Source organism: Plantactinospora sp. A48 (genome assembly GCF_055793945.1).
In genome coordinates, this window is sequence record NZ_JBTIXF010000015.1 from 1 (window position 1) to 55,759 (window position 55,759).

56 protein-coding genes and 1 pseudogene (1 of these 57 cut by a window edge) are annotated in these 55,759 nt (G+C 72.5%); 41 read left to right on the plus strand and 16 right to left on the minus strand.

Going from position 1 to position 55,759, the window contains the following annotated elements; genetic code table 11:
• Positions 1–230 precede the first annotated feature (230 nt).
• Positions 231–1,016 (minus strand): class I SAM-dependent methyltransferase, encoded by a 786-nt coding sequence (locus ACXN5W_RS10780; RefSeq protein WP_473158061.1) that lies wholly within the window; start codon positions 1,014–1,016, stop codon positions 231–233.
• Positions 1,017–1,063: 47 nt separating this feature from the next.
• Between ACXN5W_RS10780 and ACXN5W_RS10785 the strand changes: the two genes are divergently transcribed.
• The 4 genes from ACXN5W_RS10785 (at position 1,064) to ACXN5W_RS10800 (ending at position 4,127) form a co-directional block, all read left to right on the plus strand.
• Complete coding sequence (locus tag ACXN5W_RS10785) at positions 1,064–1,660, plus strand: helix-turn-helix domain-containing protein (RefSeq protein WP_473158062.1); 597 nt, start codon at positions 1,064–1,066, stop codon at positions 1,658–1,660.
• A gap of 424 nt (positions 1,661–2,084) precedes the next feature.
• Positions 2,085–3,278, plus strand: coding sequence for a helix-turn-helix domain-containing protein (locus tag ACXN5W_RS10790; protein WP_473158063.1), 1,194 nt, complete (start codon positions 2,085–2,087; stop codon positions 3,276–3,278).
• Between the two features lie 214 nt (positions 3,279–3,492).
• On the plus strand, positions 3,493–3,927 hold the full coding sequence (locus ACXN5W_RS10795) for a hypothetical protein (protein WP_473158064.1): 435 nt from the start codon (positions 3,493–3,495) through the stop codon (positions 3,925–3,927).
• Entirely contained in the window at positions 3,924–4,127 is a 204-nt protein-coding gene (locus ACXN5W_RS10800) for a hypothetical protein (RefSeq protein WP_473158065.1), read from the plus strand. Before ACXN5W_RS10795 ends, ACXN5W_RS10800 begins: the two co-directional genes overlap by 4 nt.
• Positions 4,128–4,182: 55 nt before the next feature.
• Here ACXN5W_RS10800 and ACXN5W_RS10805 read toward each other — a convergent pair whose 3' ends face one another.
• Entirely contained in the window at positions 4,183–4,770 is a 588-nt protein-coding gene (locus ACXN5W_RS10805; protein ID WP_473158066.1) for a TetR/AcrR family transcriptional regulator, read from the minus strand.
• Positions 4,771–4,854: 84 nt separating this feature from the next.
• On the opposite strand from ACXN5W_RS10805, the gene ACXN5W_RS10810 reads away from it, so the two are divergent.
• The 5 genes from ACXN5W_RS10810 to ACXN5W_RS10830 all read left to right on the plus strand — a co-directional run bounded on the left by ACXN5W_RS10810 (position 4,855) and on the right by ACXN5W_RS10830 (position 7,914).
• Positions 4,855–5,271, plus strand: coding sequence for a nuclear transport factor 2 family protein (locus tag ACXN5W_RS10810; protein WP_473158067.1), 417 nt, complete (start codon positions 4,855–4,857; stop codon positions 5,269–5,271).
• 108 nt (positions 5,272–5,379) lie between these two features.
• Positions 5,380–6,216, plus strand: a complete 837-nt coding sequence (locus ACXN5W_RS10815) for a hypothetical protein (protein ID WP_473158068.1) — start codon at positions 5,380–5,382, stop codon at positions 6,214–6,216.
• A gap of 82 nt (positions 6,217–6,298) precedes the next feature.
• On the plus strand, positions 6,299–6,766 hold the full coding sequence (locus tag ACXN5W_RS10820; RefSeq protein WP_473158069.1) for a metalloregulator ArsR/SmtB family transcription factor: 468 nt from the start codon (positions 6,299–6,301) through the stop codon (positions 6,764–6,766).
• Positions 6,763–7,230 (plus strand): SRPBCC family protein, encoded by a 468-nt coding sequence (locus ACXN5W_RS10825; protein ID WP_473158070.1) that lies wholly within the window; start codon positions 6,763–6,765, stop codon positions 7,228–7,230. Before ACXN5W_RS10820 ends, ACXN5W_RS10825 begins: the two co-directional genes overlap by 4 nt.
• 90 nt (positions 7,231–7,320) lie before the next feature.
• Positions 7,321–7,914 (plus strand): TIGR03086 family metal-binding protein, encoded by a 594-nt coding sequence (locus ACXN5W_RS10830; RefSeq protein ID WP_473158071.1) that lies wholly within the window; start codon positions 7,321–7,323, stop codon positions 7,912–7,914.
• A 65-nt stretch (positions 7,915–7,979) separates the two neighbouring features.
• Here ACXN5W_RS10830 and ACXN5W_RS10835 read toward each other — a convergent pair whose 3' ends face one another.
• A complete protein-coding gene (locus ACXN5W_RS10835) occupies positions 7,980–8,762 on the minus strand; it encodes an alpha/beta hydrolase (RefSeq protein WP_473158072.1) in 783 nt (260 codons plus the stop codon).
• Positions 8,763–8,772: 10 nt separating this feature from the next.
• Complete coding sequence (locus ACXN5W_RS10840; protein ID WP_473158073.1) at positions 8,773–9,618, minus strand: hypothetical protein; 846 nt, start codon at positions 9,616–9,618, stop codon at positions 8,773–8,775.
• Between the two features lie 126 nt (positions 9,619–9,744).
• Between ACXN5W_RS10840 and ACXN5W_RS10845 the strand changes: the two genes are divergently transcribed.
• The 3 genes from ACXN5W_RS10845 to ACXN5W_RS10855 all read left to right on the plus strand — a co-directional run bounded on the left by ACXN5W_RS10845 (position 9,745) and on the right by ACXN5W_RS10855 (position 11,771).
• Positions 9,745–10,149, plus strand: a complete 405-nt coding sequence (locus ACXN5W_RS10845) for a hypothetical protein (RefSeq protein WP_473158074.1) — start codon at positions 9,745–9,747, stop codon at positions 10,147–10,149.
• 126 nt (positions 10,150–10,275) lie between these two features.
• Complete coding sequence (locus ACXN5W_RS10850; RefSeq protein ID WP_473158075.1) at positions 10,276–11,049, plus strand: neutral zinc metallopeptidase; 774 nt, start codon at positions 10,276–10,278, stop codon at positions 11,047–11,049.
• A 50-nt stretch (positions 11,050–11,099) separates the two neighbouring features.
• Entirely contained in the window at positions 11,100–11,771 is a 672-nt protein-coding gene (locus ACXN5W_RS10855; protein WP_473158174.1) for an HAD family hydrolase, read from the plus strand.
• Positions 11,772–11,837: 66 nt separating this feature from the next.
• On the opposite strand, the gene ACXN5W_RS10860 is transcribed toward ACXN5W_RS10855, so the two are convergent.
• The 3 genes from ACXN5W_RS10860 to ACXN5W_RS10870 form a co-directional block, all read right to left on the minus strand.
• Complete coding sequence (locus ACXN5W_RS10860) at positions 11,838–14,384, minus strand: ABC transporter permease (protein WP_473158076.1); 2,547 nt, start codon at positions 14,382–14,384, stop codon at positions 11,838–11,840.
• On the minus strand, positions 14,384–15,148 hold the full coding sequence (locus ACXN5W_RS10865; RefSeq protein ID WP_473158077.1) for an ABC transporter ATP-binding protein: 765 nt from the start codon (positions 15,146–15,148) through the stop codon (positions 14,384–14,386). Before ACXN5W_RS10865 ends, ACXN5W_RS10860 begins: the two co-directional genes overlap by 1 nt.
• A gap of 367 nt (positions 15,149–15,515) precedes the next feature.
• Positions 15,516–16,529 carry a RecB family exonuclease gene (locus ACXN5W_RS10870; protein ID WP_473158078.1) on the minus strand — a complete coding sequence of 338 codons (1,014 nt, stop codon included), beginning with the start codon at positions 16,527–16,529 and terminating at the stop codon, positions 15,516–15,518.
• Between the two features lie 315 nt (positions 16,530–16,844).
• Here ACXN5W_RS10870 and ACXN5W_RS10875 point away from each other — a divergent pair, with 315 nt between their 5' ends.
• The 9 genes and pseudogenes from ACXN5W_RS10875 to prcA form a co-directional block, all read left to right on the plus strand.
• Entirely contained in the window at positions 16,845–18,122 is a 1,278-nt protein-coding gene (locus tag ACXN5W_RS10875) for a site-2 protease family protein (RefSeq protein WP_473158079.1), read from the plus strand.
• Positions 18,123–18,127: 5 nt separating this feature from the next.
• Entirely contained in the window at positions 18,128–19,099 is a 972-nt protein-coding gene (locus ACXN5W_RS10880) for a tRNA (adenine-N1)-methyltransferase (RefSeq protein ID WP_473158080.1), read from the plus strand.
• Between the two features lie 70 nt (positions 19,100–19,169).
• Entirely contained in the window at positions 19,170–19,742 is a 573-nt protein-coding gene (locus ACXN5W_RS10885; RefSeq protein ID WP_473158081.1) for a hypothetical protein, read from the plus strand.
• Between the two features lie 151 nt (positions 19,743–19,893).
• On the plus strand, positions 19,894–21,675 hold the full coding sequence (gene arc, locus ACXN5W_RS10890; RefSeq protein WP_473158082.1) for a proteasome ATPase: 1,782 nt from the start codon (positions 19,894–19,896) through the stop codon (positions 21,673–21,675).
• A 166-nt stretch (positions 21,676–21,841) separates the two neighbouring features.
• On the plus strand, positions 21,842–23,359 hold the full coding sequence (gene dop / locus ACXN5W_RS10895) for a depupylase/deamidase Dop (RefSeq protein ID WP_473158083.1): 1,518 nt from the start codon (positions 21,842–21,844) through the stop codon (positions 23,357–23,359).
• A gap of 159 nt (positions 23,360–23,518) precedes the next feature.
• A complete protein-coding gene (locus ACXN5W_RS10900) occupies positions 23,519–23,734 on the plus strand; it encodes a ubiquitin-like protein Pup (protein WP_473158084.1) in 216 nt (71 codons plus the stop codon).
• A gap of 105 nt (positions 23,735–23,839) precedes the next feature.
• The gene (locus ACXN5W_RS10905) at positions 23,840–24,130 is read left to right on the plus strand and encodes an endonuclease VII domain-containing protein (protein WP_473158085.1); all 291 of its coding nucleotides are present in this window, start codon (positions 23,840–23,842) and stop codon (positions 24,128–24,130) included.
• The gene (prcB, locus tag ACXN5W_RS10910) at positions 24,049–24,888 is read left to right on the plus strand and encodes a proteasome subunit beta (RefSeq protein WP_473158086.1); all 840 of its coding nucleotides are present in this window, start codon (positions 24,049–24,051) and stop codon (positions 24,886–24,888) included. The genes ACXN5W_RS10905 and prcB overlap by 82 nt, the downstream gene beginning before the upstream one ends.
• 58 nt (positions 24,889–24,946) lie before the next feature.
• Positions 24,947–25,690: pseudogene (gene prcA, locus ACXN5W_RS10915) on the plus strand (proteasome subunit alpha); the annotation flags it as partial.
• A 244-nt stretch (positions 25,691–25,934) separates the two neighbouring features.
• Here prcA and rfbD read toward each other — a convergent pair.
• Together rfbD and rfbB are read right to left on the minus strand one after the other, a co-directional pair.
• The gene (gene rfbD / locus ACXN5W_RS10920; RefSeq protein ID WP_473158087.1) at positions 25,935–26,837 is read right to left on the minus strand and encodes a dTDP-4-dehydrorhamnose reductase; all 903 of its coding nucleotides are present in this window, start codon (positions 26,835–26,837) and stop codon (positions 25,935–25,937) included.
• Between the two features lie 10 nt (positions 26,838–26,847).
• Positions 26,848–27,966, minus strand: coding sequence for a dTDP-glucose 4,6-dehydratase (gene rfbB, locus ACXN5W_RS10925; RefSeq protein WP_473158088.1), 1,119 nt, complete (start codon positions 27,964–27,966; stop codon positions 26,848–26,850).
• A gap of 73 nt (positions 27,967–28,039) precedes the next feature.
• Between rfbB and rfbA the strand changes: the two genes are divergently transcribed.
• The 4 genes from rfbA (at position 28,040) to ACXN5W_RS10945 (ending at position 31,528) form a co-directional block, all read left to right on the plus strand.
• The gene (rfbA, locus tag ACXN5W_RS10930; RefSeq protein WP_473158089.1) at positions 28,040–28,900 is read left to right on the plus strand and encodes a glucose-1-phosphate thymidylyltransferase RfbA; all 861 of its coding nucleotides are present in this window, start codon (positions 28,040–28,042) and stop codon (positions 28,898–28,900) included.
• Between the two features lie 144 nt (positions 28,901–29,044).
• A complete protein-coding gene (locus tag ACXN5W_RS10935; protein WP_473158090.1) occupies positions 29,045–29,665 on the plus strand; it encodes a dTDP-4-dehydrorhamnose 3,5-epimerase family protein in 621 nt (206 codons plus the stop codon).
• Between the two features lie 68 nt (positions 29,666–29,733).
• Positions 29,734–31,092, plus strand: coding sequence for a Pup--protein ligase (pafA, locus tag ACXN5W_RS10940; RefSeq protein WP_473158091.1), 1,359 nt, complete (start codon positions 29,734–29,736; stop codon positions 31,090–31,092).
• Positions 31,093–31,330: 238 nt separating this feature from the next.
• Positions 31,331–31,528, plus strand: coding sequence for a hypothetical protein (locus tag ACXN5W_RS10945; RefSeq protein WP_473158092.1), 198 nt, complete (start codon positions 31,331–31,333; stop codon positions 31,526–31,528).
• A 136-nt stretch (positions 31,529–31,664) separates the two neighbouring features.
• Here the strand turns inward: ACXN5W_RS10945 and ACXN5W_RS10950 are convergent, their stop codons facing one another.
• Together ACXN5W_RS10950 and ACXN5W_RS10955 are read right to left on the minus strand one after the other, a co-directional pair.
• Positions 31,665–32,783, minus strand: coding sequence for a DUF3866 family protein (locus ACXN5W_RS10950; protein WP_473158093.1), 1,119 nt, complete (start codon positions 32,781–32,783; stop codon positions 31,665–31,667).
• 11 nt (positions 32,784–32,794) lie between these two features.
• Positions 32,795–33,973, minus strand: a complete 1,179-nt coding sequence (locus tag ACXN5W_RS10955) for a cation diffusion facilitator family transporter (protein ID WP_473158094.1) — start codon at positions 33,971–33,973, stop codon at positions 32,795–32,797.
• A 107-nt stretch (positions 33,974–34,080) separates the two neighbouring features.
• On the opposite strand from ACXN5W_RS10955, the gene ACXN5W_RS10960 reads away from it, so the two are divergent.
• From ACXN5W_RS10960 to ACXN5W_RS10985, 6 genes are all read left to right on the plus strand, one after another.
• Positions 34,081–35,142 (plus strand): helix-turn-helix transcriptional regulator, encoded by a 1,062-nt coding sequence (locus tag ACXN5W_RS10960; RefSeq protein ID WP_473158095.1) that lies wholly within the window; start codon positions 34,081–34,083, stop codon positions 35,140–35,142.
• Positions 35,139–36,173 carry a helix-turn-helix transcriptional regulator gene (locus ACXN5W_RS10965; protein ID WP_473158096.1) on the plus strand — a complete coding sequence of 345 codons (1,035 nt, stop codon included), beginning with the start codon at positions 35,139–35,141 and terminating at the stop codon, positions 36,171–36,173. The genes ACXN5W_RS10960 and ACXN5W_RS10965 overlap by 4 nt, the downstream gene beginning before the upstream one ends.
• A 10-nt stretch (positions 36,174–36,183) precedes the next feature.
• Complete coding sequence (locus tag ACXN5W_RS10970; RefSeq protein ID WP_473158097.1) at positions 36,184–36,432, plus strand: hypothetical protein; 249 nt, start codon at positions 36,184–36,186, stop codon at positions 36,430–36,432.
• A gap of 253 nt (positions 36,433–36,685) precedes the next feature.
• Positions 36,686–37,048: a Sec-independent protein translocase subunit TatA gene (gene tatA, locus ACXN5W_RS10975; protein WP_473158098.1), complete on the plus strand. Its 363-nt coding sequence runs from the start codon at positions 36,686–36,688 to the stop codon at positions 37,046–37,048.
• A gap of 20 nt (positions 37,049–37,068) precedes the next feature.
• Entirely contained in the window at positions 37,069–38,019 is a 951-nt protein-coding gene (tatC, locus tag ACXN5W_RS10980; protein ID WP_473158099.1) for a twin-arginine translocase subunit TatC, read from the plus strand.
• 203 nt (positions 38,020–38,222) lie between these two features.
• On the plus strand, positions 38,223–39,167 hold the full coding sequence (locus ACXN5W_RS10985) for a diacylglycerol kinase (RefSeq protein WP_473158100.1): 945 nt from the start codon (positions 38,223–38,225) through the stop codon (positions 39,165–39,167).
• Positions 39,168–39,333: 166 nt separating this feature from the next.
• Here the strand turns inward: ACXN5W_RS10985 and ACXN5W_RS10990 are convergent, their stop codons facing one another.
• Positions 39,334–39,945, minus strand: a complete 612-nt coding sequence (locus tag ACXN5W_RS10990; RefSeq protein WP_473158101.1) for a TetR/AcrR family transcriptional regulator — start codon at positions 39,943–39,945, stop codon at positions 39,334–39,336.
• A 137-nt stretch (positions 39,946–40,082) separates the two neighbouring features.
• Between ACXN5W_RS10990 and ACXN5W_RS10995 the strand changes: the two genes are divergently transcribed.
• Positions 40,083–41,306, plus strand: a complete 1,224-nt coding sequence (locus tag ACXN5W_RS10995) for a serine hydrolase domain-containing protein (RefSeq protein ID WP_473158102.1) — start codon at positions 40,083–40,085, stop codon at positions 41,304–41,306.
• 140 nt (positions 41,307–41,446) lie between these two features.
• Here the strand turns inward: ACXN5W_RS10995 and ACXN5W_RS11000 are convergent, their stop codons facing one another.
• Positions 41,447–41,854 carry a cupin domain-containing protein gene (locus ACXN5W_RS11000; protein ID WP_473158103.1) on the minus strand — a complete coding sequence of 136 codons (408 nt, stop codon included), beginning with the start codon at positions 41,852–41,854 and terminating at the stop codon, positions 41,447–41,449.
• 49 nt (positions 41,855–41,903) lie between these two features.
• Here ACXN5W_RS11000 and ACXN5W_RS11005 point away from each other — a divergent pair, with 49 nt between their 5' ends.
• Positions 41,904–42,764 (plus strand): helix-turn-helix transcriptional regulator, encoded by an 861-nt coding sequence (locus ACXN5W_RS11005; protein ID WP_473158104.1) that lies wholly within the window; start codon positions 41,904–41,906, stop codon positions 42,762–42,764.
• A gap of 66 nt (positions 42,765–42,830) precedes the next feature.
• Here ACXN5W_RS11005 and ACXN5W_RS11010 read toward each other — a convergent pair whose 3' ends face one another.
• Positions 42,831–43,598, minus strand: coding sequence for an HAD family hydrolase (locus ACXN5W_RS11010; protein WP_473158105.1), 768 nt, complete (start codon positions 43,596–43,598; stop codon positions 42,831–42,833).
• Positions 43,599–43,684: 86 nt separating this feature from the next.
• On the opposite strand from ACXN5W_RS11010, the gene ACXN5W_RS11015 reads away from it, so the two are divergent.
• Together ACXN5W_RS11015 and ACXN5W_RS11020 are read left to right on the plus strand one after the other, a co-directional pair.
• Positions 43,685–46,453, plus strand: a complete 2,769-nt coding sequence (locus ACXN5W_RS11015) for a DEAD/DEAH box helicase (protein ID WP_473158106.1) — start codon at positions 43,685–43,687, stop codon at positions 46,451–46,453.
• Positions 46,454–46,537: 84 nt separating this feature from the next.
• Positions 46,538–47,410: an MHYT domain-containing protein gene (locus tag ACXN5W_RS11020; RefSeq protein ID WP_473158107.1), complete on the plus strand. Its 873-nt coding sequence runs from the start codon at positions 46,538–46,540 to the stop codon at positions 47,408–47,410.
• Positions 47,411–47,531: 121 nt separating this feature from the next.
• On the opposite strand, the gene ACXN5W_RS11025 is transcribed toward ACXN5W_RS11020, so the two are convergent.
• The gene (locus tag ACXN5W_RS11025; protein ID WP_473158108.1) at positions 47,532–48,452 is read right to left on the minus strand and encodes a 5'-3' exonuclease; all 921 of its coding nucleotides are present in this window, start codon (positions 48,450–48,452) and stop codon (positions 47,532–47,534) included.
• Between the two features lie 186 nt (positions 48,453–48,638).
• Here ACXN5W_RS11025 and ACXN5W_RS11030 point away from each other — a divergent pair, with 186 nt between their 5' ends.
• From ACXN5W_RS11030 to ACXN5W_RS11050, 5 genes are all read left to right on the plus strand, one after another.
• Complete coding sequence (locus ACXN5W_RS11030; RefSeq protein ID WP_473158109.1) at positions 48,639–49,982, plus strand: sensor histidine kinase; 1,344 nt, start codon at positions 48,639–48,641, stop codon at positions 49,980–49,982.
• On the plus strand, positions 49,955–50,620 hold the full coding sequence (locus ACXN5W_RS11035) for a response regulator transcription factor (RefSeq protein WP_473158110.1): 666 nt from the start codon (positions 49,955–49,957) through the stop codon (positions 50,618–50,620). Before ACXN5W_RS11030 ends, ACXN5W_RS11035 begins: the two co-directional genes overlap by 28 nt.
• A gap of 97 nt (positions 50,621–50,717) precedes the next feature.
• A complete protein-coding gene (locus tag ACXN5W_RS11040; RefSeq protein ID WP_473158111.1) occupies positions 50,718–51,800 on the plus strand; it encodes a DUF4037 domain-containing protein in 1,083 nt (360 codons plus the stop codon).
• A gap of 83 nt (positions 51,801–51,883) precedes the next feature.
• Positions 51,884–53,176 (plus strand): M24 family metallopeptidase, encoded by a 1,293-nt coding sequence (locus ACXN5W_RS11045; RefSeq protein WP_473158112.1) that lies wholly within the window; start codon positions 51,884–51,886, stop codon positions 53,174–53,176.
• Positions 53,173–54,315 (plus strand): acyl-CoA dehydrogenase family protein, encoded by a 1,143-nt coding sequence (locus ACXN5W_RS11050; RefSeq protein ID WP_473158113.1) that lies wholly within the window; start codon positions 53,173–53,175, stop codon positions 54,313–54,315. The genes ACXN5W_RS11045 and ACXN5W_RS11050 overlap by 4 nt, the downstream gene beginning before the upstream one ends.
• 89 nt (positions 54,316–54,404) lie before the next feature.
• Here the strand turns inward: ACXN5W_RS11050 and ACXN5W_RS11055 are convergent, their stop codons facing one another.
• Positions 54,405–55,454 carry an aldo/keto reductase gene (locus ACXN5W_RS11055; protein ID WP_473158114.1) on the minus strand — a complete coding sequence of 350 codons (1,050 nt, stop codon included), beginning with the start codon at positions 55,452–55,454 and terminating at the stop codon, positions 54,405–54,407.
• A 92-nt stretch (positions 55,455–55,546) separates the two neighbouring features.
• On the opposite strand from ACXN5W_RS11055, the gene ACXN5W_RS11060 reads away from it, so the two are divergent.
• Positions 55,547–55,759 carry the 5' portion of a MerR family transcriptional regulator gene (locus ACXN5W_RS11060; RefSeq protein WP_473158115.1) on the plus strand. 192 nt of this gene lie beyond the right edge of the window, so only the first 213 of its 405 coding nucleotides appear in the window; it begins with the start codon at positions 55,547–55,549; the stop codon falls past the right edge of the window.

Consider the following 55,759-nt stretch of genomic DNA (forward strand, 5'->3'; position numbering starts at 1 on the left):
TGAGAAGGCTTCTGCGATCGTTGGGGATGCCATGGGATGCCGTGTGCCGGGTGGCTTCGGCCTACCCTGCCCCGGCCGGGCCGAGCTGGGCGGGCCCGGGCCGGGCTGGGCGGGGGCGGGCCGGGCCGAGCTGGGCGGGGGCGGCGGTGTTCGGGTGGGACCGGTGGGGTTGGTCGGGTTGGGCCGGTGGGGTTGGTCGGGTGGGGTGGTTGGTCGGGTGGGGCGGGGGGCTAGCGGCGGGCCAGCCAGGCGGTCCGCTCGGTACGGACGCTGAGGTCGTCGCGGTCGGCCAGGTTCTCGATGGTCCGTTCCAGGGCCGCGCGATCGGCTGCGGGGAGCTGTTCGTCCAGTTCGTGGCGCAGCCGGGACAGGGCGATCTGGGCGTACCGGATGGTGGCCGGGGGCAGCGGTGGCCGCAGGTCGATGTCGAAGCGCCGCTCGGTCACCTCGGTGAAGCCGGCGTGGGCGATCCGGGCGCCCCAGTCCTCGTGCATGTGCATGCCCGCCTCCTGCCGGCGTCTCGCCGCCGCGGCGTGGCCCAGGTCCTCCACGCGCTCGTCCGGGGTGCCGGTCAGGAACCGGGGGAAGGACTCCAGTTCGGCGATCACCAGCAGCCCGCCGGGCCGCAGGGCGCCGTACGCGGAGGCGAGCGCCCGCCCGGGGTCGGCCATGTGATGCATGGAGAAGGCCGCCCAGATCGCGTCGACCGGCCCGAGGTCGGGCCAGGGCCGGTCGAGATCGGCCTCGATGGTCTTGATCCGGTCGCCCAGTCCCTCGGTGTCGGCCCGGTTCCGTAGGTGGGCCAGCATCTCCGGGGAGATGTCGACGGCGGTGACCTCCGCCCCGGGCAGGTGTCGGGCCAGCGCCAGGGAGCCGGTGCCGCTGCCCGCCCCGAGGTCGACGACGCGGGGGCGGTCGGCGGCTTCCCGGCGTACCCAGTCGATCAGGTCGCGGTGGTAGTCCCCCAGGACCTCGGCGTCCAGGTCCAGCAGCTCGATCATGTGGTCGTGTGTCACCCGTCGACCGTAGCCATGCTTTGCCGAGTTGGCATAGCATCTTGCGTATGAAGCAAGGGACGGATGTGGAGGACCTGGTCCGGCAGCGGATTCGAGGACTGCGCCTGGCTCGCGGCTGGTCGCTGGACGAGCTTGCCGCCCGCTGTCTGCTCAGCCCCTCCACGCTCAGCCGGATCGAGACCGGCCACCGGCGGATCGCCCTGGACCAGCTGACCGCGATCGCCCGGGCGTTGGACACCACGCTCGACCAGCTCGTCGAGTCGGGTTCCGACGACGACGTGGTGATCCGGCCGCACTGCAACCCGGAGCGCGGCACCACCACCTGGCTGCTGTCCCGGGATAGCCGACAGACCGTCGCCAAGATGCGGATCACCCGGAAGGTCCCGGAGGAGCTGCGGGTACACCCGGGGCGCGACTGGTTCACCGTGCTGTCCGGCACGATCGTGCTGCGGCTCGGTGAGCGCACGATCCTGGTCCGCAAGAACGAGGCGGCCGAATTCTCCACGATGGTCCCGCACGCGTTCGGCGCGTACGGCGGCCCGGCGGAGATCCTCGGCATCCTCGACCACGAGGGCGAACGCACCCACCTACCCCTGGAAGGTCAGACCGGTACGGACCCAGTCGACCCCTCGACCGGCCCCTGACGACGACCGGGACGCCATCGCCGCCCGCGTGGCGGCTGTTGGACTGTCCGGGAATCCGTTGCCACCCCTGGGCAGCGTGGCGGGGACCGAACGATCCGACCACTGTGGAGGACATTCTGCTGGCGGAGGCTCTGGGTGTGCCGGCGGACTGGGTCAGCGACTGCGGGCCCCGGGGTCTGGCCGAGAAGGGATTTCAGGGGCTTCGCCCGGTGCTCGGGCACAACCACCCGTTGACCCGATGGGCGCGGGATCAAGTGGGTCTCATCTCCGCCCGGATGGGTGGCCAGCGCCAGCCCAAGGGAGGCCGGCGCAAGCCGCGATAGCCTCGAAGGCGGACGGGTCGGGGGCCTATCCTGGAGGTGGCGGCCCGTCTTAGGTGGAGGCCGGCGGACCGCCACCCACCTTCCATCCGGGAGTGCCCTCGATGTCCGACCGGGTCCGCGCCCCAGTCGATCCCAGCTTCCCCGCGGAACTGGCCCGGCTGCGCCGTGAGCGCGGCCTCTCGCTACGGGATCTCGGGCGCCTCGCCTACCGCAGTAAAAGTCACCTTCACGAACTCGAACGCGGTACGAAGGTTCCGACGCCGGAGGTCGCGGAACAGCTCGACCAGGTGCTGGAAGCGGATGGCCGGCTGACCCGGCTCGCGTGCCTGCCGGTCCCGACGGAGCTGCCCGCCGCCGACGAAGTGGAAGCATGGGAGCTGGCTCGGCGGGTCGAGGCCACGGATGTTGGCACAGATACGGTCGAGCGGATCGAGCGAGCCGTCGATGAGCTGGCCAGCGCCTATCCGACCACGGCCTCCCAGGACCTGCTTGTCGCCGTCCAACGGCACCTGTCGTACCTGCCTCGGCTGCTCGACGGACGTGCGACCCTGGCCGCCCGGCGGCGGCTCGTCGTCGCTGGTGGATGGCTGGCGCTCCTGCGCGCGACGGTTCACATCGATCTTCGGCAGATGGCGGCGGCTGATGCGTTCCTGACCACCGCCGACCAGCTCGGCGCACACGCCGAGCACCCGGAGATCCGAGCGTGGTGCCTGGAAACCAGGGCGTGGGAAACCCTGACCCGGGGCGATTACCGCACCGCGCTGAACCTGACCCGTCAGGCACAGACTGTCGCTCCGCGTGGCAGCTCGGCACACCTCCAGTCCGTTGCACAGGAGGGCCGTGCCTGGGCGCGGCTTGGCGACCGACGTCGAACCCGGCAGTTGCTTGGTGAATTGGATCGGCTGGTCGCCTCGCTGCCAGCTCCGGACCGTCCGGAGCATCATTACCGGTACGACCCGGCCAAGGCCGCCGCGTACACCGCGACGACGCTCGCCTGGGCCGGTGACCCGGCGGCCGAGGCAGCCGCCCGGTCGGTGCTTGCCGAACTCGACCCGACCGGCGACGGAGGACCACGACCACGACGTTCCGCGTCTGCCCGGCTCGATCTTGGCCTGGCGCTGGCGGCCACCGGCGAGCCGGATGAAGCGGCAGCGGTCGCCACGACGGCGGTCAGCTCGGGCCGTGTCGTGGCGTCGAACTGGTGGCGGGCCACTGAGGTGCTGACCGCCGTCGAACGGTCCGGTAGTCCGGCGGCCCGGGACCTGCGCGACGCATACGACGCCTTCCGCCCCTAACGAGTCGCGTGGTCGTCCGCTGAGCGGTGGACGAGCGCGGACGCCTGGCGGACCGTCGGGTTCTGTTCGCCGCCATCGCATTCCCCGAGGGTGAATGGTGGGCATGGCCGCCGGGTCCCCTTTTCGTCGGCCACGCCCCTACCTGAAGGGGGTACGCGGCGATGGCGTCGGTCAACGAGAGGTCAGCGGAACGCGCCGGTCGGTGGTGGCGACGGTGAGCGGCGAGGTCCGGCCGGGCATCGCCGTGGGCGATCTGCTGTTCATCGGTCGGGAGGCGTCGGTGCAGTTCGACGGGGACCGGGCGTTGTGGTTGCGGGTCACCTCGCTCGATCCGCGTCCGACGTACGAGGGCTGGGTGTGGCTGACCGGCTACGTGCTGGACGAGCACGGCGCTGCCGTCGAGCGGCGGGAGGTGTACGTCCAGCGCGCGGGTGTGCGCCGGGTTGCCGCTCGAACGGATTCGGCGCGGTACGTGTCGGACCGGACCACTGTCCGTGCCGCTCCGGATCAGCCGCCCGTCCGTCCCACGCCAGATCAAATACCCGTCCGTCTCGTACCGGATCAGGGGCCTGCTCGTCCCGGGCCGAGCCATGCGACCGCCCGGTCCGGGGCGGTTCGGGTCGCTCGCCGGCAGCGGGTCGGGCGGTGAGGACCGCCGTTGCCGCCCGGTGTCGGCGGTGGCGGGTGCGGTGGCCGGAGCCGATCGTCCCGGCGCCGTTGATGTGCCTGTCCTGCGCGGTGCTGACGGCCGACCGGCTGCCGCACGACTGGTGCGAGGGCTGCGTGCCGTGGGACGGGTTGCTGCTGCGCTGCCTGTGCCGGCAGTGCCACCCGACGGCGGGCCGGTAGCCGCCGGGGGGTCCGGCGGCTCGACCAACCCTGGTACGGCAGATGCCGCCGTCGTCTACCCGGGCTTCGCTGCGGTCGGTGGCGGCGTGGTCAGGCTCTGGAAGCACGGGCGCAGCAGGTCGACGATCTGCTCGGGCGAGGCGTCCGCGAGGTGCGTGAGGCGGAGCAGGTACCGCTCGGCGATCACGCCGTGGACGATCGCGCTGAGCAGGCTCGCGCGCAGGTCGGCGTCGGGTGTCGGGATCGCCTCGGTGAGCTGGTTGAGCTGGGGCTCGGCGGCGGCCCGGTAACGGTCGGCGGCGTCGGCGTTGGTGAGCATCGAGCGCAGCACCGCCAGGGAGGCCGCCGGTTCGCCGGTCAGGCGCCGGCCAAGCGACGTGAGCAGCGCCTCGGCCACCTCGCCCGAGGTGCCGTCGGGCAACTCGTCGGCGGGCACCTCGACGGCCCGGGCGAAGAGCAGGTCCTTGCTGCCGAAGTAGTGCATGACCAGACCGGCGTCGACGCCGGCAGCCGACGCCACGGCCCGGATGGTGGTCCGGTCGTAGCCGAGTTCGGCGAAGATCTGGCGGGCCGCGGCGAGGATGCGCTCCTCGCTCTGGCGGCGCTGTTGCGCCCGGGTCGGGCGAGCGCTCGATTCGGTCACGGGTTCATTCTACGGCTGTTGACCGACGGCTCTGTACGTTCTACGCTCGTTCAATCAACAAGCGTTGAACGAAAGAGGATGGCCATGACCGCCACATCACGCGACGTCGTCGAGCAGGTCCTGCGCGCCAGCCTCGAGCAGGACACCGAAGGTTTCGTCAACCTGCTCGCGCTGGACGCCTACCTCGAGTGGCCGTACCGACCAGCGGGCGTGCCGGGTCGGGTGGCGGGTCGTGACAAGATCCGCGAGTTCCTGACCGGGCAGGCCAACGGCCTCGTCAAGTTCGACGAGTACCGCGACACGGTGATCCACGAGACCACCGATCCCGAGGTGGTGATCGTCGAGTACGAGGCGCACGGCACCGTGCTCCCCACCGGCGCGCCCCTGCACCAGACGATCATCGCGGTCCTGCGGATCAGGGACGGCCTGGTCGTCTCGTACCGCGACTATCTCGACCCCCTGGTACTGGCCGAAACCCTGGCCAGCGTCGGCAACGTCTGACGGCAGCCGGGCGTTCGGAAAGGCCGCCGGGGCCGGGGGACCGTCGCGGCGGGCTGGACCGGGTACGTTGCCCGCAACCGTCGCGCGGTTCGCCGGGAGGTACGCCTGATGCGGGTCGAACTGTCCACCCGGGCCGGTCGGTCGGACCGGCCCAACGAGGACTTCGTGGGCGCCGTCCCGGGTGCCGCCGTGCTGGTCGACGGCGCGGGCATCTCCGGCGTCGAGGCCATCTGCCGGCACGGCATCGCCTGGTACGCCCACCGCCTCGGCACGGCCCTGCTCGCCGGGCTGTCCCGGTACCGCGACCGGGACCGGGACCTCGCCAGCCTGTTGGGCGACGCCATCGCGGAGGTGGCCGACACCCACCGGGACACCTGCGACATCGCCGATCCGAGCAGTCCCTCGGCGACCGTCGTGGCGGTCCGCTGTGACGGGGACCGGCTCGACCACCTCGTCCTCGCCGACTCGCTGCTCGTGCTCGACCGGGTCGGCGACGTACCGCTGGTCGTTGCCGACGAACGGGAGGTCAGGGTCGGGCGCCCGTTGCGGGCGGCCGTGTACGCCGCGCCACCCGGCACCGACGAGTATGACCGGGTCCTCCAGGCGGCCCGGACGACGCTGCGGGCCAGCCGTAACCAGCCCGGCGGCTTCTGGGTGGCCAAGGACGATCCCCGGGCGGCCGAGGAGGCCGTGACCGGCAGTGTGCCGGTACGCGACCTGGCCGGCGCCGCCCTGCTCAGCAACGGCGTCACCTGCCTGGTCGACCGCTACGGGCTCGCTGACTGGCCCGAGGTGCTGGAACTGTGCGGCACGATGGGGCCGGCCGAGGTCATCCGGCGGGTCCGGGAGGCCGAGGCCGGCGATCCGGATCTGGTCCGCTGGCCGCGCAGCGCGATTCACGACGACGCGACGGTGGCCTACTGCACCCGGCTGAGCGGGGCCTGACGGGTACCGGGCGGACCGTGACGGGTCCGCGGGACCAGGCCGGATTTGATAGGTAGGAGATCTCCTACCTATAGTGGGGCTCATGCCTGACCTCGACCGGTCCACCGACCGGGTCTTCGCCGCGCTGGCCAGCCCGGTCCGCCGCGAGGTGCTGCGCCTGCTGCACGAGCGGGGCCCGCAGCCGGTCGCCCGACTGGCCGCCCGCTTCCCGATGGCCCGCCCCAGCTTCTCCGAACACCTCCGGGTGCTTCGGGACGCCGGCCTGGCGAGCGAGACCCGGCATGGCCGGCAGCGCCTCTACCGGCTGGAGCCGGCACCGCTGGCCGAGGTACGCGACTGGCTCGGCCCCTTCGAGCGCTACTGGCGGGACCGGTTGGCCGACCTCAGCGCGGTGCTCGACTCGCTCGACGCCGACCCGGTCGGATCGGCCGAGCCGACCGCCGAGCCGACCGCCGAGCCGACCGCCGAGCCGACCGCCGAGCCGACCGCCGATCCGCCCGACCGGACCGATCCGGCCGGACCGGACGACCCCGTTGGTGGTCGGCGGTGACCGACGACCCCTCGGTGGTCCACGTCGACCAGTTCCTGCCCCACCCGCCCCGGGTGGTGTGGCGGGCGCTGACCGAACCCGAGCTGATCGCCCGGTGGCTGATGCCGGGCGACTTCCGGCTCGTCGTCGGCCACCGGTACGCGATGCGTGCACCGGGACTGCCCGCCGCCGGGTTCTCGGGCACCGTCGAGGCCGAGGTGCTGGCCTTCGAACCGGAACGGATGCTCCGGGTCCGCTGGCGGGACGCCGACCCGGACAGTGCCAGCGGCGCGGACTGGACGATCACCTGGACCCTGCGTCCGGAGGGCCGGGGCACCCGGCTGTTCCTGCTGCACGAGGGCTTCGATCCGGACAATCCGCTCCAGCGGCGGGCCCGGGACATCATGTCCACCGGCTGGCGTACCCGCACGATGCGCCGGCTGACCACCCTGCTCGACCAGGACCGACCGCTCGACCAGAGCTGACCCTCGACCAGAGCTGACCCTCGACCAGAGCTGACCGCTGGACCAGAGCTGACCCCTCGACCAAGCTGACCTCTCGACCGGAGGACGACCGTGACCGCCGTCGCCCGTAACTACCGTCTGCTCGCCGACGGCTTCCTCAGCCGGATCCACGCCACCCCGGCCGGCCGGTGGGCCGATCCCAGCCCGTGCGCCGGCTGGTCGGCCCAGGACGTGGTCGCGCACGTCATCAACGGCCATCGCGGGATCGTCGCGCTGACCACCGGGGTACGCCCGGAGCCCGCCGACGGGGTCGGCGTCTCGGCCATGGCCGACGCGCCCGACGTCGAGCCGGGCACCGACCTGGGCGCTGCCTTCGCGCGCTGCCGCGACGCCATGCTCGCGATGCTGGCCGACCCGGACCGGGCCGCCACCCCGATGCCTGGTGGGCCGCTCGGGCCCGTACCGGTGGAACAGGCGGTCGCGCTCATCGGCAGCCTCGAACTGCTCGCGCACACCTGGGATCTGGCCCGGGCCGTCGGCGGCGACGAGCGGCTGGATCCGGACCTGGTCGCCCGGGTCCACCGCGACCTGCTGCCGTGGTACCCCCGGCTTCAGGCCACCGGTGCCTTCCAGCCGAGCCTTCCTGCGCCGCCCGACGCCGGACCGCAGGACGCCTTCCTGTACTTCGTCGGCCGCCGGCCCTGACCGCACCCGGGTCCGCCCCGCCCGGCCGGGTGGGGCTGGCCGGGTGCCCGAGCCGGCGACCCGGATCAGCCGGCGGCGGACAGCGGTAGCCAGGCCAGCACGTCCTGGATCTTGGCGTCCCAGTAGTCCCAGTCGTGTTCGCCGGGGGAGAAGTCGACGGTGACCGGTATCCCGCGCCGCTCGGTGGCCGCCGCGAACCGGACGTTGTCCGGGTACAGGTGGTCCTCGGTGCCGCAGCCCAGGTACAGCGCGGGCAGCGTCGCCGGGTCGGCCCGGTCGAGCAGTGGCCACAGGTCGTCGGGCTCGGGCACCGGCCGGTCACCGAAGACGGTGCGCCAGATCGCCGGGTCCAACGACCGGTCGCCGGTGTCGGCGACCCGGCTCCGCAGGTCGACCGCGCCGGACAGGCTGGCCGCCGCCGCGAAGTGGTCCGGCTGCCGCAGCGCCCATTTCAGCGCGCCGTAGCCGCCCATCGACAGCCCGGCCACGAACGTGTCGGTCCGGCGCTCGGAGAGCCGGAAGAGTCCCCGGCACACCTCGGGCAACTCCTCGCTGAGGAACGTCCAGTACCGGTTGCCGTTCGCCTCGTCGGTGTAGAAACTGCGACCCACCTGCGGCATCACGACGGCCAGCCCGAGCGACGCGGCGTACCGCTCGATGGAGGTCCGGCGGACCCAGGCCGTGTCGTCGTCGCTGAGGCCGTGCAGCAGGTACAGCACCGGCGGGTCACCGTCGCGCGCCGTGCTGGACAGCCCGATCTGCGCCGGTGTCCGCTGTGGCAGCAGCACGGTCATCGACGTACCCAGGCCGAGCACCTCGGAGAAGAAGTCACACCGCACCAGGGCCATGCTCGGGACCCTATCCGGCGGACCGGTCCTCGGCAGAGGTCAGCGGATGTCCACCGGTTCCGGCAGCGGGCCCCGTACCGGTTTCGCTTCCCGCTCCCACGCCGGCACTGGACCCCACGCTGGCACTCGCTCCCACGCCGGCGCCGGTTCCCCTCGCCGGCCGGGCGCCCACCTCGCTGGCTATCGCCTCTGCGAGGGCCTGCCGGCTGTCTGCCAACCGTAGCCGCAGGTCCCGCAGTCGGACCCGCCACATCCGGGTCGCCCGGCGGTTCGCCTCGTCCGTCGGCTCCGCCGCCAGCCGGTCGAGCCGCCCGACGGCCTGCCGGGCCGCTTCGATGGTCTCCTGCCACTGCTGGAACAGCGCGAGCACCCGGTCCGAGGCGAACGTGTCGGCCAGCGCGGCGGCCCGGACCAGTTCCCGCCCGTGTTCCCATTCCCGCCCGTGTTCCCAACCGGCCGTCGGGCCGTCCACCGGGCCGCCCGGCCCGCCGTCAGCGGGCGAGTGGGCGTCGCCGGCCGGGTCCGTCCCGCCGGGCCGCCCCTGGCCGGGCGCCGGATCCACCCGCAGGCTGTCACCGATGAGCCGCACACTGGTCATGATCTGGACGTACGCCTCCTTGATCTGCTGCTGGCGGCGCTCCCGTTCGACCAGGCGGGCGGCGTGTGTCCGGCGCTCCTCCTCCATCCGGCGGGCGTGGGTGTCGTTCTGCTCGCTCAACCGCCGGGCGTGCTCGTTGGCCTGCGCGGCGAGCCGTTCCGTCTGGTCCCGGGACTGCTTGCTGCTGAGCCATCCGAAGAACAGCCCGGCCACGCCGACCACACCGCCGATCGCCGGCGACAACCAATCCGAGGTCATCCCGCCATCATCCGTCCCGGGTCGGCGGCGGGGCGAACCCGCGTCCCGGTGGGGGACCGCCCCGGTCGGGCCGTCGGGATGGGGAAGGGCTTTCTCGGGTACGGGCCGGTGCGGCATCCTGGTCCCATGGGTGAGATCGGTTCGGGGTCGGACCCCGGCGGTGTCTTCGTCGACGCGCGTGGCGCCGAGCGGACCATGCGGATCAGCCACCATCCGGAGCAGGACATCGTCGTGGTGTCGCTGTGGTTGGGCCCGCTGTGCCGCAGCTCGTTCCGGCTGCCGACCGATCAGGTCGACGCGCTGGTCGCCGCGCTGGCCGGGGCCGACCTGCCGCACGGCGACGCCCCGGCGACCACCGCGGCGGCCGGTGCCGACCTGACCGGGCCGGGATCCGTCGATCCCCGGAAGGTGGCGGACCCGGCCGCCGCGGCGCAGGTCGGCGGCGACCCCGAGCCGGCGGTGCGGACGGGCGCCGTGGACCAGGCGGCGGTGGACGCGGCGGTCCTCGCGCTGGCCACCGGGACAACCTGAGGCCGAGCGGCCGGCCGTCCGTCGGTGCGCGACCCGGTCGCGGGCGGGGACGGGCGCCCGAGCGGGTGTCCCGGCGGCGGACTCCGGTGCGTTGTCCGACGGCGGCCTGGGTAAGGATGGCACATCGTGGTCGCTGAGGAGGTCGCCGTGCAGCCGAACAACCCTGGCCGGGTCGGATCAGCCACGCGGGTCGGCGTGCTGCTGACCGCCCTGGTGGTGGCCCTGGCCTGCGGGTTCGGGCCGGCTCCGGACGACGGCGGCCGGTCCGGGGCCAACCGGTCGTCCGCGCCGCGTTCCTCGCAGCCGCAGGGGCGGCAGGAGGACGGGACCATGACGATCGGCGAGTTCAAGAACGATCTCAACGGGGCCGTGGACCTCGCCGAGCAGTACTGGAACGCCCGTTTCCAGGAGTCCGGCGACCGGTTCCAGCCCGTCCGGCGGGTCGGCGCGTACCAGCGGGAGGGCGAGGTGTCCTGCGCCGGTCAGCCGGTGCCCCGCAACAACGCGCTGTACTGCTCCCAGGGGGACTTCATCGCGTACGACGTGAACTGGGCGGTCGGCGCGTTTCGCAAGATCGGCGACGCTTTCCTGTACTACCTGCTGGGTCACGAGTACGCGCACGGCATCCAGACCCGGCTGGGCATCCGGTACAGCTTCACCATCCAGCAGGAGTTGCAGGCGGACTGCATGGCCGGGGCTTACATCGGTGACTCGGTCAAGGACGGTGCCCTCGACCTTCAGGACGGTGACCTGGAGGAGCTGCGGGACGGATTGGCGGCGGTCGCCGACGACCCGGGTCAACCGTGGTTCGCCGAGGGCTCGCACGGCAGCGCCAAGCAGCGGACCACGGCGTTCTTCAACGGCTACAACAAGTCGCTGAGCGCCTGCGACCTGAATTGAGCGCGTCCGGCGGATCACCACCCGCCCGACCGAGACCCGAGGAGGACGCTCTGAACAGCCCCGCACCCGCCGCCGTACTGTTCGACCTGGACGGCACGTTGATCGACAGCGAGAAGCTGTGGAGCATCGCCATCAACGAGCTGGCCGAGTCGTACGGCGGGACCGTGTCGCCCGAGGCCCGCGCCGCGATGGTCGGCTCGGCGATGGCACGGTCGATGGAGATCCTGCACGCCGACCTGGGGCAGGAGTGGCGGGACCCCGTCGCCGGCGCGGCCTGGCTGGAACGGCGGGTGGCCGAGCTGTTCGTCACCGACATCCGCTGGCGGCCCGGCGCGCTGGAGCTGCTGACCGCGGTACGCGCGGCAGGCATCCCGACCGCCCTGGTCACCTCGACCGCGCGGGAACTCGTCGAGGTGGTGCTCAAGACGATCGACCGGGACAACTTCGACGTGGTCGTCTGCGGCGACGAGGTGGTCAACGCCAAGCCGCACCCGGAGCCGTACCTGACGGCGGCGCGGCTGTTGGGCGTACCGATCGGGCGGTGTGTCGCGGTGGAGGACTCGCCGGCCGGTGTGACCAGCGCGCTCACCGCCGGGGCGGCGGTGCTGGCCGTCCCGGCGGACGTCCCGCTCACCCCGACCGACGGGGTACGCCGACTGGACAGCCTGACCGCCGCCGACCTGGAGCTGCTGACCAGCCTGCGTGCCCGCGTCCCGGAATGACGGGTCGTGGGGTTGTTGAGCAGGGGCCCTTGCTATGCCAGAGGCGATAACAAGGGCCCCTTCCTTTCAGTCGTGGGCGATGGCGCCGAGCACGTTGATCCGGGCGGCCCGGATCGCCGGCAGGACCGCCGCGACCACCCCGATGATCGCCGCCAGCACGAGGAACGCGACCATCTGCCCCCACGGTAGGACCAACTGGTCGATGCCGTCGGAGCGCAACGCCCGGACCACCGAGGCACCGAGTCCGGTGCCGACGGCGACGCCCAGCAGAGCGCCGAACACCGAGATGACGATCGCCTCGACGGTGATCATCCACATGGTCCGGCTGCGCCGTAGCCCGATGGCGCGCAACAGCCCCAGCTCGCGGGTGCGTTCCAGCACCGACAGCGCGAGGGTGTTGATGATGCCCAGCACGGCGATCAGGATGGCCAGCGCCAACAGGATCTGGATCATCGTGAGGATCGTGTCGAACTGGCCGGTCTGCTGCTTGATGAAGGCGTCCCGGTCGGTCACCGACACCTCGGGGCTGTCCGCCAGCAGCGACTCCACCTGAGGCTGCACCTGGCTCACCGGCGTGCCGTCGGCGACTTGGATGAACCCCTGGATGGGCTGCGGGATGGCGAAGTCCTTCGCCGCCGACACCGGCAGGACCATCGGATTGGTCAGCTGGCTGCCCGTGTAGATGCCGGTCACCGTGTAGGTGCGTGGGTCGCCTCGGCTGAGCTGCACCGGCACCGTGGAGCCGACCGACAGGTTGCGGTTCTTGGCGACGTCCGAGCTGATCAGCAACTGACCGTCAGCCAGCTGATCGATGTTCCCGGCGGTGGCGTCGGCACCGAACAGCGCTCGCAGCGCCCGGATGTCGCTGCTGGCCGCGACCCAGGTCTTGGTCCCGCCCACCACTGCCATCTCGCCGTATTCGCCATCGACCAGTTGCACCCCGGGCAGCTTGGCGGCCTTTTCCAGCACCGCCGGATCGAAGCTGGGCGGCCGGGGACCGTTCTGGTTGCCGGCGATCACCAACTGCGCCTGGATGGTGTCCTGGGCCAGCTTGGTGATGCTGCCCTTGGCCGAGTCCAGGATGACGCTGACCCCGGTCACCAGGGCGATGCCGACCATCAGCGCGGCGGCGGTGATCGCGGTCCGTCGCGGGTTGCGACCGGAGTTGAGCCGGCCCAGCCGGCCCGGCACCGACCAGGAGAACAGCCGGCCGAGCAGCGACACCACCGGACGGCTGATCAACGGGGTGAGCAGCGCCACGCCGATGAACGACACGAGCACGCCACCGAGGATCGTCCACAGGGTGTTGTCGCCGGCCTTGCCGGTCAGCCCGAGCGCGAGCAGGGCGCCACCGGCGGCACCGACGACCGCTCCCGCAACGGTGATCTTCGTGAGCGGTCGGTCCGGGGTGGCCATCTCCTGCAAGGCGGCCACCGGGGGGATCCGGGATGCCCGCAGGGCCGGCAGGACGGCCGCCACCAGGGTCACCAGCAGCCCGACCACGAACGCGCTGATCACCGCGGCCGGTGGCACGCCGAGGCCGGCCAGCGCGAGACCGCCGCCGAGCTTTCCGAAGGCCAACGCGAGCAGCGCGCCCACCCCGATGCCGGCGCCCAACCCGATGACGGAGGCGATCAGGCCCACCACCACCGCCTCGGTCATCACCGAGTTGATCACCTGACGGCGGCTGGCTCCGACCGCGCGCAGCAGCGCCAGCTCCCGGGTGCGCTGCGCGACGACGATCGAGAACGTGTTGAGGATCAGGAAGATCCCGACGAACAGGGCAACGCCGGCGAAGCCAAGGAGGATCTTGTTGAAGAACGACAGGCCCTCCTTCAACGCCGCGGACGACTCGTCGGACAACTGCTTGCCGGTCTTGACCACGTAGCTGTCGCCGAGGGCGGAGGCGATCCGGTCCCGCAACTCGGTGTCGGACACCCCGTCCGCCGCCGTCACCTGGATGTTGGTGAAGGTGTCGGGCCGGCCCAGCATCTGCCGCTGCGCCGCCGACTCGGTGAACGTCACCACCTGCAGGCCGCCAAGGCTGTCCCGGCCGCCGCTGTAGCCGAAGATCCCGACCAGCCGGAACTTCTGGCTCTTCGACGAGGTCGCGGTGAGCACGCCCACCACGTCGCCGACCTTCACCTTGGCCGCGGTCGCGGCGGCGGCGTTGACCGCGATCTCGTCGTCGGCCGTCGGACCGCGCCCCTCACGCAGCTTGAGCAGGTCGCTCTCCCCGGTCCAGTTGGCGCCCATCTGGGGCGCGCCGAACGAGGTCAGCGCCTTGCCGTTGGCGCCTACCAGCCGGGCGCCGTCGGCGACGACCTGGCCGGTCGCCGCGGCGACTCCGGGCACCCCCCGGACGGTCGTCACCGCCGAGGCCGGCAGCAGCGCCGGTACCTGGTCGTTCTCGTCGGCCACCCTGGGCTTGCCGCTCACCCCCACGTCGGTGCCCGCGTAGGCGTCCGCGAAGACGGCGTCGAACGACCGGCCCAGGGTGTCGGTGAGCACGAACGCCCCGGAGACGAACATGACGCCCAGCACGACCGCCAGGCCGGAGAGGATGAGCCGCAGCTTGCGGGCCAGCAGGCTCTTGAGCGTGGCGCGCAGCATCAGCGCTCCTCGCCGGGGGCGTCGAGCTTCTTCATGGTGTCCAGCACGGTCTCGGGGGTCGGCTCCACCAGTTCGGAGACGATCTGCCCGTCGGCCAGGAACACCACCCGGTCGGAGTACGAGGCGGCCGCCGGATCGTGGGTGACCATCACGATGGTCTGCCCGAACTCGGCCACCGAGCGGCGCAGGAACTTCAACACCTCGGCGCTGGAGCGGGAGTCCAGGTTGCCGGTGGGCTCGTCGGCGAAGATCACATCGGGCCGGGCCACCAGGGCGCGGGCGCAGGCCACCCGCTGCTGCTGGCCGCCGGACAGTTGGCTGGGCCGGTGCCCGAGCCGGTCCCGGAGGCCGACGGTGTCGATGACGGTGTCGAACCATGCCGGGTCGGGCTTGCGGCCGGCGATGGCCAACGGCAGCAGGATGTTCTCCTGGGCCGACAGCGTCGGCAGCAGGTTGAACTGCTGGAAGATGAAGCCCACCTTGTCCCGGCGCAGCTTGGTCAGGCCGGCGTCCCCCAGGCCGGTGACCGTGGTGTCACCGATCTCCACCGTGCCCCGGGTCACCGTGTCCAACCCGGCCAGGCAGTGCATCAGGGTCGACTTGCCAGACCCGGACGGCCCCATGATGGCCGTGAACCGACCCCGTTCGAACTCGGCGCTGACCCCGCGCAGGGCGATCACCTGCGCCTCGCCGCTGCCGTACACCTTCCACACGTCCCGTGCGCGGGCCGCCGCCCCCGTATTGCGGGCCACCGTCGCGGTCAATGATCCACTCCTTCAGGATTCTGATCCGCCCGGGTCGGATGGACCCAGGCGGCGGTTCCATTGTCGCGGCCGCGAGCAACGAATCCCTCAACCTCCGGGTGGAGACCGGGCGGATATTCCGCTGCGGGTGACCCCGACATCGGCTCAGGGTTTCCCCTGAAACCGCTCTGGCGACGGTAGGGCCTGACGCCGCGGCAGGGGCAAGCCGACGATGTCGACCCACCGCTGCGCGCCTGGTCAGGCTGCCGCCGCACGCGGCCTGTTGTCAACATAGGTTGACAACAGGCCTGATGTCAACTCAGGTTGACGCTCAATCCGTATCGTCAACCTAGGGTTGACGATACGATGCTATCAATTCCGGGTCGGCTCACTCGTCCGCGCCGGGCGGCTGCGGTGCACCGGCCGGGCCGCCGGCGGGCGGCACGCTCGGGAACGGTGGGGGAGTGCCGCCGTACGCCGGGCAGCGGGCCTGGTGGCTGCACCAGCCGCAGAGCCGGCTCGGCTTGGGCCGGAAGTCCTGCTCGGCGGTGGCCCGTTCGATGGCCCGCCACAGCGCCACCAGGGTGCGCTCGAAGCGGACCAGCTCGTCGGCCTCCGGCGTGTAGTCGCAGACCTCGGCATCCTTGAGGTAGAGCAACCGCAACACCCGGGGCACGACCCCGCGGGTGCGCCACAGCACCAGGGCGTAGAACTTGAGCTGGAACAGCGCACGGGCTTCGAACGCCTCCCTGGGCGCGCCGCCGGTCTTGTAGTCGACGACCCGCAGCGCACCGTCGGGGGCCACGTCCAGCCGGTCGATGTAACCCCGGATCAGCAGCTCGTCGTCGACCACCGCGGAGACCAGGCTCTCCCGCTCGGCCGGCTCCAACCGGCGTGGGTCCTCGACCGCGAAGTATCCGCCCAGCAGGTCCCGGGCGGAGGCCAGAAATCCGGCCAGTGCCTCGGCGCGCTCCGCCGCCGGCACCGGTTCGCCACCCGGCCCACCGGACGACGAACCGGCCGCCGTGGCGCCGGCCCCCTCGGCCGCCGTGGCGCCGGCCCCCTCGGCCGCCGTGGCGCCGGCCCCCTCGGTCGCCGGGACGCCGGCCCCCTCGGCCGTCGGCTCGGCGGGCGCGGCCGGATCCGCCTGGTCGAACAGTCCGCGCAGCGTCGGGTCCTCGGTCAGCAACCGCTCCCACTGCGGCCCGACCAGGTCCGCCGCCGCCTCCCGGGTGCGGTCGGTGGGCGGCAGGTCGAACAGGCGCTCCAGCACGGCGTGTACGAGCGTGCCCCGGGCCTGCTCGGCCGTTGGCTGCTCGGGCAGCCGGTCGATGCTGCGGAACCGGTAGAGCAGCGGACAGGTCTTGAAGTCGGCCGCCCGCGACGGCGACAACGAAGCCACCCGGCGTTGCGGTCGCGCCGGGTCGGCACCCGGGCCCGCCCCGGTCGTCGTGCCCGCCCCGGTCGTCGTGCCCGCCGATGCTGTCGGCGCCGGCCGTGGCATCGGGGCCGGCTGGGTCGCCGGATCCGGCTGTGTTGTCGGGGCCGGCTGGGTCGCCGGATCCGGCTGTGTCGCCGGCTCCGTCGGATCCGCCTGGGTGGTCGCGCCCGCCGGTGTCGCCGTATCCGCCGCCATGTCCGAAGGCTAAGCCACCCCGCCGACAAGATCACCGGCGCGGCCGGCGCGGCGCCCGGACCGGTGCGTAGCATCGTCAGGATGGAGCAGACGGCACCGCGCCGACCGACGGTCCGGGCCGGCCTGCTGCTGGGGCGGGTCCTCGGCGTGCCGGTCCGGCTCAATCCGTCGATGCTGGTGCTCGCGGTCCTGGTCACGGTCACCTACGGCGAACTGGCGACCGGCACGCTCGGCTTCTCGCCGGTGGTGGGTTACCTGATCGGCTTCGGGTTCGTGGTCTGCCTGCTGGCCTCCGTGCTGCTGCACGAACTGGGCCACGCGGTGACCGCCCGCCGGTACGGCATCGGCGTACGCGGGATCACCCTGGAACTGCTCGGCGGCTACACCGAGATGGACCGGGACGCCCCCGACCCACGGATCGACCTGCGGATCTCGCTGGTGGGCCCGGCCGTCTCGCTGGTGCTCGGGCTGGCCGCCGCGGCGGTCGCGGCCGTGCTGCCGGATCGTACCCCGGCGGACCAGTTCGCCTTCCAGCTCGCCGCGAGCAACCTCATCGTCGCCGCCTTCAACGTGCTGCCGGGGCTGCCCCTGGACGGCGGCCGGGCGTTGCGCGCCCTGGTCTGGTCGGTCACCCGGGACCGGCACCGGGCCACCGAGGTGGCCGGCTGGGCCGGCCGGATCGTCGCCGTGCTGGTGGTGGCCGGGGCGCTCGCGCTGGTCGCCGCCAGCTGGCTGCGCCCGCTGGCCGTCGTGCTGACGCTGCTGGTGGCCGGCACGCTCTGGCAGGGCGCCGGGCAGGCCATCGGGGTCGCCCGGCTCGGCCGCCGGGTGCCGCTGGTCGACCTGCGCCGGCTGGCCCGGCCGGTGCTGGCCGTTCCGGCGGGCACACCGCTGGCCGAGGCGCAGCGCCGGGCGCGATCGGCCGCCGGTCCGCCCACCGGCGCCGAGGGCGGCGCCGGTGTGGATTCCGGCGGACCGGGCGCAGCGGCGACCGGCGGACCGGGCGAGGTCGGAACGACCGGCGGGTCCGACCCGGTCGAGGCGACCGGCGGATCGATGACCGTGGGGGTGAGCGACGCGGCCGGCCGGCTGGTTGCCCTGGTGGACCGTGCCGCCGCGGCGGCCGTCCCGGTCGAGCGGCGCCCGTGGATCGCCGTCGACGCGGTGTCCCGCCGGCTGGAGAGCGTACCGACGCTGGCCGTCGGGCTGACCGGGGAACAGGTGCTGGCCGCGGTGCGGGACCACCCGGGGCCGCAGTACGTCGTGACGGCAGGCGAAGATGTGGTGGGGGTCCTCCACCTGGATGACCTTGCCAGAATCCTGGAACCGACCCGAAACTCGAACCGACACGGAAGATGACATAAGTGACCGCACAGCCCGCCGCTCCGCCCGTCGCCGACGCCCCACCACACCGGGGTCCGTTCCGGCCCGGCGACCGGGTCCAGCTCACCGACCCCAAGGGCCGGATGCACACGATCACCCTGGAACCGGGCCGGTCCTTCCACACCCACCGGGGCGCGCTGGACCACGACGCGCTGATCGGCCTGCCCGACGGCAGCGTCGTCACCTCCGCCGGTGGCACGGCCTACCTCGCGCTGCGCCCGCTGCTGTCCGACTACGTGCTGTCGATGCCCCGCGGTGCCCAGGTGATCTACCCCAAGGACGCCGCGCAGATCGTGGCGATGGGGGACGTCTTCCCGGGCGCCCGGGTCCTGGAGGCCGGCGCCGGGTCGGGCGCCCTGACCTGTTCGCTGCTGCGCGCCGTCGGCCCCACCGGCGAGGTGCACAGCCTGGAGCTGCGGCCCGACTTCGCCGAGATCGCCCGCCGCAACGTCGAGGCGTTCTTCAACGGGCCGCACCCGGCCTGGACCCTGCGGGTCGGCGATGTCACCGAGAACACGGAGACCGGTTTCGATCGGATCATCCTTGACATGCTCACCCCGTGGGAGGCCCTCGACATGGTCGAGCGGGCGCTCGTGCCGGGCGGCGTCTTCATCGGCTACGTGGCGACCACGCCGCAACTGTCCGAGCTGGTCGAGGCGCTGCGCGGGCGGGGTTGCTTCACTGAGCCGCGGGCCTGGGAGTCGCTGGTGCGGGACTGGCACGCCGACGGGCTGGCCGTCCGCCCCGACCACCGGATGATCGCGCACACCGCGTTCCTCGTCTCGGCCCGTCGACTGGCCCCCGGGGTCACCGCACCGGCCCGCCGGCGCAAGCCGAGCAAGGGCGCCGAGGCGTACGCGCAGCGCAAGCGGGACCTGGCGGCCCGGGCCGCGGTTGCGGACCCGGACCCGGCCGCCGATCCGGCCGGGACGAGTCCGGAGCGGGACCGGTGAGCCGGCTCGGGTCGCGTGTCGGCCCCGCCACGCCGGCGCCGGTGGCGCGGGCCGGCGGTCGGATCCGGTCATGAGCCGGCCCACCTACGGCGGCGGCGACCTACCCGCCGTCTTCCCGGACTGGTCGCCCTACCGGGACCTCACGGCGGCGGCGCGGGCCTATCTGCGTGACCCGGAGGTGGCGCTGGACGAGCTGTCCGGGGTGCTGGACGGCGGGTCGGTGCTCGGTTTCACCCTGGAACGGTTCGTGAACGAGGTCAACGGGGTGTGGCAGGAGATCGCGGTCTGCGACGGCGGCCGGTTGATCCTCTGGCACGGTGAGGATGTCCCGCCGGAGGAGGGACCACCCGGCTCGATGACCTCATCGCTGCGGGTGGTGCCGACCTCCTCGGTGACCGAGGTGGGCTGCCGGCGCAGGCTGACCCGTACCCCGGCCGGGACGATGCGGGTGGACAGCGTCGACGTGTACCTGCTGCTCACCTCGATGGATGAGACCGTCCCGGCCGAGGACTCACCGCCGCCGCCCCGACACGACGCACTGCGCTTCGGCAAGACGCTGGACGACGGCGGAGCGGGGCAGATCGCGCGGCTGGAGGAGTTTGCCCGGTTGGTCGCATCCGTCATCGGGCGCCCGGTCCGCTGACCGTCGACAGGCCCCGGAACAGGGCCGCCGGGGCCGATCGGACCACCGGAGGTGATCAAGCTTCGGTGACGAGGGCGTTGCGTGGGACCGAACCGGCCTCATACCGGCTAGTGTTAGGGCAGAACGTTCAAGCCCCCCGGGGAGGTGGGACGTGGCACGCAGCGACGACGCGGACTCGCGCGCCGCACGGTGGGAGAAGGAGGCCCACGATCTCTCCACCCAGGTCGCGTTCCTTACAGAGGAACTCGCTCTGGTGCGGCGCAAGTTGACCGAGAGCCCCCGACACGTCAGGCAACTCGAGGAGCGGCTGGCGGCTACCCAGGCACAGCTCGCTCGGTTGACCGAGAACAACGATCGGCTCGTCAATACGCTCAAGGAAGCGCGAGCGCAGATCGTGACCCTGAAGGAGGAGATCGACCGGCTGGCGCAGCCCCCCAGTGGGTACGGCGTCTTCCTCAGCCGGCATGAGGACGGCACCGTGGACATCTTCACCGGCGGCCGCAAGCTGCGGGTGGCGGTGTCTCCCTCGCTGGAGGTCGCCGACCTGAAGCGCGGGCAGGAGGTCCTGCTCAACGACGCCCTCAACATCGTCGACGCGTTCGGCTACGAACGGGTCGGTGAGGTCGTCACCTTCAAGGAGGTGCTGGAGAACCCGACCGGCGGCGCTGCCGACCGGGCTCTGGTCATCTCACACGCCGACGAGGAGCGGATCGTCCACCTGGCCGAAACGCTCATCGGGGTCGGCCTGCGCGCCGGCGACTCGCTCATGATCGAGCCGAGATCCGCCTACGCGTACGAGCGGATCCCGAAGAGCGAGGTGGAGGAACTCGTCCTGGAGGAGGTTCCCGACGTCGACTACACCGACATCGGTGGCCTGCACTCCCAGATCGAGCAGATCCGCGACGCGGTGGAGCTGCCGTTCCTGCACGCGGACCTGTTCCGCGAGCATCAGCTCCGCCCGCCCAAGGGCATCCTGCTGTACGGCCCGCCCGGATGCGGAAAGACCCTGATCGCCAAGGCGGTGGCCAACTCGCTGGCCAAGAAGATCGCCGAACGGCGTGGCGAGGAGAAGCACACCAGCTACTTCCTCAACATCAAGGGTCCCGAGCTGCTCAACAAGTACGTCGGCGAGACCGAGCGGCACATCCGGCTGGTGTTCCAGCGGGCCCGGGAGAAGGCCGGTGAGGGTACGCCGGTGATCGTCTTCTTCGACGAGATGGACTCGGTGTTCCGCACCCGCGGCTCCGGCGTCTCCTCCGACGTGGAGAACACGATCGTCCCCCAGCTGCTCAGCGAGATCGACGGCGTGGAGGGCCTGGAGAACGTCATCGTCATCGGCGCGTCGAACCGGGAAGACATGATCGACCCGGCCATCCTGCGCCCCGGCCGACTCGATGTGAAGATCAAGATCGAGCGGCCGGACGCCGAGGCGGCCAAGGACATCTTCTCCAAGTACATCCTGTCCGGGCTGCCCCTGCACCCGGATGACCTGGCCGAGCACGGCAACGACCCGCAGGCGACGGTCGGGGCCATGATCGAGGCCGTGGTGCTGCGGATGTACTCGGAAACCGAGGAGAACCGCTTCCTCGAGGTCACCTACGCCAACGGTGACAAGGAGGTCCTGTACTTCAAGGACTTCAACTCCGGCGCCATGATCCAGAACATCGTGGACCGGGGCAAGAAGATGGCCATCAAGGAGTTCCTCTCCTCCGGACGCAAGGGTCTGCGGTTGCAGCACCTGCTCGACGCCTGCGTCGACGAGTTCCGGGAGAACGAGGACCTGCCCAACACCACCAACCCGGACGACTGGGCCCGGATCTCCGGCAAGAAGGGCGAGCGGATCGTCTACATCCGTACGCTCGTCTCCGGCGGCAAGGGCACCGAGGCCGGGCGCTCCATCGAGACGGCCAGCAACACCGGCCAGTACCTGTAGCGACTGTGAAAACGGCGGCCCGGTGTCCTTCGGGACACCGGGCCGCCGTCGCGTCCGCTGCGGGCCCGGGGCGCCGAGCGCCGGAATCCGGCCGGCATGCCACCCGTGCCCGTTGTCCGGCGAAGACTACTCTCGAACCGTTGGGTGATCGAAGCGAGGTGGCGGCGTGACGGTACGACGAATCATGGGCACCGAGGTGGAGTACGGGATCTCCGTGCCCAGCCAGCCCGGAGCCAACCCGATGGTCACCTCATCCCAGGTGGTCAACGCCTACGGCGCCCGGCCGGAGCTGAACCGGGGTGGCCGGGCACGGTGGGACTACGAGGAGGAGTCGCCGCTGCGCGACGCGCGGGGTTTCACCTACTCGGGAGCCGCGTACGACCCGGCCGAGGCGCTCGCCGACGAGGACCTGGGGCTGGCCAACGTCATCCTCACCAACGGCGCCCGGTTGTACGTCGACCACGCCCACCCCGAGTACTCGACCCCCGAGGTCACCAACCCGATGGACGTGGTGCGGTGGGACAAGGCCGGTGAGCGGGTGATGGCCGAGGCGTCCCGGCGGGCGGCCACCATCCCGGGCAGCCATCTCATCCACCTCTACAAGAACAACACCGACAACAAGGGCGCCAGCTACGGCGCGCACGAGAACTATCTGATGCGCCGGCAGACCCCGTTCGCGGACATCGTCGCGTATCTGACACCGTTCTTCGTGACCCGGCAGATCGTCTGCGGCGCCGGTCGGGTCGGCATCGGCCAGGACGGCACGCAACCGGGCTTCCAGATCTCCCAACGGGCCGACTTCTTCGAGGTCGAGGTCGGCTTGGAGACCACCCTCAAGCGGCCCATCATCAACACCCGGGACGAGCCGCACGCCGACGCCGACAAGTACCGCCGGCTGCACGTCATCATCGGTGACGCCAACCTCTCCGAGATCTCGACGTACCTCAAGGTCGGCACGACCGCCCTGGTGCTCGCGATGATCGAGGAGAAGGTGCTGGGTCCGGACCTCGGCATCGCCGACCCGGTGGCCGAGTTGCGGGCGGTCAGCCACGACCCGGCGCTGCGGCACCTGATGCGGCTGCGGGACGGCCGCCGGCTCACCGCGCTGGACCTCCAGTGGGCGTACTACGAGCGGGCCAGGTCGTTCGTGGACAACCGGTACGGCACCGACCTGGACGCCGCCACCGCGGACGTGCTGCAGCGGTGGGAGAGCGTGCTGCACCGGCTCGGCCGCGACCCGATGCTGTGCGCGGGCGAGCTGGACTGGGTCGCCAAGCTGCGGCTGCTGGAGGGTTACCGCGAGCGGGAGAAGCTCGGCTGGTCCTCCCACAAGCTCCAACTCGTCGACCTGCAGTACTCCGACGTGCGTCCGGAGAAGGGCCTCTACCACCGGCTGGTGGCCCGCGGCTCGATGACCACGCTGCTGGACGACGAGTCCACCCGGACGGCCATGGTGGAACCGCCCGAGGACACCCGCGCCTACTTCCGGGGCCGGTGCCTCGGCCAGTACGCCTCGGAGGTGGTGGCCGCGAGCTGGGACTCGGTCATCTTCGACGTGGGCCGTGAGTCGCTGGTCCGGGTGCCGATGATGGAACCCGAGCGGGGCACGAAGCGGCACGTGGGGGCGCTGTTCGACCGCTGCGCGAGCGCCAAGGACCTGCTGGAGGCGCTCACCCACGGGTGACGGTCCTCCCGGAACCCGGCGCGGGATCGGCGTCGGGTTCGTATCCTCGGCCGACCGGGGCGGGAACTTCGTCCGCCGTACGCGAAACGTCGCGTACGGCGGACGTCTTCGTCGCACCGGCGGGGTAGGTTTTCCCTAAGCGATGTTGAGGAGGACCCCATGGCTACCCGAGACACCGGCGGTCAGTCGCAGTCCGGCAAGGCGCGGCAGGACCAGGAAGTCGAGGACGTCACCGTCGAGGCCAATCCCGAGGTGGCCGAGCGGCACGCCGAGATCACCGAGGATGTCGACGACCTGCTCGACGAGATCGACTCCGTCCTCGAAGAGAACGCAGAGGAATTCGTGCGAGGCTATGTGCAAAAAGGTGGCCAATAGGGCATAGCTGGGCAATTCGGACATGTCTCGATCGTTGGATGATCGAGACGGGTTTCGCCGGTGCCGCGACTGCGGTGAGTGGAAGCCGCTGGATGCGTTCTGCGGGTGGGGCAGAAGGAGTTCGACGAGCTGCTGGCGAAGCAGGGCGGCGTCTGCGCGAGCTGTGGCGCACCCGACCCGCAACACCTGGACCACGATCATCGCACCGGGTGGGTGCGCGGGATACTCTGCTTCAACTGCAACGGTGGTCTTGGTCAGTTCAAGGACGATCCGGTCCGGCTGGCCAGCGCCATCACGTATCTGAGGGGAGCCAAGTGGCAGCGGCTTTTGATCCATCCGGGCGTCTTCCAGATGTTTTCACCAGCGCGAGGACGTCCTCCTTCACCCAGTTCCTGAGCATGGTCGCTCCGGAACTGCTGCCCGGCCGGCGGCCCCTGCCGCCCGGGATGGCGGCCGATCTGGCGCCGCACGCCACGACCATCGTGGCGATCGCGACCGCGGACGGTGTGGTGATGGCCGGAGACCGCCGCGCCACCATGGGAAATCTGATCGCCCAGCGGGACATCGAGAAGGTTCACCCCGCTGACGCGTACTCGCTGATCGGCATCGCCGGCACGGCGGGCATCGGCATCGAGCTGATGCGGCTGTTCCAGGTGGAGCTGGAGCACTACGAGAAGATCGAGGGCGCGGTGCTGTCCCTCGACGGCAAGGCCAACCGGCTGGCCGCGATGATCCGCGGCAACCTCGGCGCCGCCATGCAGGGCCTCGCGGTGATCCCGCTCTTCGCCGGCTTCGACCTGGCGGCCACCGACCCGGCGCGGGCCGGCCGGATCTTCAGCTTCGACGTCACCGGCGGGCCGTACGAGGAGACCGGGTACGACGCCATCGGCTCCGGTTCGCTGTTCGCCAAGTCGGCGCTGAAGAAGCGGTACCGGGCCGGCCTGTCCAGCGCCGAGGCGGCGCGGCTGGCGGTGGAGGCGCTGTACGACGCGGCCGACGACGACACCGCCACCGGCGGCCCGGACCTGACCCGCGGGATCTACCCGGTGGTCATGACGGCCACCGCCGAGGGCACGTACCGGCTCGGTGACACCGAGACGGCGGAGATCGCGAACGCGGTCGTCACCGCCCGGATGGAGAACCCGGGCGGCTGAACCCGTCCTGCCAAGCCCCTCGTACGCCGACAGTCCAGGTCGAAGGAGAGCCGCCGTCGTGGCCATGCAGTTCTACGCCTCGCCCGAGCAGATCATGCGCGACCGCTCCGAGCTGGCCCGTAAGGGCATCGCCCGGGGCCGTAGCGCGGTGGTCCTGAGTTACGCCGGCGGGGTCCTGTTCGTCGCCGAGAACCTGTCCAGCGCGCTGCACAAGGTCAGCGAGATCTACGACCGGATCGGGTTCGCCGCGGTCGGCAGGTACAACGAGTTCGAGAACCTGCGCCGGGGCGGCGTGCGGATGGCCGACCTGAACGGCCTCAGCTACGACCGCCGGGACGTCACCGGGCGCGGGTTGGCCAATGCCTACACCCAGTTGCTGGGCGCGATCTTCACCGAGCAGTCGAAGCCGTACGAGGTGGAGCTGTGCATCGCCGAGGTGGGCGGTACGCCGGAGGATGACGAGATCTACCGGGTGACCTACGACGGCTCGGTCAACGACGAGCCGGGGTTCATGGCGATGGGTGGCCAGGCCGACTCGATCTCCGGGGTGCTGCGCGGCAGCCACCGGGTGGACATGACCCTCGGTGACGCGGTCCAGCTGGCGATCCGGGCGTTGAGCAGCGTGGGTGGCGAGGGCGGCGCGGCCCGGACGATCCCCTCGAACCAGCTCGAGGTGGCGATCCTGGACCGGCAGCGCCGGGGTCGGACGTTCCGCCGGATCATCGGTGCGGCGCTGACCTCGCTGCTCAACGGCACCGCGGCGGGGAAGGCGGACGAGTCCGCGCCCGAGCGGACCGCGGAGCCGAAGGCGCCGACGCGGCCCGCCGGCAAGCCCACCACGTCGGCCGGGTCGGCCGACCTGGAGGGTGCCGACGCCACGTCGACCGACCCGGTGGCCGACGCCGCCGGGAGTGCCGGCAAGGGTGGCCCGGCGAAGGGCACCGGGTCGAAGAGCGGGGCCGCCGGCAAGGACGCAAAGGCGGACGGCGCCGCCGCGGACACGTCCGGCGACGATGCGGCGGCCGGAGACGCCTGAGCGCCGGCGGTCAGGGTGCCGTGGCGGCGTAGAGCGACGCCGGCTCGGCCGCCGGCACCCGCGACAGCACCTCGGCCAGGGTCTGCCGCCAGTCGGGTAGCGGTGCCAACCCGGCGGCGACCCACCGCCGGTGGCCGAGCACGCTGTATCCCGGCCGGTCGGCCGGCCGGCGGAAGCGGTCGCTGGTGGTGGGCCGGATCCGGTTCGGGTCGAGGCCGCGCAGCCGGAACACCTCTCGGGCCAGGCCGTACCAGCTGGTCTGACCGGCGGCGGTGCCGTGGTAGATCCCCGGCGCGGCCCGCCCGGCCAGCGCGGCCTCGGCCAGCCGCACCAGCTGCCGAGCCAGGGCGGTCGCGGCGGTGGGCTGCCCGACCTGGTCGGCCACCACGTCGAGGGTGTCCCGCTCGGCGGCCAGCCGCAGCATCGTGGTCACGAAGTTCGCGCCGGTCGCGGCGTACAGCCAGGCGGTACGCACGATGTAGCCGGTGCTCGGAAGTTCCGCCGTCACCGCCCGCTCGCCGACGAGCTTGCCGCGACCGTACGCGTTGACCGGCGCGGTGGGCGCGTCCTCCGGGTACGGCGTGGTGCCGGTGCCCGGGAAGACGTAGTCGGTGGAGACGTGCAGCAGCCGGGCACCGGCCGTGGCGCAGACCCGGGCCAGGTGGCCGACGCCGACGCCGTTGATCTGGGTGGCGTCGTGCTCCCGGGCCTCGGCGGCGTCCACGTCGGTCCAGGCGGCGGCGTTGATCACCAAGCGGTGGCCGGGGACCGCCGCGGCCACGGCGGCCGGGTCGGTGATATCCAGGTCGGCGCGGGTGGCGGCGGTGACCGCGAGGCCCGGCCGGGCGAGCAGCGCGGACAGCAGTTCCCGGCCGAGCATCCCGGCGGCGCCGGTGACCAGCACGGTTGACATCGGGGCCTCCCTACAGTGCGGCGCTGGCCTTGAGCGGTTCCCACCAGTCCCGGTTTTCCCGGTACCACCGGATGGTCGCGGCGAGTCCGCTCGCCAGGTCGATGGCGGGTACATACCCCAGTTCGGCGCTGATCTTGCCAATGTCCAACGCGTACCGTCGGTCATGACCCTTGCGGTCGGGGACGGCGACCACCCGGTCCCAGCCGGCGCCGCAGGTGGCCAGCAGCCGTTCGGTCAGCTCCCGGTTGGTCAGCTCGGTGCCGCCGCCGATGTGGTAGACCTCGCCGGTCCGCCCCTTGTCCTGGACCAGTGCGATGCCCCGGCAGTGGTCGTGGACGTGCAGCCAGTCGCGGACGTTTCCGCCGTCGCCGTAGAGCGGCACCGGCTGTCCGTCCAGGAGGTTCGTGACGAACAGCGGGATGATCTTCTCGGGAAACTGGTACGGCCCGTAGTTGTTGGAGCAGCGGGTCACCACGACGTCCAACCCGTGGGTGCGGTGGTAGGCCAGGGCCAGCAGGTCGGAGCCGGCCTTGCTGGCGGAGTACGGCGAGTTCGGCGCGAGCGGGGCGGTCTCGTTCCACGATCCGGTGTCGATGGAGCCGTAGACCTCGTCGGTGGAGACGTGGACGAAGCGGCCGGTTTCATGCCGCAGCGCCGCGTCCAGCAGAGTCTGCGTGCCGACCACGTTGGTCTGCACGAACGGGGTCGCGCCGGTGATGGAGCGGTCGACGTGGGACTCGGCGGCGAAGTGGACGATCACGTCGTGTCCGGGAACCACCCGGTCCACCAGGCCGGGGTCGCAGATGTCGCCCCGGACGAACCGCAGTCGGGGGTCGGCGCGTACCGGGGCGAGGTTTGCCGGGTTGCCCGAGTAGGTGAGTTTGTCCAGCACGGTGACGCCGCTCGGTTCCAGCGTCGACGTGGCCGCGCCCGTCCCGGGCGGGTTTCCGCCCGGTTGCGGTGGGACCGTGCCCGCCCGAGCGGTGGCCGTGCCTGGCCGGGCAGTGGCCGCGCCCGCCTCGCGCGTGTTCATGCCCGCCCTCGACGGTAGGGGCGAGGGGGCGCCCAGCAGCATCCTGACGTATTCCGACCCGATGAACCCGGCGCCGCCGGTGACGAGTATCCGCACGGATCCAAACTACGCCTCTGACCTCACGGTATGGCGCACCGTAGTCGTGTCGTCACTCCGATACCTTGCGAGAGTGCGTGGAATTCTGCTGGCCGGTGGCACCGGCTCCAGGCTGTGGCCGATCACCTGCGCGGTGTCCAAACAGCTCATGCCGGTCTACGACAAGCCGATGATCTACTATCCGCTGTCCACCCTGGTCATGGCCGGGGTCCGGGAGATCCTGCTGATCACCACCCCGGACGACCAGGACCAGTTCCGGCGGCTGCTCGGCGACGGCGACCAGTTCGGTCTCCGTCTGGAGTACGCCGTCCAACCGCGACCCGAGGGCATCGCGCAGGCGTTCCTGATCGGAGCGGACTTCATCGGTACGGAACCGGTGGCGCTGATCCTCGGCGACAACATCTTCTACGGGGTGGGGCTCGGCCGGCAGCTGGCCCGCCGGGAGCCGGTGGGCGGGCACGTCTTCGCGTATCCGGTGGCCAACCCGCGGCAGTACGGGGTGGTCGAGTTCGACCCGACCGGGCGAGTCCTGTCCATCCAGGAGAAGCCGGCGCTGCCCCGGTCCCGGTACGTGGTGCCGGGCCTGTACTTCTACGACAACCGGGTCCTGGAGATCGCCGGGAAGCTGCTCCCGAGCCCGCGCGGGGAGCTGGAGATCACGGCGGTCAACGAGGCGTACCGCGAGGCGGGCGAGTTGTCCGTGACGGTGCTGGACCGGGGGACCGCCTGGCTGGACACCGGCACCTTCGCCTCGCTGATGCAGGCGGCCGAGTTCGTCCGGGTGATCGAGGAGCGGCAGGGACTGAAGATCGGCTGCCTGGAGGAGGTGGCCTGGCGGGCGGGCCTGATCGACGACGGCCAGCTGCGCGCGCTGGCCGAACCGCTGGCCCGCAGCGGATACGGCGAGTACCTGTTCGGCCTGCTCGCCGGCTGAGCCGTTCCGGCTGGCGGGTCCGGGCCCGCGGGTCAGCCCGGGATGGCACTGACGGCCACCCGACAACCTGCTTTCCGAACCATCCGACCTTCCGAGAAGATCATAAAAAATCATGTTGTATACGGAACGGGCGATTCGCTGGCGATGAAGATCAGAGAGCTGAGCATCGAGGGATCCTGGGAGATCACGCCGCAGCAGCACGGTGACCCACGCGGGCTGTTCCTCGAGTGGTACCGGTTCGACCTGCTGACCGCGGCGGCCGGCGGGTCGCTGCCACTGGCCCAGGCCAACATGTCGGTTTCGGCACGTGGCGTGGTGCGCGGCGTCCACTACGCGGACGTGCCGCCCGGCCAGGCGAAGTACGTCACCTGCGTCCGGGGCGCGGTGGCGGACGTGGTCGTGGACGTGCGCCGGGGATCACCCACGTACGGCCGGTGGGAGATGGTCCGGCTCGACGACGTCGACCGGCGGGCGGTGTACCTGGCCGAGGGACTCGGTCACGGGTTCTGCGCGCTGACCGACGACGCCACGCTCACGTACCTGTGCTCCGCCACGTACAACCCGGAGGTGGAGCGGTCGGTGCATCCGCTGGACGCGGAGCTGGCCATCGACTGGCCGGTGGCCGCCCCCCGGCTGTCGGCCCGGGACGCGGTCGCGCCCAGCCTGGCGGTCGCGGCGGCGGCCGGGCTGCTGCCCGACGCCGGAGCCTGCCGGGCGCGGGCCGCCAGCCCGGCGCCCGGTATGCCGCCTCCGGCGGGTTTTTAACGGGACTCGGACCGCAACGCGGAGTCCGACGGTGACCACGGGGGGCGTTGGGCGGCTAGTGTCTGTACATGGAACGGCGAATCTTCGGGCTCGAGACCGAGTACGGCGTCACCTGCACCTACCGCGGCCAACGGCGGCTGTCACCCGACGAGGTTGCCCGCTATCTGTTCCGCCGCGTGGTGTCCTGGGGACGGTCCAGCAATGTGTTCCTCCGCAACGGCGCCCGGCTCTACCTGGACGTCGGATCGCACCCCGAGTACGCGACCCCGGAGTGCGACTCGGTGGTCGATCTGGTGGCGCACGACCGGGCCGGCGAGCGGATCCTTGAGGGTCTGCTCGTGGACGCCGAGAAGCGGTTGCACGACGAGGGCATCGCGGGCGAAATCTACCTCTTCAAGAACAACACCGATTCGGCCGGAAACTCCTACGGCTGCCACGAGAACTACCTGGTGTCCCGGCACGGAGAGTTCGGCCGGCTGGCCGACGTACTCATCCCGTTCCTGGTCACCCGGCAGCTGATCTGCGGGGCCGGCAAGGTGCTGCAGACACCGCGCGGCGCCGTCTACTGCCTGTCCCAGCGCGCCGAGCACATCTGGGAGGGCGTCTCGTCGGCGACCACCCGGAGCCGTCCGATCATCAACACCCGGGACGAGCCGCACGCCGACGCCGAGCGGTACCGCCGGCTGCACGTGATCGTCGGTGACTCGAACATGAACGAGGTCACCACGCTGCTGAAGGTGGGCAGCGCCGACATCGTGCTGCGGATGATCGAGGCCGGCGTGGTGATGCGGGACCTGTCGCTGGAGAACCCGATCCGGGCCATCCGCGAGGTGTCGCACGACGTCACCGGACGCCGCAAGGTCCGGCTCGCCTCCAACAAGGAGGTCAGCGCGCTGGAGATCCAGCAGGAGTACCTGGCCAAGGCCACCGAGTTCGTCGAGCGCCGGGGCGGGGACCAGACCGCCAAGCGGGTCGTCGAGCTGTGGGGCCGGGTGCTGAGCGCGGTGGAGAGCGGCGACCTGGAGCCGGTGTCCCGGGAGATCGACTGGGTGAGCAAGTTGCGCCTGATCGAGCGGTACCAGGCCAAGCACGACCTGCCGCTGTCCCACCCCCGGGTGGCGCAGATGGACCTGGCCTACCACGACCTGCGCCGGGGCCGCGGCCTGTACGGCCTGCTGGAGCGGCGCGGTCAGGTGGACCGGATCGCCACCGACCCGGAGATCTTCGAGGCCAAGGAGACCCCGCCGCAGACCACCCGCGCCCGGCTGCGGGGCGAGTTCATCCGGCACGCCCAGGAGAAGCGGCGGGACTTCACCGTCGACTGGGTACACCTGAAGCTCAACGACCAGGCGCAGCGCACGGTCCTGTGCAAGGACCCGTTCCGGGCGTACGACGAGCGGGTGGAGCGCCTGATCGCCAGCATGTGACCGCCGTACGGCGGCCCGACGGACGTACCGACGCGGGGACGGCGGCGCAGGCCAGCCGTCTCCGCGTCGGCCGTCTCCGCGTCGGCCGTCTCCGCGTCGGCTGTCTCGGTGTTGGCCGCCCCCGCTCGGTCCGCCTCGGTCCGGTGTCAGCTCGCCGGTGGGTGCGGCTCTGCTGGTGGGTGTGGCTCTGCCGGCCCGCCCACCCGGGGCGGGGGTGGGCCGGTAGGCTGGCCCCGCTATGACGTCATCCACTCCGCCGGATCCGGACCGCGAGCCGGGGCGAGCCCGGCAGACCTGGGTCGAGCGCCGGCGCGGCAAGATCGCCGATGAGATCGCGCGCAACCGGCGCGGTGAGTACACGGTGCCCACCTGGGTGCTCGCGCTGATCCTGGTGCTGATCGTCGGCGCCTGGATCACCCTGATCATGATCAGCTGACCCCACCCACCCCCCCTCCCGGCTGACCACCCAACCCCTTGCGGTTGATCATGAAGTTGACGGGCTTGTTGATCTTAAAAACGCCCGCTAACTTCACGATCAACCGGGGTGGGGGGTGGGGGGTGGGGGTGGGGGGTCAGTGGGGGTGGGGTGGTTGTGGATCAAGGGGGTGGGGGGTGAGGGTGGCGGCGTGGCGGCCGGCGGCGGCGGCGGCCAGGAAGTAGGCGTGGTCCTCGTCCAGGCCCCGGCCCATGGTGGACAACCGGACCGGCACGGCCCGCAGCGCCGCGTCGAGGCCGGCGGTGGACACCCGGACCAGGGCGTGCCGCGCGGCGAGCGGCGCGAGGGCCTCGTCGACCGCGCGGGCCAGGTCGGCGGGCAGACCGTCCGGCACGACCAGGTCCGCCGGGGCCAGCGCCACCCGCCCGTACGCGGTGAGGCTGTGGTGGGACACGCCACGGTGTCGTGGTCGGGGGTCCGCGTCGGAGATCCGCAGTGAACCGACCGCCCGGCCGCCCAGCGCGGCGGTGGCGTTGACCGCCTCCCCGGCGGCCACCCCGGAGAAGCCCCAGCGGGTGCCGGTGCCGAGGTTGCCCGGCCCCTGCGACACGATCGCGAGGTCGGCCCGCAGCACGTGCCGCGCCGCGAGCAGCCCGGTGTGCAGGGTCGCCGCCTCCAGGTCGCCGCCGAACGCCTGCCCGACCGTCACCGTGCCGACCAGTTCGCCGGTCAACTCGCTCAGGGTGCGGGAGAACCAGGCGGGCAGCGCGGCGCCGTCGGTGAGCACGTACCCGATCCGCAGCCCCGGCCGCTCGGCGCGGGCCCCGGCGACGATCGCCGGCAGCGCGGAGTGCAGGTCGGCGACCACCACGGGCATGCCGGCCAGGTCGTCGGCCTCGGCGAGCAGGTCGCGGTACGGCGACGCCGGCTCGTCCACGCCCAGCGTGATCGGCTGCAACGGGGTGTAGCGGGCCTTCACCAGATGTCCGGCCGCGCGGGTGTCCGCCGGTTCGGGCGGATCCGGCGGCAGCCGGTCCGGCAGCGCCACGACCAGGGCGTACCCGCCGGTGCCCAACCCCATGAGCAGCGCACCCACGTTGAGCAGGACCCGGTCACCGACCTCGGGGGAGCCGACCAGGAGCGGATAGGCGAGGGCCCGTACCGCCGTGCCGTCGGCGAGCGTGACGTCCAACTCGACCGCGCCGCGCCACCGCCGGCGCAGCCCCGTCACCGTTCCGGACCGCCAACGCACCATGTCGGAACACGCTAGCCGGCCCGGCCCGAGCCGGACCGAAGGACCCCCTCCGGGGGACGCGCCGGTCCCCGGCCGCCGCCGGGCTCCAGCCGGGAGCGGCTGCCGTCGGTGCGACCGCTGCGGGTGGGGTCCAGGAAGACGTACCGGATGTTCGGGAACCGCTCGGTGAGCCGGTGCTCCGCCTCGTCGGCCGCGGCCTCGATGGCGGCGCCGGTCGCGTCGTCGACGAAGTCCACCTTCGCGGCGACCAGCACGTCGTCCGGACCGAGCTGCATGGTCAGCAGGGTGTCCACCCGGGTGACGGTGGGCAGCGTGGTCAACTCCGTCCGGATGATCTCGTGGACCCGCGGCGGCACCGCCCGCCCGACCAGCAGCGACACGTTGCTACGGGCCAGGATGGCGGCGACCACCAGCAGCAACGCGCCGATCGCGATCGAGGCGACGCCGTCCCACAGGTCGTCGCCGGTGAGCTGGGTGAGCCCTACTCCGGCGGCGGCCAGCAGCAGACCGACCAGGGCCGCGCTGTCCTCCAGGAAGACCGCCTTGACGGCGGTGTCGGCGGTGTGGCGCAGGAACCGACCGGGGGTGCTGTCCCACCGTTCGGCCTCGCCGCGTACCTGCCGGACCGCCCGCCGGAACGAGATGCCCTCCAGCACGAACGAGATGGCCAGCACGATGTACGAGATCAGCGGGCCGCCGCCCTCCTCGCCGCCCACGATGGTGTGCACGCCCTGATAGACCGAGAAGCCGGCGCCGGCCAGGAAGGTGAACAGGGCGGCCAGGAAGGCCCAGACGTAGCTCTCCTTGCCGTACCCGAACGGGTGTTTGGCGTCGGCCGGGCGGGCGCCGCGCCGCAGCGCCGTGAACAGCAGCACCTCGGTGGTGGTGTCGGCGAGCGAGTGGGCCGCCTCGGACAGCATCGCCGACGATCCGGCGAGTGCGCCGGCGACCGCCTTGGCCACCGCGATACCGAGGTTGGCCACGCCGGCCACCACGACGGTGCCGACGCTCTCCGACTCCTGCCCCGGCGACTCCCGCCCGGGCCCGTCCCACCGCCCGTCACCGTCCCGCGGCCCGTCACCACCGCCTTCCGGTCGGTCGCCGTCCCGCGACCGTCCCGCGACCCGCGGCCCGTGCCCGGTGCCGTTCCCCTGCTCGTCCGGTCGCTCCCGCCGGTCCCGCTCAGCCATGCGAATCAGCCTATGGGCCGACCCGCCCATCCGCCGGACGGGCGATGGTGGCGTAGGCCACCGCGCGGGTGCGCCGCGTCCGGCCGGACGCTGCTAGCGTTGCCCAGGTGTCCCGGACCCGTACCGAACGCCTGGTCAACCTGGTGATCTGTCTGCTGTCCACCCGGCGGTTCCTGACAGCGGCGCAGATCGCCGCCACCGTGCCCGGCTACGAGCACGATCCGGAGGACGCCCGCGACCACGAGGCGTTCCAGCGCAAGTTCGAGCGGGACAAGGCTGAGCTGCGGGAACTGGGTGTACCGCTGGAGACCGGCACGGCCAGCGCCTTCGACGCCGAGCCGGGCTACCGCATCGCGCACCGGGAGTACGCGCTGCCGGAGATCCTGCTGGAGCCCGACGAGGCCGCCGCCGTGGGCATCGCGGCACGGCTGTGGCAACACGCCGGCCTGGCCGCCGCGGCGTCGTCCGGGCTGGCGAAGCTGCGCGCGGCCGGCATCGACGTGGACCCGCAGGCCACCCTGGGCCTGGAACCGGTGGTGACCGCGGATCCCGCGTTCGCGCCGCTGACCGCCGCCGCCCGCGAGCGGCGGGTGGTCGCCTTCGACTACCGCACCCCCGACGATGACGCCTCGACCAGCCGCCGCCTGCAACCGTGGGGGGTGGTGTGCTGGCGGGGCCGGTGGTACGTGGTCGGTCACGACCTGGACCGGGCTGCCGCGCGGTGCTTCCGGCTGTCCCGGATCGTGGGCACGGTGCGCGGTCTGGGTCCGCCGGGCGCCTACGAGCCGCCGACCGGGGTCGACCTGATCAGCCACGTGGCCCGCTGGTCCGGACCGGTCGAGCGGACCGGCCGGGCGACCGTGCTGGTCCGGCCGGGCCGGGCCGCCGGGCTGCGCCGATGGGCCCGGGAGGTCGTGCCGGACGCCGCGGGGGACCGGCTGGTCCTGCCGTACGGCGACGCCGACTGGCTGGCCGACGCCCTCGTCGGCTACGGGCCGGACGTGCGGGTGCTGGAGCCGCCGGAGGTCCGGGAAGCGGTCATCCAGCGACTCAAGGAGGCGGTGACCCGGCACGACGAGTTCGCCGCCGCGGAGGTCGCCGCCGGCGACCGGGACGCGCGGGCGGGACTGGTCGGCCCGGTGATCGCGGACACCGGGGTGCGGGCATGAACCCCACCCCCCGCGCCGGTGGGACCCGGTCCGGTTCCCGGGCCTCGGCGGACCGGCTGGCCCGGCTGCTCAACCTCGTTCCGTACCTGCTGTCCCGACCGGGTATCGCGGTGGCCGAGGCGGCCGCGGACCTCGGGGTGACCGAACGGCAGCTCCGCGAGGACCTTGAGCTGCTCTGGGTGTGCGGCCTGCCCGGGTACGGGCCGGGCGACCTGATCGACATGGCGTTCGACGGCGACCGGGTGACGATCACCTACGACGCCGGCATCGACCGGCCGTTGCGGCTGACCCCGGACGAGGCGTTGGCGCTGCTGGTGGCGTTGCGGATGCTGGTGGAGACCCCCGGCATGGCGAACCGGGACGCCATCGAGCGGGCCCTCGCCAAGATCGAGTCGGCGGCCGGTGAGTTCGCCGGCGCCCCCGTGGCGGTCCGGCTGCCCGGCGACGACGAGCGGCTGGAGGCGTTGCGTGGCGCCGTCCAGCGCGGCCGGGCACTGCGGATCACGTACTACACGGCCGCCCGGGACGAGACCACCGAACGCACCATCGACCCGCTGCGGGTGCTGATGGTCGGCGGCCGGGGCTACCTGGAGGCGTGGTGTCGTCGGGCCGAGGCGGTCCGGCTGTTCCGGGCGGACCGGATCGACGCCCTCACCGAGCTGGCCGAGCCGGCGCAGGCGCCGCCGCAGGCGCAGCCGGTGGACCTCAGCGCCGGCATCTTCCGGCCGTCCCCCGAGCTGCCCCTGGTCACCCTGCGGGTGGGTCGCGGCGCCCGGTGGATCACCGAGTACTACCCCTGCGAGTCGGTACGCCGGGGGATCGGTGCCGCCGGCGAGGACTGGCTGGTCGACCTGCGGGTGACCGATCTGGGCTGGGCCCGCCGGTTCGTCCTGGGGCTGGGCACCGACGTCACGGTGGTGGGCCCGCCCGAGTTGGCCCTGGCGGTGCGGGACGCGGCCGCCGCGGCGCTCGACGCGTACGCCATGCCGGTGGCCGCGGCCGACCCGGCGCAGTCGGCCGGGAGGCCGTAGGCTGGCCGCCGTGGTGTTCTGGATCGTGCTCGCGGTGGTCGTGTTCGCCCTCGTGGTCCTCGCCCTGGCCGTCCGGTCGGTGCTGGCCCGCCTCGGGCCCCTGCACCGGGCCGCGGAGCGGCTGAGGCGGCGGCAGGACGAGGTCGAGGGGCTCCGCGAGGCTGCCCTGCGGCTCCAGCACGGGCTGGAGGGGCTGGCCGTCCAGGCCGGCGAGGCGCAGCGGCGGATCACGGTGATCAAGGCGGCCAGCGGTCGGTGACGGCCGCCGGCTGGCGGCCGGCCCGGCGTCGCACGACCACGGTCACCTGGCGGTTGGTCCGCTCGGGCGTCCGCGGTGACCTCAACCCGCAGCCGGACCGACACGTGGCGGGTTGACGAGTCCGCCCGGCTGGTCAAGACTGCACCGACCGGGTGAAATCTCACCTTGGGCCCAGCTACTGGCATCGGACGCGCACGCACGTACGATGGTCAGGACGCGCTGCTAAATCACCGTAGACCGACTGGAGCTTTCCATGGGTGCCCTCAGGCCGTGGCACATCGCCATCTTCGTGGTCGTGCTGATCCTGCTCTTCGGCGCGAAGCGGCTTCCCGACGCGGCCCGCTCGCTCGGCCGATCGATGCGAATCATCAAGGCCGAGACCAAGGGCCTCGTCGACGACGACAACGACCTGGCCGAGAAGGCCGAGGCGCAGGCCGGTTACCAGCCGTTGCCGCCCAACGCGCAGCAGCAGCCGTACCAGGGCCAGCCCGGGTACGCTCCGCAGGCTCCGTACCAGCAGCCGCCGGCCGCGCCGCAGCAGCAGTACGCGCAGCAGCCGCCGCCCGCCCCCCAGCCACCGGTGGTCGACCCGGTGCAGCGGGTTCGCGACAACTGACCCGCTGAGGTCCGAGCACCGTGGCCTTCGCGCTCCGTAAACGCGGCCCGAGCAGCTTCGAGCGGGCCTCCGACGGCTCGATGACGCTGGTCGAGCACATCCGCGAGCTTCGTAGCCGGCTGTTCAAGGCGTCCCTCGGGGTCGCCCTGGGGCTGATCGTCGGCTTCCTCCTCTCCCAGTGGGTCTTCGACCTGCTCAGGCAGCCCTACTGCGAGCTGCCCGGGATGACGGTCAACGGCAAGTGCGCGAATTTCCTGCAGCTCAGCCCCACCGACGGGTTCGTGCTCAGGCTCAAGCTCGCGCTGTGGGTCGGGCTGGTCGTCGGGGCTCCGGTGTGGCTGTTCCAGCTCTGGGCCTTCATCGCTCCGGGCCTGCACCGTCACGAGCGGCGGTGGGCGTACGCCTTCGTGGCGATCGCCGCGCCGCTGTTCGCCAGTGGCGCCGTGCTGGCCTACTTCGTGGTTCGCAAGGGCCTGGAGTTCCTGCTGAACTCGGGCGTCACCGGGACGTCGACCCAGCTGGAGGTCACCCGGTACATCTCGTTCGTCACCAACATGATCATGCTGTTCGGGGTGGCGTTCGAGTTCCCGCTGATCCTGCTCATGCTGAACTTCTCCGGGTTGGCGACCGCCCGTCGGCTGCTCAGCTGGTGGCGGGCGGTCATCTTCATCGCGTTCGCCTTCGCCGCCATCGCGACGCCGGACCCGGGTCCGTTCGGCATGACGCTGCTGGCCAGCGCGCTGTCCGTGCTGTATTTCGTGGCGGTGGCCGTGGCCTGGGTCAACGACAAGCGTCGGGGCCGGGGCCGGGAGATGTACGCGGGCGTCGGCGACGACGAGATCTCGCCGCTCGCCCTCGACGACGAGCCCGTCGAGGCGGGGGAGCGGGTCGAGGCGATCACCCCGGTCGCACCCCCCGAGCCGGTGGCGCCGCCCCGGCCGGTCGACCGCGACTACGACGACATGACCTGAACAACCAGGCGCTCCTCCCCGCGCCGGGCATCGGCGCCATCCCAGCACACCGCCGGGATGGCGCCGATGTCGTGTAAGGAAGGGCACCTTGTTATCGCTTTCGGTATAGGAAGGGCCCCCTTTTAACCCCGAGAGGGGTGGAGCCGAGCGGCCCGTCGGGGCGCGGGTGCGGGGCGGCCGTCCCGGCCGGTACCGTGCTCGCCGTGACCGCAGACGATCACCAGCCGCAGCCGGCCCTCGCGGCCGGCCTGGCCGACGGTCCGGTGGCCGTGCTGGCCAACCCGGCGGCCGGGCGGGGCCGGTACCGCGACCTCCTGCCGGCGGTCCTCGACCGGCTGGCCGGCACCGGCCGGGCGGTCCGGCTGCTGACCGCGGACAGCGCCGCCGGCAGCCGCGCGGCCTGCCACGCGGCGGTGGCCGACGGGATCGCCGCGCTGGTCGCCGTGGGCGGCGACGGGACCGTCCACCAGGCCCTCCAGGCGGTCGCCGGCACCCCGGTCGGGTTCGGCCCGGTGCCGGCCGGCACCGGCAACGACTTCGCCGCCGACACCGGCTTCCCGGTCGATCCGCGCGCCGCCGCCGACGCCATCGCCACGGCCGTCACCGCCGGCCGCACCCGGCCGGTCGACCTGGCGCGGCTCACCGCGGCCGACGGCACGAGCGGATGGTACGGCGCGGTCCTCGCCGCCGGATTCGACGCCATCGTGAACGAGAAGGCCAATCGGATGCGCTGGCCGCGCGGTCGCCGCCGGTACGATCTGGCGATTCTCGTCGAGCTGGCCCGGCTGCGTCCCCGCCGTTACACGCTGCGGCTGGACGGCCGGGAACTGGTCGTGGACGCGGTGCTGGTGGCGGTCGGGAACTGTCCCAGCTACGGCGGCGGCATGCGGATCTGCCCGGCCGCCGACCCGGCCGACGGCCTGCTCGACGTGGTGGTCGGCGGCCTGCTCAGCCGGACCGAGTTGATCCGGGTCAAGCCACGGATCTACCAGGGCACCCACGTGGACCATCCGCTGGTGACCAGCTACCGGGCCCGCACCGTGGAGCTGGTGGCCGAGGGCATCACCACGTACGCCGACGGGGAGCGGAGCGCGCCGTTGCCGATCACCGTCACAGCCGTACCGGGAGCGGTCCGCCTGCTACGTTGATCCGCCGGGACCGGCGGCACCCTTCCGCCCCCCGCCCCGCCCTTCAGGCTTGGCTGCCCTCGGTCCACCACGCCGCTGCCCTTGGTCCACGCCGCTGCCTGACCGCCCCCGCCGCTGCCTGACCGCCCTCGTCGGGAGCCGGCCCCGGCACCACCCGCCGACGCTGCTACGGCCGTGCCTGACCGGCGGTGGTGGTGGATGCTGGGCCGAATGCGCGGAGGGCGTGTGCCACCAGCGTGCGCAGCTCGTCGGGGCCGGGCATGCCGAGGTGGTAGACGAGCCGGTGGTAGATGGGTCCGTAGATCAGGTTGAGGGCCACGTCGAGGTCGGCGTCGGACGGCAACTGTCCGTCGCGCTGGGCTTGGCGCAGCCGCTTCTTGAACTCGTCGATGCGCGGCCGGATGAGCCGTTCCCGCAGGTCGTGTGCCAGCTCATCGTCCTGGAGCCCTTCGGCGATGAGTCCCGCGACGGCTGAGGTCTTCGTGGGTGTGAGCAGGCCGATGACGGCGGTGAGCTGGTCGTGCAGGTCGGCCGCGAGGTCGCCGGTGTTCGGGTGCTCGGCGACGGCGGTCGCCACGTCGTCGACGGCCTCCAACACGACCGCGCCCTTGGACGGCCACCACCGGTAGATCGTCTTCTTGCTGACGCCGGCGCGGGCCGCGATGGCTTCGATCGTGAGTCGTCGGTAGCCGAGTTCGGCGCACAGTTGCAGCGCCGCGTCGAGGATGGCCCGGCGGCTGGCTTCGTTGCGGCGCAGCGGGTTGGGAGATGCGGGCATGACCGAAGATTAACAGGAAACGGTACGTGCCGTGTTGACACCCTGGATATACGGCACGTAGCGTGTCGCCGCAGCGTGCCTAAACGACACGTAGCGTGTAGCGACTCGCATCCACCACCCCGGCGAGGGAGACGATCATGGGATCAGGCGGCTTTTCCAAATCAGGACTGCGCAGAGTCCGCGACGTGCTTGACCGGCATGTCGAATCGGGACGGATACCCGGGCTTGTGGCCCTGGTCAGTCGCGGTGCCGAGACACAGGTCGAGACGATCGGGACGATGCGCCATGACGGCGGTGCGCCGATGCGGCGGGACACCATCTTCCGGATGGCCTCGACCTCCAAGCCGGTCTCGATCGCCGCGGCCATGGTCCTGCTCGACGAGTGCCGGCTGCGGCTGGATGATCCGGTGCTGCCGTGGCTGCCGGAACTGGCCGACCGGCGGGTGCTGACCCGGATCGACGGACCGCTGGACGACACGGTGCCGGCCCGCCGGCCGATCACCGTGCGGGACGTGCTGACCTCCACGTTCGGGCTCGGCATGGACATGACGGTGATCGGCACCCCGATCATGAACGCGGTCTTCGAGCGGGGCCTCACGCCGAACCTGCCGGAACCGATGCCCGAGCAGGACGAGTGGATGCGCCGCCTCGGCACGCTTCCGCTGATGCACCAACCTGGCGAGCGGTGGCAGTACCAGCTCGGCAGCGACCTGCTCGGGGTGCTCGTCTCGCGGGTCACCGGCCAGTCGTTCGGGACCTTCCTGCGCGAGCGCGTCTTCGAACCGCTCGGTATGAGGGACACCGCTTTCCACGTACCCACCGACAAGATCGACCGGTTGCCGGCCCTCTACGCTCCCGACCCGCAGACCGGCGAGTTCCTCGTCTGGGATGAGTCCGCCGGCGGCCGGTGGAGCGCACCCCCGGCGTTCGAGGGCGGCGGCGGTGGGCTGGTGTCCACGGTCGACGACTACCACGCGTACTTCCGGATGCTGCTCAACCACGGCCTGCACGAGGGCGAGCGGATCCTGTCCCGGCCCGCCGTCGAGCTGATGACCACCAACCGGCTCACGCCCGAACAGACGGCCGCCCGCACCGCCCTGGCCCGCGACAACGTCCACGTGTCGTTCGGCCAGGGACAGCACGGCGGTTGGGGTTTCGGGATGGCCGTGCGCACCTACCGCGGCGACTACGCGGCGGTCGGTCAGTTCGGCTGGGACGGCGGGAGCGGCACCTCGACCTACGCCGACCCGGAGAACGGGTTGATCGGCATCCTCTGCACCCAGGTGGGGGCCACCACCTGGGACTCGACGCGGGCGTTCCTCGATTTCTGGACGACGCTCTACCAGGCAATCGACGACTGAGCGTCAGCTACGGTGGCCGGGCCGTGAGCGTCGGACGACCAGGCCGGCTCCCCGCCCGGTCTGGTCGTCCGACGCCCGGAACGTGCGGTGCCGCGAACCGATGCGGCCGCCTCGACACCCACGGGGACGGCCGTACGCGACTACGCCAGTGCGTGGCCGGTGGTGCTGTCCACGTGGGCCGGGATCTTCCCAGGGCCGTCACCGGTCGACAGGGTGCCGGTCGGCTCGAACATCAGGATCGAGCCGCCCGGCGACGAGGGCCGGTGCTCGGTCCCCCTGGGCACCACGAAGACGTCACCGGCGGTCAGTTCCACCGTGCTCTCCACGCCCTCGGCGTCCCGCAGGGCGATGTCGAACCGCCCCTGCAGGACCAGGAAGAACTCGTCGGTGTCCCGGTGAGCGTGCCAGACGTGCTCGCCTCGAACGTGCGCGATCCGCACGTCGTAGTCGTTCACCCGGGTCACGATGCGCGGGCTGTAGACGGCGTCGAACGAGGCGAGCGCGGCGGTCAGGTTGACGGGCCGGGTGGTGTCGGGTCCAGTGGTCATGCCGGTAATCATCGGCGGACCCGGCCGGTCAATCTTGTACGTTCTTGAGGTGGGCGAGGGCTTTTCCGGCACCTGCCGGATAACGGCGTGGCGACCCCCGGTGCCCCGGATCGCCGAGGTGTTCCACGCGGACATCAGCGGGTACCGGTACCCTCGGCACTGCCACGACACCTGGGCGGTGCTGCTCGTCGACGACGGTGCGATCCGGTACGACCTGGACACCCGCCACTACGGCGCGATCGAAGACACCGTCCTCGTCCTGCCGCCCGGCGTCGTCCACAACGGGTATCCGGCCGAGCGGTTCGGCCGGTTCCGCAAGCGCGAGTTGTACCTCGATCGGGATTTTCTGCCGGACGAGCTGGTTGGCCCGGCCGTCGACGGATCCACCCTGCGGGACCGGGCGCTGCGCGACGCGCTCAGCCGGTTGCACGACCGGCTCACCGCGATCGGTCCCGCGCCGGCCCGTACCGGCGCCGGAGTCCGGCCGGGCGAACTCGACATCGAGACCCGGCTTGCCATGATCGCCGAGCGGCTACGTCGGCACCTGCGCCCCGGCCCGACCACGGTGCCGGAACCGGAGTCGACGATCGCTCACCGGCTGCGCGAGCTACTCGACGGGCGGCTGTCCGAGCGGATCAGACTTGCCGACGTCGCCGTGCAACTGGACCGGACGGTCCCACACCTCGTCCGCAGTTTCCGGCGGGAGTTCGGCATCACCCCGTATGCCTATCTCACCGGGTCGCGGGTGGATCGGGCCCGGAAACTCCTCCTGGCCGGGAATCCACCCGCCGGGGTCGCCGCCGCCGTCGGTTTCCACGACCAGGCTCACCTGACCCGGCACTTCAAGCGGCACGTGGCGGTCCCGCCGGCCCGGTACGCGGCCTCGGGCGCTGTCCGCCTCGGCGGTTAACAGGGGGCCCTTCCTAGGCGGAAAGCGATAACAAGGTGCCCTTCCTTACACCGCTCAGCACGCCGATCAGCGGGCGATGAGGTCGAGGACGGTGCTGAGCCCGTTGGCGGCTCCCGGGCCGGCCGCCGGCAGCACCAGGACCGGGCAGCCGGCGGCCACCGCGCCGGCGTCGGTCGGCGTGTCACCGACCATCAGCGTCCGCTCGGGTTCGGTGCCGAGCAGGCCGCAGGCGCGTAGGAAGATCGCCGGGTCGGGCTTGCAGCGGCCGACCTCGTAGCTCAGCACGAAGGCGTCGATCAGGTCGGTCAGGCCCCAGGCCGTGAACAGCGGCCGGAGGTCGAATCCGATGTTGCTGACCAGCGCGACCGGCACCCGGGCGGCGCGCAGCGCCCGGAGCGTGTCATGGGTGTCGGCGTACGGCAGCCAGCCCCGCGGATCGAGCAGGCGGTCGTAGAGGGCATCGGCCAGCCCTTCGATGCCGGTGTCGACAGTGTCCAGCAGACCGGTGTAGGCGGCCCGGTGGGCGTGCTCGTAGAGGTCGCGGTCGGCCCACACGTCCGCGAGGTGCGGCGGTACCCGGTGCGGCAGCGGGCCTCCGGGACGCCCGGCGGTGACCAGCCGGTCCGACAGCACGGTGGCGCGCATCCGGTCCAGTTCGACGCCGAGGTCGCCGGCGGCGGCCTGTACCCAGCCGACCGGGTCCTCGACCTGGGCCAGGGTGCCGTGGAAGTCGAACAGCACGGCCTCGACCGACCGCCTGGGCGGCGGTGGTTGCGGGTCGCGGACGGTATCGCGGTCGCTGCGCTGGGAGGGCGGTTCGGGCTGTTCCGGCACGGGCTGCACCCTACCGACCGGGTCCGACCCGGCTGCTGGACGCCCTCGCCCGGTAATCGTCGCAGGCACGCATTAACCTGGAGGTCATGTCGAGCCCCGCCGAGCGGTACGCCGCGGCGCGCCGCAGGGCCGCCTATCAGCATTCCTATCCCGCGCTCGCGGACTTCACCCTCGATCTCGGGTTCGATCTCGACGACTTCCAGCGGTCGGCGTGCCAGGCCCTGGAGCGGGGCAGCGGGGTGCTGGTCTGCGCCCCCACCGGCGCCGGCAAGACGGTCGTCGGCGAGTTCGCCGTCCACCTGGCGCTGCGCGCCGGCGCGACCGCCGAATCGGGTGGCGGCCCGCGCAAGTGCTTCTACACGACGCCGATCAAGGCGCTGTCGAACCAGAAGTACCACGATCTGGTCCGACGGTACGGCGTCGAGCGGGTCGGGCTGCTCACCGGCGACAACGCGATCAACGGCGACGCCCCGGTGGTGGTGATGACCACCGAGGTGCTCCGCAACATGCTCTACGCCGGCTCGGCGACCCTGGACGGCCTGGCGTACGTGGTGATGGACGAGGTCCACTACCTGGCCGACCGGTTCCGCGGCGGGGTGTGGGAAGAGGTGATCATCCACCTGCCCGAGTCGGTGACCCTGGTCTCGCTGTCGGCCACCGTGTCCAACGCGGAGGAATTCGCCGACTGGCTGGTCACCGTGCGCGGCGAGACCGAGGTGGTGGTCAGTGAGCACCGCCCGGTGCCGCTGTGGCAGCACATGCTGGTCGGCAAGCGGATGTTCGACCTGTTCCACGACGCGGACGCGGCGCGCAAGCACGACGTACACCCGGAGCTGTTGCGCTACACCCGGGAGACGGCGCGCCGGCTTGAGCTGGCCGACCCGCGCGGCGGGTTGACCCGGCGCGGCCCGCGCTGGCGTGGGCCGCTGCGCCCCGACATCGTGGAACGGCTCGACCGTGAGGGGCTGCTGCCGGCGATCCTGTTCATCTTCAGCCGGGCCGGCTGCGACGCGGCCGTGCAGCAGTGCCTGGCGGCGGGGCTGCGGTTGACCACGCCCGACGAGCGGGTCGAGATCCGCCAGGTGGTCGAGCGGCGGATCACCACCATTCCCGGCGAGGACCTGTCGGTGCTGGGCTACTGGGACTGGCTCGACGGGCTGGAACGCGGGTTGGCCGCCCACCACGCCGGGATGCTGCCCGCGTTCAAGGAGGTGGTCGAGGAGCTGTTCGTGCGCGGGCTGGTCAAGGCCGTGTTCGCCACCGAGACGCTGGCGCTGGGCATCAACATGCCGGCCCGGTGCGTGGTGCTGGAGCGGCTGGTCAAGTTCAACGGTGAGGCGCACGTCGACCTGACCCCGGGGGAGTACACCCAGCTCACCGGCCGGGCCGGGCGGCGCGGCATCGACGTGGAGGGGCACGCGGTCGTCGTCTGGTCGCCGGAGGTGGATCCCCGCCAGGTCGCGGGGCTGGCGTCCACCCGCACCTACCCGCTGCGGTCCAGCTTCCGGCCCTCGTACAACATGGCGGTGAACCTGGTCGGGTCGGTCGGTGTCGATCCCGCGCGGGAGCTGCTGGAGGCGTCGTTCGCGCAGTTCCAGGCGGACCGTTCGGTGGTCGGCCTGGCCCGTCAGGTGCAGCGCAACGCCGAGACGATCGAGGCGTACGACGTCGAGGCCGAATGCGAGCACGGTGACTTCACGGAGTACTTCGCCCTGCGGGTCGCCATCGCCGACCGGGAGCGGGCCCTGGCCCGGGAGGGGCAGAGCCAGCGGAAGGCGGCGGCCGTCCGGTCCCTGGAGCGGCTGCGGGTCGGTGACGTCATCCGGGTGCCCTCCGGGCGCCGGGCCGGGCTGGCCGTGGTCCTCGACCCCGGGGCGGGAGGGTTCGGCGAACCCCGCCCGCTGGTGCTGACCCAGGACCGGTGGGCTGGCCGGGTCACCCCGGCCGACTTCACCTCGCCGGCCGAGGTGCTGGCCCGGGTGCGGGTGCCGAAGCACTTCAACCACCGTTCCCCGGCGGCCCGCCGGGACCTCGCGGCGGCGGTCAGCGGCACCGGGCTGCCCCGACACGGGGGTCGGCGCGGCGGTCGGTCCCGCGCCGGTGGCGAGGACCATCAGCTCACCGAGTTGCGTGGCCAGCTGCGTCGGCATCCCTGCCACGCCTGTCCCGACCGGGAGGAGCACGCGCGGTGGGCCGAGCGGCGCTGGCGGCTGGAGCGGGACACCACCGAGTTGCGGCGCCGGGTGGCCAGCCGGACCGGCTCGTTGGCCCGGACCTTCGACCGGATCTGCGACCTGCTTGTCGCCCGGGGTTACCTGACGGCCGGTGGCGAGGTGACCGACGCCGGCCGGATGCTGGCCCGGATCTGGACCGAGACCGACCTGCTGGTCGCGGAGTGCGTGCGTCGCCGGATCTGGGACGGGCTGGCCCCGGCGGAGCTGGCCGCCGCGGTGTCGGTGCTGGTGTTCGAGGCCCGGCGGGAGACCGACGAGGCCGCGTCCGCGCCGCGCGGACCGGTCGCCGACGCGGTGGGGGCGACGCTGACGCTCTGGTCGGCGCTGGAGGCCGACGAGGCGGCCCGGGGGCTGGAGACGACCCGGGAGCCCGACCTGGGATTCGTCTGGCCGATCTACCGGTGGGCCCGGGGTGAGCCGCTGGCGAAGGTGCTGGCCAGCGGGCACGGCCTGGACGGCGAGATGCCGGCCGGGGACTTCGTCCGGTGGGCCCGGCAGGTGCTGGATCTGTTGGGGCAACTGGCCGACGCCAGCGGGGCCGGCGCCGAGTTGCGGTCCACGGCGAAGGCGGCGATGGCCGCCGTCAACCGGGGGGTACTGGCCTATCACCAGCTAAGCTGATCGATCGTTTAGGATTGCCGCTGTCCCGTAGACGGGACAGCCGGACGCCATCGCGTCGCTCCGGTGAGCGTCCCGGGAGGCGGCATGGCACACATCCATCATTTCGCGTACGGCTGGATCACACCGGCGCTCAGCTACGCCCTCTCCGTCCTCGGTTCGCTGCTGGGCCTCACCTGCGCCATCCGGGTGCGGGTCGCGCGTTCCGCCGGTCAGCGGACCTGGTGGCTGGCTCTGGCGTCGTTCGCCATCGGTGGCACCGCCATCTGGTCGATGCACTTCATGGCGATGCTCGGCTTCGGCGTCAGTGGTCTGGCGATCCGGTACGACGTCGGTCTCACCGTGGCGAGCGCGGTGCTCGCGGTCGTCGCGGTGGCCATCGGCCTGGCCCTGGTCGCCGGGCGTGGCGGCGCCCCCCGGGTGCTGATCAGCGGCCTGGTGACCGGGCTCGGGGTGGCGGCCATGCACTACACCGGGATGGCCGCGATGCGGCTGAGCGGTGACATCTCCTACGACCGGCGCCGGGTGGCGCTCTCGCTGGTCATCGCGGTCGTCGCGGCCACCGCCGCGCTGTGGCTGGCGATCACCGTACGCCGGCCGGCGGCGATCATCGGATCGGCCCTGGTGATGGGCGTCGCGGTGAACGGGATGCACTACACCGGGATGAGCGCGGTGTCGGTGCGGCCCCGGCCGGGGCTCGTGACCTCGGGCGCCACCGTCAGCACCCTGCTGGTACCGATCATGATGGCGGTCATCGTGGTGGCGGTGGGGCTGGCGTACGCGCTGATGGCGACGCCGACCGAGGAGGACCGCGCCGGCCTGGCGTACCTGGACGCCCGGCAGACCGCCCGAACCGACCGACCCACCGAACCGGTCGACGTCGACCCGGTGGGACTGCGCGCCCGGTCGGCCGTCCCGCAGCAGCCCCGTCCGGACGGCTGGGACGGATTCGGCCGCTGACCTCGGCGGCCCCGGCCGCCGGTCGGACTCCGTCCCGACCGGTCGGGTCCGGCCCGAGCGGGGCCGGCGGTTGCGGCAGGACGGGCCCGATCGGCTCGTGCCCGCCGCCGAACGGCGCGGGTCAGGGGCGCTCGGCGAGGGCGTCCACCAGCCGGCGGCACGGCCCGGCGACGTTCCACTTGTCGGCGAACGCCAGCAGTCCGTCCGGGTCGGCCGGCACCCGGGGCAGCGTCGGGTCAAGGTCGGGCAGCGGCACGTCCCGGGCCACCCGCACGACGGTGGGGGCCACCGCCAGGTAGTCACGGGCCGCCACCAGCTTCGTCCGCAGCCCGGGTGCGAAACCGGACCCCGGGTCGTCGAGCGCGGCCAGGATCCCGGCCAGGTCGCCGTACCGGTCGATCAGCCGGGCCGCCGTCTTCTCGCCCACCCCGGGCACCCCGGGCAGCCCGTCGCTGGGGTCGCCGCGCAGCGCCGCGAAGTCGGCGTAGCCCGCCGGCGGTACGCCATACCTGGCCCGCACCGCCGGGCCGTCGCAGTCGTCGAGCTTGGCGACGCCCCGGCCGCAGTACAGCAGCCGTACCGGCCGGTCGTCGTCCACCAACTGGAACAGGTCCCGGTCGCCGGACACCACCTCGACCGGGGCGGGTTGGGTGGTGGCCAGCGTGCCGAGCACGTCGTCGGCCTCGTACCCGTCGGCGCCGAGCGCCGGGATGCCGACCAGCTCCAGCGCGGTCAGGATCAGCGGCACCTGCGGGCTCAGAGTGTCCGGCACCACCTCGCCGCCGGCCGGGGCCACCCGGTGCGCCTTGTACGACGGCAGCAGCTCCACCCGCCAGGCCGGCCGCCAGTCGTTGTCGAGCGCGCAGACCAGCCGGTCGGGACGGCGGGTGCGGATCAGCGTGGCGAGCATGTCGAGGAAGCCGCGCACGGCGTTCACCGAGCTGCCGTCCGCGGCCCGCGCCGCCGACTCGGGAACGCCGAAGAAGGCCCGGAAGTAGAGGCTGGCCGAATCCACGAGCAGCAGGGGAGGTCGCTGGGTCACCGGAACAGCCTCGCACAGCGGTCCGACAGCCGGTGCCCACCAGGGCTGCCGGCGCCGCCGGGGCCGGGCCGTCGGTCCGCCCGTGGGACGGCGGGCCGGACGGGTGGCCGGGGTGGGGCCAGCTCCACCCCGGTACGGAGGCTGGACGGCTGGGGTCGAGGTCGGACCGCCGATAGCGTCGGCGGTGTGTTGATACCCGCGTTGCACGCCGTACGCCAACCCCGGTTCCTGCTCGGACCCTGGCCCTGGCGCTGCCTGGCGTACCTGCTCAGCGGTCCGGTGGTGGCCGGTGTGGTGGGTGGCCCGGTGGCGCTCGTCGCGACGCCGTGGCTGCTGGCCGTGGCCGCGGCCACCCAGCTGGGCCCGTCCCGGCACGGCCTGACCGTGCTCGGCTGGCTGGTCCTGCTGGTCGTGCTCGGCGCGGTGCTGGTGGCGACGGCCGGGCCGCTGCTGGCCGTGCCGGCGGCCATCGTCGAACGGCGCCGCCTACGGCTGGTGGACCCCCGACTCCTGGCCGCCGATCATGTCCGGCCACCGGCACCGGGGTCCTGGTCGTGGCTGCGCACCCGGTACGCCGAGCCGGCCACCTGGCGGGAGCTGGCGTACCTGCTGGTGCTGACGGTGCTGGGGCCCGCGCTGGGCGCGTTGCCGGTGCTCGGCGCGGTGCTGGCGGTCGGGTTCGTCGCCAGCCCGGTGCTGGTGGCGGTCGGTGCGGGGCCGATCGCGGCCGGCCCCACCACCGTCGACTCGCCGGTGGCGGCGCTGCCGGTGGCGGCGGCCGGGGTGCTGCTGCTGGCCGCGCTGGGCTACCTGGTGGCCCTGCTCGCCGGCGGATACGCCTGGCTGGCCCGGGCCCTGCTCGGCGGTGGTCCCGAACAGCGGCTGCGGACCGAGCTGGTGGCGGTGTCCCGGTCCCGGGCCCGGCTGGCGGACGCCTTCGAGGCCGAACGGCGGCGGATCGAGCGGGACCTGCACGACGGTGCCCAGCAGCGGTTGGTCAGTCTCACGCTGCAACTCGGGCTGGCCCGGCTGGACCTGGCCGCGGACTCCCCGGCGGGCGCGGCCGTGTCCCGGGCGCACGACGAGGCCAAGGCGCTGATGGCCGACCTGCGGGGGCTGATCCGGGGCATCCACCCGCACGTGCTGACCGACCTGGGCCTGCCGGCGGCGCTGGCCGAGCTGGCGGCGCGGTCCCCGGTGCCGGTGACGGTCCGGGCCGAACTGCCCAGGTTGCCGGCACCGGTGGAGGCCACCGCGTACTTCGTGGCCGCCGAGGCGCTGGCGAACGTGGCCAAGCACGCCGGCGCCACGGGCGGCACCGTCACCGTGACCCGGGAACGGGGCGACCTGGTGGTGGAGGTCGCCGACGACGGGCGGGGCGGCGCGGACCCGGAGCGGGGCACCGGGCTGACCGGCCTGGCCGACCGGGCCGCCGCGGCCGGCGGCACAATGTACCTGTCCAGCCCGGTCGGTGGGCCGACCGTCGTCAGAGTGGAGCTGCCGTGCCGGCCGAGTCGCCCCGGGTCGTGATCGCCGAGGACGCGGTGCTGCTCCGCGAGGGACTGGTGGGGTTGCTGGAGCGGTTCGGCTTCCAGGTGCTGGCCGCGGTCGGGGACGCCGACGGCCTGCGGGACGCGGTGACCGCGTACCGGCCGGATCTGGTCCTCACCGACGTGCGGATGCCGCCGGGTTTCACCGACGAGGGCCTGCGGGTCGCGGCGGGGTTGCGCGCCGCCGATCCCGGTCTGGCCGTCGTGGCACTGAGCCAGTACGTCGAGCCACGGTACGCGGCCGAGCTGCTCGACTCGGGCGACGGCCGGCGGATCGGCTACCTGCTCAAGGACCGGGTGGTGGACGTCGCCGAGTTCGTCGAGGCGCTGCGCCGGGTGCTGGCCGGTGGCACGGTGGTCGATCCCGAGGTGGTCCGGCAGCTGGTACGCCGTCGGCGGGACCCGCTGGCGCAGCTGTCCGAGCGGGAGCGGGAGGTGCTTGGGCTGATCGCCGAGGGCTGGTCGAACTCGGCGATCGCCGGCCGGCTGTTCCTGTCCGAGGGCGCCGTCGGAAAGCACATCGGCAACATCCTGGCCAAGCTCGACCTGCCGGCCAGCGACGACACCAACCGCCGGGTACGCGCGGTGCTGGCGTACCTGCGCGGCACCGACCGCTGACCGGGCCGGTCGTCGCCCGTTGCTTCCTCCGCGCCAGCGTACGGGGGCCGGCGTAAATGCGCGGCGTGACGGTGCCCGCTTCGGGCACCCTGGACCCATGGTCTTCGTCCCCGGGCTCGAACTGTGCCGCCGGTTCCACGCCGAGGTGGTGGGCCCGATCGTGCGGGACCGGTTCCCCGGGTTGGCGTACGCGGCGGCCCGGCTGGACTCCGGCTCCGAGCTGCTCGGGCTGGACACGGCCCGGTCCATGGACCACGACTGGGGTCCGCGGCTCCAGCTCTACCTCGGCCCCGCCGACGCCGCCCTGGCGCCGGTGGTGGAGGCCACGGTGGGCGCCGCGCTGCCCGCCGACTTCCTCGGCCTGCCCACCCGGTTCGCCGGCGACCCCGACGCCGGGCTCGGGGTGCTGTCCGCCGGCGGTGACCGGCACGGCGTGCGGGTCGGCGAACTGGGCGGCTGGCTGGTGGCCGCGCTCGGCTTCGACCCCCGGTCCGGGGTGGGTACCGAGGACTGGTTGGCGACGCCGACCCAGCGGTTGGCCGAGGTCACCGGCGGCGAGGTGTTCCACGACGGCCTGCCCGGCGCCGCGCTCACCCGGGCCAGGTCGGCGTTGGCCTGGTATCCCGACGACGTCTGGCGGTACGTGCTGGCCGCCCAGTGGACCCGGATCGGCCAGGAGGAGCACCTGGTCGGCCGGTGCGCCGAGGTGGGAGACGAGTTGGGCAGTACCGTGCTGACGGCCCGGGTCGTCCGGGACCTGATGCGGCTGTTCCTGCTGCTGGAGCGCCGTTACCCGCCGTACGGCAAGTGGTTGGGCAGCCAGTTCGCCCGGCTGCCCGGTGCGGCGCCGGCGGTGGCGGCGTTGACCGGCGCGGTCCGGGCCGCCGACTGGCCCCGCCGGGAACGGTCGCTGGGCGCGGCCCTCACCCTGGCGGCGGAGCGGACCAACGCGCTCGGGCTGTCGACGGCGCAGGACCCGGCGGTACGGCCCTTCCACACCCGGCCGTTCCAGGTGCTGCGGGCCGACCGGTTCGCCACCGCGCTGCGGGCGGCGATCACGGACCCGGCCCTGCGCTCCCGGCCGCTGGTCGGCGCGATCGACCAGTTCGTGGACAGCACCGACGTCACCACCCACCCGGCCCGGGCCCGCCGGGTCATCCACGCCGTCCTCCCCGACTGAAAGGAAGGGCCCCGCGCCCGGTCGTGCGCCGCGTCCGGGTGGCGAAGTACGGAACCGTCCCGAACGACCGTTAAGCTAGCGGCATGCGTCTCGACGAGCTGTACCCGCCGGACCGGCTCGCCGCCGCGCAGCGGGCCACCGCGTCCGCCGGCCTCGACGCGCTGCTGCTCACCCCCGGTTCCGACCTGCGGTACCTCACCGGGTACCACGCGCACGCGCTGGAACGGCTCACCTGCCTGGTGCTGCCGGCCGAGGGCGTCGGCACGCTGATCGTGCCCCGGCTGGAGCGGCCCGCCGCTGAGGCGTCTCCGGCGCCCGGAACCGGGCTGCGGATCGTCGACCACGCCGACGGCACCGACCCGTACCCCCTGGTGGTGGCCGCCCTACGCGAGGCCGGCGGCGCCCCGCGCGGACCTGGTGACCCCGGCGTCACCGGCGGGCCCGGACCCACCGATGCGCCGGGTGCCACCGGCGGGCCCCGACCCACCGATGCGCCGGGTGCCACCGGCGGGCCCCGAGCCACCGATGAGCCGGGTGCCACCGGCGGGGCCGGTCCGATCAGCGGACCCGGCGCCACCGCCGTGATCGGGCTGGCCGACCGGATGTGGGCCGAACAGGTGCTGGCGCTGCGCGCCGTGCTGCCGGACACCCGCTGGCGGTTGGCCGGTGAGGTGCTGCGCGGGCTGCGGATCCGCAAGTCACCGGCGGAGGTGGCGGCGCTGCGTGCGGCCGGGGCCGCGATCGACGCGGTACACGCCCGGATGGCCGAGTGGCTGCGACCCGGCCGCACCGAGCGGCAGGTCGGCGCGGACATCGCCGCCGCGATCCGGGAGGTGGGCCACGCCAGCGTCGACTTCGTGATCGTCGCGGCCGGGCCGAACGCCGCCAGCCCGCACCACGACACCGCAGACCGGGTGATCGAACCCGGCGATCCGGTGGTGGTGGACATCGGCGGCACCATGCCGTCCGGCTACTGCTCCGACGCCACCCGCACGTACGCGGTGGGGGAGCCGCCGGCGGACTTCCGGCGTTACTACGAGGTGCTGTACGCCGCGCAGCGCGCGGCCGTCGCCGCCGTCCGGCCCGGGGTCAGCGCGGCGGCGGTGGACGCGGCGGCCCGGGACGTCATCGCGGCGGCCGGCTACGGCGACGCCTTCCTGCACCGCACCGGGCACGGGATCGGCCTGGACGGGCACGAGGACCCGTACGTGGTGGCCGGCAACGGGCTGGCGCTGGAGACCGGGATGGCCTTCTCGGTCGAACCGGGCATCTATCTCAGCGGCCGGCACGGCGCCCGGATCGAGGACATCGTCGTCTGCGCCGCGGACGGCGTGCAACGGCTGAACACCCTTCCCACGGAGCTTGTCCTGCTATGACCGTCGACCGCATCCTGCCCACCGAGGAAGCCGGGGAACTGCTCGGCCTCGTCACCGAACTCGCCGAGGGGGAACTCGCGCCCCGGGTGACCGACTTCGAGTCCCGCGGCGAGTTCCCGCGCGAGGTGCTGCGTACCCTCGGCCGCTCCGGCCTGCTCGGTCTGCCGTATCCGGCGGAGTACGGCGGTGCCGAGCAGCCGTACGAGGTCTACCTACAGGTGCTGGAGATCCTGGCCGGTCGGTGGCTGGCGGTCGCCGAGGCGGTCAGCGTACACACGCTGGCCTGTTTCCCGGTGGCGGCGTACGGCGACGCGAAGCTGCGCGCGCTGCTGCCGGAGATGATCGGCGGCGAGCTGCTGGGCGCGTACTGCCTGTCCGAACCGCAGGGTGGGTCGGACGCGGCGGCGCTGGCGACCCGCGCTGTCCGGGACGGCGCGGCGTACGTGGTGTCCGGCACCAAGGCGTGGATCACCCACGCGGGCGTGGCGGACTTCTACAACATCTTCTGCCGCACCGGCGGACCGGGCGCGGGCGGCATCTCGTGCCTGCTGGCCGACGCCGGTACGCCGGGCATCGTGCCGCAGACCCCGGAACGCACCATGGGCCTGCGCTCCTCGCCGGTGGCGCAGATCGCCTTCGACGACGCCCGGGTCCCGGTCGACCGGCTGGTCGGCGCGGAGGGGACCGGTTTCCGGATCGCGATGCAGGCCCTGGACTCCGGTCGCCTGGGCATCGCCGCCTGCGCCGTCGGGCTCGCCCAGGCGGCGTTGGACTACGCCTGCGGGTACGCCCGGGAGCGCAACCAGTTCGGTCGGCCGATCATCGAGTTCCAGGGGCTGGGTTTCCTGCTCGCCGACATGGCCACCCAGGTGGCCGCGGCCCGCGCCCTGGTGCTGGCCGCGGCCCGGCTGCGCGACGCCGGCCGGCCGTACTCGGTGGAGGCGGCCAAGGCGAAGGTCTTCGCCACGGACGTGGCCATGAGGGTCACCACCGACGCGGTCCAGGTGCTCGGCGGTGCCGGGTACGTGGCCGATCACCCGGTCGAGCGGTTCATGCGGGAGGCCAAGGTGTTGCAGATCGTCGAGGGCACCAACCAGATCCAGCGGCTGGTGATCTCCCGCGCCCTGACGAAGGGCTGACGGCGGATCGACGCGGCCCCGCGGCAGTCGCTGTTAAGAAGGGCCCCCTGCTATACGAAAAGCGATAACAGGGGGCCCTTCCTTTCAGGTCAGGCGGCGGCGCGGTCGGTCACCGGCCGGCGGCGCAGGAGGGGATCGGTGAGTGCGGGCGGGCGCCAGGCGCCGTCCGGCGGATACAGGTCGGTGCCCGGTGGCACGATCTCGTCGATGCGGTCCAGGGTGGCGTCGTCGAGGACGAGTTCGGCGCCCTCCAGCAGGCTGTCGAGCTGTTCCGGGGTGCGGGGCCCGATGATCACCGAGGTCACCGCCGGGTGGGCGGCCGGGAAGGCCACGGCCAGTTCCGGCAGGGTGCAGCCGAGGTCGTCGGCCAGTTCGACGAGCCGCTCGACGGCCGCCAGTTTGCGGGCGGTGTCGGGCCGGGACGGGTCGAACCGTCCGGGGTTCAGCGCCGCCCGGCCGGTGGTCAGGTCGACGGGCGCTCCGGCCCGGTACTTTCCGGACAGGAAGCCCCAGGCCAGCGGGCTCCAGGTCAGCACGCCCATGCCGGTGCGCTGGCAGACCGGCAGCAGGTGGGTCTCGATGCCACGGGCCAGGATCGAGTACGGCGGCTGCTCGGTGCGGAACCGGCGCAGTCCACGACGCTCCGCCACGTGGTGGGCCTCGACGATCTGGTCGGCCGGGAAGGTGGAGCAGCCGAAGGCCCGGATCTTGCCCTGGGTGACCAGGTCGGTCAGCACCGACAGGGTCTCCTCGATGTCCGTGGTGTGGTCGGGGCGGTGGATCTGGTAGAGGTCGATCCGGTCGGTGCCGAGCCGGCGCAGGCTGTCCTCGACGGCCTGCAGGATCCAGCGCCGCGAGTTGCCGCCCCGGTTGCGGCCCGTGCCCATCGGGAAGTGGACCTTGGTGGCCAGTACGACGTCGTCCCGTCGGCCGTGCAGGGCCCGGCCCACGATCTGCTCGCACTCGCCCGCCGAGTACATGTCCGCGGTGTCGATCAGGTTCACCCCCCGGTCCAGGGCGGCGTGGATGATCCGTACGCACTCGTCGTGGTCGGGGTTGCCGACCGCGCCGAACATCATCGTGCCGAGGGCGTGGACGCTGACCTCGATGCCGGTGCCGCCGAGGACCCGGTAACGCATGGGGATGCTCCGTTCCGGCGGCTCCGGTCGGGCCGCCGGACCGGACCATATGAGTTGGAGTCGACTCCAGGTCAAGCCGTATGGTGACGGCCATGGCGGAGGCTTCCACCGCGCTCAGCATCGGTCAGGTCGCGGCGCGGACCGGGCTCAGCGTGCACGCGCTGCGGTTCTACGAGCGGGAGGGGATCCTGGCCAACCCGGTGTCCCGGGGTGTCGGCGGTCGGCGCGTCTACCGGGAGGAGGACGTCGACTGGCTCACGGTGTGCGTCATCCTGCGGGCGTCCGGGATGCCGTTGCCGGAGATC

Bases quoted from the DNA above. Each gene is read 5' to 3' on its own strand.
- rfbD (WP_473158087.1), bottom strand. From the start codon at position 26,837: ATGTCAACCGTGCTGGTCACCGGCGCCGCCGGGATGCTCGGCCGGGAA.
- ACXN5W_RS10935 (WP_473158090.1), top strand. From the start codon at position 29,045: ATGAAGATCAGAGAGCTGAGCATCGAGGGATCCTGGGAGATCACGCCG.
- ACXN5W_RS10965 (WP_473158096.1), top strand. From the start codon at position 35,139: ATGAACCCCACCCCCCGCGCCGGTGGGACCCGGTCCGGTTCCCGGGCC.
- ACXN5W_RS10990 (WP_473158101.1), bottom strand. From the start codon at position 39,945: ATGCCCGCATCTCCCAACCCGCTGCGCCGCAACGAAGCCAGCCGCCGG.
- ACXN5W_RS11015 (WP_473158106.1), top strand. From the start codon at position 43,685: ATGTCGAGCCCCGCCGAGCGGTACGCCGCGGCGCGCCGCAGGGCCGCC.
- ACXN5W_RS10900 (WP_473158084.1), top strand. From the start codon at position 23,519: ATGGCTACCCGAGACACCGGCGGTCAGTCGCAGTCCGGCAAGGCGCGG.
- ACXN5W_RS11045 (WP_473158112.1), top strand. From the start codon at position 51,884: ATGCGTCTCGACGAGCTGTACCCGCCGGACCGGCTCGCCGCCGCGCAG.
- ACXN5W_RS11040 (WP_473158111.1), top strand. From the start codon at position 50,718: ATGGTCTTCGTCCCCGGGCTCGAACTGTGCCGCCGGTTCCACGCCGAG.
- ACXN5W_RS11055 (WP_473158114.1), bottom strand. From the start codon at position 55,454: ATGCGTTACCGGGTCCTCGGCGGCACCGGCATCGAGGTCAGCGTCCAC.
- tatA (WP_473158098.1), top strand. From the start codon at position 36,686: ATGGGTGCCCTCAGGCCGTGGCACATCGCCATCTTCGTGGTCGTGCTG.
- ACXN5W_RS10945 (WP_473158092.1), top strand. From the start codon at position 31,331: ATGACGTCATCCACTCCGCCGGATCCGGACCGCGAGCCGGGGCGAGCC.
- ACXN5W_RS10810 (WP_473158067.1), top strand. From the start codon at position 4,855: ATGACCGCCACATCACGCGACGTCGTCGAGCAGGTCCTGCGCGCCAGC.
- ACXN5W_RS10820 (WP_473158069.1), top strand. From the start codon at position 6,299: ATGCCTGACCTCGACCGGTCCACCGACCGGGTCTTCGCCGCGCTGGCC.
- ACXN5W_RS10955 (WP_473158094.1), bottom strand. From the start codon at position 33,973: ATGGCTGAGCGGGACCGGCGGGAGCGACCGGACGAGCAGGGGAACGGC.
- ACXN5W_RS10785 (WP_473158062.1), top strand. From the start codon at position 1,064: ATGAAGCAAGGGACGGATGTGGAGGACCTGGTCCGGCAGCGGATTCGA.
- ACXN5W_RS10995 (WP_473158102.1), top strand. From the start codon at position 40,083: ATGGGATCAGGCGGCTTTTCCAAATCAGGACTGCGCAGAGTCCGCGAC.
- pafA (WP_473158091.1), top strand. From the start codon at position 29,734: ATGGAACGGCGAATCTTCGGGCTCGAGACCGAGTACGGCGTCACCTGC.
- ACXN5W_RS10950 (WP_473158093.1), bottom strand. From the start codon at position 32,783: ATGGTGCGTTGGCGGTCCGGAACGGTGACGGGGCTGCGCCGGCGGTGG.
- ACXN5W_RS10860 (WP_473158076.1), bottom strand. From the start codon at position 14,384: ATGCTGCGCGCCACGCTCAAGAGCCTGCTGGCCCGCAAGCTGCGGCTC.
- ACXN5W_RS10790 (WP_473158063.1), top strand. From the start codon at position 2,085: ATGTCCGACCGGGTCCGCGCCCCAGTCGATCCCAGCTTCCCCGCGGAA.
- ACXN5W_RS11050 (WP_473158113.1), top strand. From the start codon at position 53,173: ATGACCGTCGACCGCATCCTGCCCACCGAGGAAGCCGGGGAACTGCTC.
- ACXN5W_RS10875 (WP_473158079.1), top strand. From the start codon at position 16,845: ATGGAGCAGACGGCACCGCGCCGACCGACGGTCCGGGCCGGCCTGCTG.
- ACXN5W_RS10835 (WP_473158072.1), bottom strand. From the start codon at position 8,762: ATGGCCCTGGTGCGGTGTGACTTCTTCTCCGAGGTGCTCGGCCTGGGT.
- ACXN5W_RS10885 (WP_473158081.1), top strand. From the start codon at position 19,170: ATGAGCCGGCCCACCTACGGCGGCGGCGACCTACCCGCCGTCTTCCCG.
- ACXN5W_RS11000 (WP_473158103.1), bottom strand. From the start codon at position 41,854: ATGACCACTGGACCCGACACCACCCGGCCCGTCAACCTGACCGCCGCG.
- ACXN5W_RS11020 (WP_473158107.1), top strand. From the start codon at position 46,538: ATGGCACACATCCATCATTTCGCGTACGGCTGGATCACACCGGCGCTC.
- ACXN5W_RS10815 (WP_473158068.1), top strand. From the start codon at position 5,380: ATGCGGGTCGAACTGTCCACCCGGGCCGGTCGGTCGGACCGGCCCAAC.
- ACXN5W_RS10845 (WP_473158074.1), top strand. From the start codon at position 9,745: ATGGGTGAGATCGGTTCGGGGTCGGACCCCGGCGGTGTCTTCGTCGAC.
- ACXN5W_RS10840 (WP_473158073.1), bottom strand. From the start codon at position 9,618: ATGACCTCGGATTGGTTGTCGCCGGCGATCGGCGGTGTGGTCGGCGTG.